Annotated in this window: 63 protein-coding genes, 5 tRNA genes and 2 pseudogenes (1 of these 70 cut by a window edge); 43 read left to right on the forward strand and 27 right to left on the reverse strand. The window is 51.1% G+C overall.

All coding sequences use genetic code 11. The features are described from left to right. The first annotated feature begins 71 nt into the window (after positions 1-71). On the forward strand, positions 72-512 hold the full coding sequence (lysB, locus tag Dpoa2040_RS15385) for an Rz-like lysis system protein LysB (protein WP_168641824.1): 441 nt from the start codon (positions 72-74) through the stop codon (positions 510-512). Beyond that, positions 397-699 carry an Rz1-like lysis system protein LysC gene (gene lysC, locus Dpoa2040_RS18410; protein WP_371810661.1) on the forward strand — a complete coding sequence of 101 codons (303 nt, stop codon included), beginning with the start codon at positions 397-399 and terminating at the stop codon, positions 697-699. The genes lysB and lysC overlap by 116 nt, the downstream gene beginning before the upstream one ends. A gap of 581 nt (positions 700-1,280) precedes the next feature. Here lysC and Dpoa2040_RS15390 read toward each other — a convergent pair. The 5 genes from Dpoa2040_RS15390 to Dpoa2040_RS15410 form a co-directional block, all read right to left on the reverse strand. Continuing rightward, complete coding sequence (locus Dpoa2040_RS15390) at positions 1,281-2,288, reverse strand: tyrosine-type recombinase/integrase (RefSeq protein WP_168641825.1); 1,008 nt, start codon at positions 2,286-2,288, stop codon at positions 1,281-1,283. Positions 2,289-2,294: 6 nt separating this feature from the next. Next, a complete protein-coding gene (locus Dpoa2040_RS15395; protein WP_168641826.1) occupies positions 2,295-3,179 on the reverse strand; it encodes a BRCT domain-containing protein in 885 nt (294 codons plus the stop codon). 98 nt (positions 3,180-3,277) lie between these two features. Next, positions 3,278-4,456 carry a BRCT domain-containing protein gene (locus Dpoa2040_RS15400; protein WP_168641827.1) on the reverse strand — a complete coding sequence of 393 codons (1,179 nt, stop codon included), beginning with the start codon at positions 4,454-4,456 and terminating at the stop codon, positions 3,278-3,280. A 79-nt stretch (positions 4,457-4,535) separates the two neighbouring features. Next, complete coding sequence (locus tag Dpoa2040_RS15405) at positions 4,536-5,147, reverse strand: membrane protein (RefSeq protein ID WP_042871348.1); 612 nt, start codon at positions 5,145-5,147, stop codon at positions 4,536-4,538. Positions 5,148-5,162: 15 nt separating this feature from the next. Next, positions 5,163-5,579 carry a helix-turn-helix domain-containing protein gene (locus tag Dpoa2040_RS15410; RefSeq protein ID WP_042871350.1) on the reverse strand — a complete coding sequence of 139 codons (417 nt, stop codon included), beginning with the start codon at positions 5,577-5,579 and terminating at the stop codon, positions 5,163-5,165. Positions 5,580-5,839: 260 nt separating this feature from the next. Here Dpoa2040_RS15410 and Dpoa2040_RS15415 point away from each other — a divergent pair, with 260 nt between their 5' ends. From Dpoa2040_RS15415 to Dpoa2040_RS15465, 11 genes are all read left to right on the forward strand, one after another. Beyond that, a complete protein-coding gene (locus Dpoa2040_RS15415) occupies positions 5,840-6,052 on the forward strand; it encodes a hypothetical protein (protein ID WP_016940947.1) in 213 nt (70 codons plus the stop codon). Positions 6,053-6,278: 226 nt separating this feature from the next. Continuing rightward, positions 6,279-6,488 carry a phage filamentation protein Fil family protein gene (locus Dpoa2040_RS15420; RefSeq protein WP_071526193.1) on the forward strand — a complete coding sequence of 70 codons (210 nt, stop codon included), beginning with the start codon at positions 6,279-6,281 and terminating at the stop codon, positions 6,486-6,488. A 4-nt stretch (positions 6,489-6,492) separates the two neighbouring features. Then, on the forward strand, positions 6,493-6,834 hold the full coding sequence (locus tag Dpoa2040_RS15425) for a DUF5347 family protein (RefSeq protein ID WP_016940948.1): 342 nt from the start codon (positions 6,493-6,495) through the stop codon (positions 6,832-6,834). A 64-nt stretch (positions 6,835-6,898) separates the two neighbouring features. Beyond that, complete coding sequence (locus Dpoa2040_RS15430; RefSeq protein WP_168641828.1) at positions 6,899-7,129, forward strand: DUF2732 family protein; 231 nt, start codon at positions 6,899-6,901, stop codon at positions 7,127-7,129. After that, complete coding sequence (locus tag Dpoa2040_RS15435) at positions 7,129-7,353, forward strand: TraR/DksA family transcriptional regulator (protein ID WP_168641829.1); 225 nt, start codon at positions 7,129-7,131, stop codon at positions 7,351-7,353. Before Dpoa2040_RS15430 ends, Dpoa2040_RS15435 begins: the two co-directional genes overlap by 1 nt. Positions 7,354-7,358: 5 nt before the next feature. Beyond that, on the forward strand, positions 7,359-8,306 hold the full coding sequence (locus tag Dpoa2040_RS15440) for a Dam family site-specific DNA-(adenine-N6)-methyltransferase (RefSeq protein WP_371810662.1): 948 nt from the start codon (positions 7,359-7,361) through the stop codon (positions 8,304-8,306). Then, positions 8,307-10,853, forward strand: coding sequence for a replication endonuclease (locus Dpoa2040_RS15445; protein WP_168641831.1), 2,547 nt, complete (start codon positions 8,307-8,309; stop codon positions 10,851-10,853). It begins immediately after the preceding gene. 259 nt (positions 10,854-11,112) lie between these two features. Then, on the forward strand, positions 11,113-11,268 hold the full coding sequence (locus Dpoa2040_RS18420; RefSeq protein ID WP_227983191.1) for a ClpX C4-type zinc finger protein: 156 nt from the start codon (positions 11,113-11,115) through the stop codon (positions 11,266-11,268). Then, positions 11,268-11,945 carry a DNA adenine methylase gene (locus Dpoa2040_RS15455; RefSeq protein ID WP_168641832.1) on the forward strand — a complete coding sequence of 226 codons (678 nt, stop codon included), beginning with the start codon at positions 11,268-11,270 and terminating at the stop codon, positions 11,943-11,945. The genes Dpoa2040_RS18420 and Dpoa2040_RS15455 overlap by 1 nt, the downstream gene beginning before the upstream one ends. A 102-nt stretch (positions 11,946-12,047) precedes the next feature. Continuing rightward, the gene (locus tag Dpoa2040_RS15460) at positions 12,048-12,308 is read left to right on the forward strand and encodes a type II toxin-antitoxin system RelE/ParE family toxin (RefSeq protein WP_168641833.1); all 261 of its coding nucleotides are present in this window, start codon (positions 12,048-12,050) and stop codon (positions 12,306-12,308) included. Between the two features lie 70 nt (positions 12,309-12,378). Then, positions 12,379-12,747 carry a helix-turn-helix transcriptional regulator gene (locus Dpoa2040_RS15465; protein WP_042871370.1) on the forward strand — a complete coding sequence of 123 codons (369 nt, stop codon included), beginning with the start codon at positions 12,379-12,381 and terminating at the stop codon, positions 12,745-12,747. 452 nt (positions 12,748-13,199) lie between these two features. On the opposite strand, the gene Dpoa2040_RS15470 is transcribed toward Dpoa2040_RS15465, so the two are convergent. Next, the gene (locus tag Dpoa2040_RS15470; RefSeq protein WP_168641834.1) at positions 13,200-14,252 is read right to left on the reverse strand and encodes a phage portal protein; all 1,053 of its coding nucleotides are present in this window, start codon (positions 14,250-14,252) and stop codon (positions 13,200-13,202) included. Further along, positions 14,252-15,979 (reverse strand): terminase large subunit domain-containing protein, encoded by a 1,728-nt coding sequence (locus tag Dpoa2040_RS15475; protein ID WP_042871374.1) that lies wholly within the window; start codon positions 15,977-15,979, stop codon positions 14,252-14,254. Before Dpoa2040_RS15475 ends, Dpoa2040_RS15470 begins: the two co-directional genes overlap by 1 nt. 158 nt (positions 15,980-16,137) lie before the next feature. Here Dpoa2040_RS15475 and Dpoa2040_RS15480 point away from each other — a divergent pair, with 158 nt between their 5' ends. The 16 genes from Dpoa2040_RS15480 to Dpoa2040_RS15555 all read left to right on the forward strand — a co-directional run bounded on the left by Dpoa2040_RS15480 (position 16,138) and on the right by Dpoa2040_RS15555 (position 27,046). Further along, entirely contained in the window at positions 16,138-16,977 is an 840-nt protein-coding gene (locus Dpoa2040_RS15480) for a GPO family capsid scaffolding protein (protein ID WP_168641835.1), read from the forward strand. 25 nt (positions 16,978-17,002) lie between these two features. Continuing rightward, on the forward strand, positions 17,003-18,058 hold the full coding sequence (locus tag Dpoa2040_RS15485) for a phage major capsid protein, P2 family (RefSeq protein WP_168641836.1): 1,056 nt from the start codon (positions 17,003-17,005) through the stop codon (positions 18,056-18,058). Between the two features lie 43 nt (positions 18,059-18,101). Then, on the forward strand, positions 18,102-18,968 hold the full coding sequence (gpM, locus tag Dpoa2040_RS15490) for a phage terminase small subunit (RefSeq protein ID WP_168641837.1): 867 nt from the start codon (positions 18,102-18,104) through the stop codon (positions 18,966-18,968). Positions 18,969-19,066: 98 nt separating this feature from the next. Beyond that, the gene (locus tag Dpoa2040_RS15495; protein ID WP_168641838.1) at positions 19,067-19,558 is read left to right on the forward strand and encodes a head completion/stabilization protein; all 492 of its coding nucleotides are present in this window, start codon (positions 19,067-19,069) and stop codon (positions 19,556-19,558) included. Beyond that, positions 19,558-19,758 (forward strand): tail protein X, encoded by a 201-nt coding sequence (locus Dpoa2040_RS15500; RefSeq protein WP_016940961.1) that lies wholly within the window; start codon positions 19,558-19,560, stop codon positions 19,756-19,758. The genes Dpoa2040_RS15495 and Dpoa2040_RS15500 overlap by 1 nt, the downstream gene beginning before the upstream one ends. Next, a complete protein-coding gene (locus tag Dpoa2040_RS15505; RefSeq protein WP_016940962.1) occupies positions 19,749-20,051 on the forward strand; it encodes an HP1 family phage holin in 303 nt (100 codons plus the stop codon). The genes Dpoa2040_RS15500 and Dpoa2040_RS15505 overlap by 10 nt, the downstream gene beginning before the upstream one ends. Further along, a complete protein-coding gene (locus tag Dpoa2040_RS15510) occupies positions 20,035-20,580 on the forward strand; it encodes a lysozyme (RefSeq protein WP_168641839.1) in 546 nt (181 codons plus the stop codon). Before Dpoa2040_RS15505 ends, Dpoa2040_RS15510 begins: the two co-directional genes overlap by 17 nt. Beyond that, positions 20,577-21,014, forward strand: a complete 438-nt coding sequence (locus Dpoa2040_RS15515) for a DUF2570 domain-containing protein (RefSeq protein ID WP_168641840.1) — start codon at positions 20,577-20,579, stop codon at positions 21,012-21,014. The genes Dpoa2040_RS15510 and Dpoa2040_RS15515 overlap by 4 nt, the downstream gene beginning before the upstream one ends. Positions 21,015-21,127: 113 nt before the next feature. Further along, positions 21,128-21,586, forward strand: coding sequence for a phage tail protein (locus tag Dpoa2040_RS15520; protein ID WP_168641841.1), 459 nt, complete (start codon positions 21,128-21,130; stop codon positions 21,584-21,586). Next, on the forward strand, positions 21,583-22,221 hold the full coding sequence (locus tag Dpoa2040_RS15525; RefSeq protein ID WP_168641842.1) for a phage virion morphogenesis protein: 639 nt from the start codon (positions 21,583-21,585) through the stop codon (positions 22,219-22,221). Before Dpoa2040_RS15520 ends, Dpoa2040_RS15525 begins: the two co-directional genes overlap by 4 nt. Beyond that, positions 22,218-22,799 (forward strand): phage baseplate assembly protein V, encoded by a 582-nt coding sequence (locus Dpoa2040_RS15530; protein ID WP_168641843.1) that lies wholly within the window; start codon positions 22,218-22,220, stop codon positions 22,797-22,799. Before Dpoa2040_RS15525 ends, Dpoa2040_RS15530 begins: the two co-directional genes overlap by 4 nt. Beyond that, on the forward strand, positions 22,796-23,164 hold the full coding sequence (locus Dpoa2040_RS15535; protein ID WP_042871400.1) for a GPW/gp25 family protein: 369 nt from the start codon (positions 22,796-22,798) through the stop codon (positions 23,162-23,164). The genes Dpoa2040_RS15530 and Dpoa2040_RS15535 overlap by 4 nt, the downstream gene beginning before the upstream one ends. Beyond that, positions 23,151-24,047, forward strand: coding sequence for a baseplate J/gp47 family protein (locus tag Dpoa2040_RS15540; RefSeq protein ID WP_168641844.1), 897 nt, complete (start codon positions 23,151-23,153; stop codon positions 24,045-24,047). The genes Dpoa2040_RS15535 and Dpoa2040_RS15540 overlap by 14 nt, the downstream gene beginning before the upstream one ends. Then, the gene (locus Dpoa2040_RS15545; RefSeq protein WP_168641845.1) at positions 24,040-24,648 is read left to right on the forward strand and encodes a phage tail protein I; all 609 of its coding nucleotides are present in this window, start codon (positions 24,040-24,042) and stop codon (positions 24,646-24,648) included. Before Dpoa2040_RS15540 ends, Dpoa2040_RS15545 begins: the two co-directional genes overlap by 8 nt. Continuing rightward, on the forward strand, positions 24,645-26,423 hold the full coding sequence (locus Dpoa2040_RS18545) for a phage tail protein (RefSeq protein WP_210423977.1): 1,779 nt from the start codon (positions 24,645-24,647) through the stop codon (positions 26,421-26,423). The genes Dpoa2040_RS15545 and Dpoa2040_RS18545 overlap by 4 nt, the downstream gene beginning before the upstream one ends. Then, positions 26,423-27,046, forward strand: coding sequence for a tail fiber assembly protein (locus Dpoa2040_RS15555; RefSeq protein ID WP_246867318.1), 624 nt, complete (start codon positions 26,423-26,425; stop codon positions 27,044-27,046). Before Dpoa2040_RS18545 ends, Dpoa2040_RS15555 begins: the two co-directional genes overlap by 1 nt. Positions 27,047-27,074: 28 nt before the next feature. Here the strand turns inward: Dpoa2040_RS15555 and Dpoa2040_RS15560 are convergent, their stop codons facing one another. From Dpoa2040_RS15560 to Dpoa2040_RS15585, 6 genes are read right to left on the reverse strand one after another with little or no spacing between them, the layout of a single operon-like run. Then, positions 27,075-27,584: a phage tail protein gene (locus tag Dpoa2040_RS15560; protein ID WP_042871410.1), complete on the reverse strand. Its 510-nt coding sequence runs from the start codon at positions 27,582-27,584 to the stop codon at positions 27,075-27,077. Between the two features lie 12 nt (positions 27,585-27,596). Further along, positions 27,597-30,572, reverse strand: a complete 2,976-nt coding sequence (locus tag Dpoa2040_RS15565; protein WP_168641846.1) for a phage tail tape measure protein — start codon at positions 30,570-30,572, stop codon at positions 27,597-27,599. Beyond that, the gene (locus tag Dpoa2040_RS15570) at positions 30,559-30,717 is read right to left on the reverse strand and encodes a GpE family phage tail protein (protein WP_042871416.1); all 159 of its coding nucleotides are present in this window, start codon (positions 30,715-30,717) and stop codon (positions 30,559-30,561) included. Before Dpoa2040_RS15570 ends, Dpoa2040_RS15565 begins: the two co-directional genes overlap by 14 nt. Before the next feature lie 5 nt (positions 30,718-30,722). After that, positions 30,723-31,040 carry a phage tail assembly protein gene (locus tag Dpoa2040_RS15575; RefSeq protein ID WP_042871419.1) on the reverse strand — a complete coding sequence of 106 codons (318 nt, stop codon included), beginning with the start codon at positions 31,038-31,040 and terminating at the stop codon, positions 30,723-30,725. A 47-nt stretch (positions 31,041-31,087) separates the two neighbouring features. Continuing rightward, a complete protein-coding gene (locus Dpoa2040_RS15580) occupies positions 31,088-31,603 on the reverse strand; it encodes a phage major tail tube protein (protein ID WP_168641847.1) in 516 nt (171 codons plus the stop codon). Beyond that, complete coding sequence (locus tag Dpoa2040_RS15585; protein ID WP_168641848.1) at positions 31,604-32,782, reverse strand: phage tail sheath family protein; 1,179 nt, start codon at positions 32,780-32,782, stop codon at positions 31,604-31,606. Between the two features lie 153 nt (positions 32,783-32,935). On the opposite strand from Dpoa2040_RS15585, the gene Dpoa2040_RS15590 reads away from it, so the two are divergent. Together Dpoa2040_RS15590 and Dpoa2040_RS15595 are read left to right on the forward strand one after the other, a co-directional pair. Then, positions 32,936-34,075 (forward strand): phage late control D family protein, encoded by a 1,140-nt coding sequence (locus tag Dpoa2040_RS15590; protein ID WP_168641865.1) that lies wholly within the window; start codon positions 32,936-32,938, stop codon positions 34,073-34,075. 36 nt (positions 34,076-34,111) lie between these two features. After that, positions 34,112-34,360, forward strand: a complete 249-nt coding sequence (locus tag Dpoa2040_RS15595; RefSeq protein WP_168641849.1) for an ogr/Delta-like zinc finger family protein — start codon at positions 34,112-34,114, stop codon at positions 34,358-34,360. A 227-nt stretch (positions 34,361-34,587) separates the two neighbouring features. On the opposite strand, the gene Dpoa2040_RS15600 is transcribed toward Dpoa2040_RS15595, so the two are convergent. From Dpoa2040_RS15600 to uvrY, 6 genes are all read right to left on the reverse strand, one after another. Then, positions 34,588-34,674: transfer RNA gene (locus tag Dpoa2040_RS15600), tRNA-Leu, on the reverse strand. Positions 34,675-34,682: 8 nt separating this feature from the next. Continuing rightward, a tRNA-Cys gene (locus Dpoa2040_RS15605) sits at positions 34,683-34,756 on the reverse strand. A gap of 25 nt (positions 34,757-34,781) precedes the next feature. Next, a tRNA-Gly gene (locus Dpoa2040_RS15610) sits at positions 34,782-34,857 on the reverse strand. Positions 34,858-34,998: 141 nt separating this feature from the next. Next, complete coding sequence (gene pgsA, locus Dpoa2040_RS15615) at positions 34,999-35,547, reverse strand: CDP-diacylglycerol--glycerol-3-phosphate 3-phosphatidyltransferase (protein WP_146411169.1); 549 nt, start codon at positions 35,545-35,547, stop codon at positions 34,999-35,001. A gap of 57 nt (positions 35,548-35,604) precedes the next feature. Beyond that, a complete protein-coding gene (gene uvrC, locus Dpoa2040_RS15620) occupies positions 35,605-37,437 on the reverse strand; it encodes an excinuclease ABC subunit UvrC (protein WP_168641850.1) in 1,833 nt (610 codons plus the stop codon). Beyond that, positions 37,430-38,086 carry a UvrY/SirA/GacA family response regulator transcription factor gene (gene uvrY / locus Dpoa2040_RS15625; protein ID WP_042873973.1) on the reverse strand — a complete coding sequence of 219 codons (657 nt, stop codon included), beginning with the start codon at positions 38,084-38,086 and terminating at the stop codon, positions 37,430-37,432. The genes uvrC and uvrY overlap by 8 nt, the downstream gene beginning before the upstream one ends. A 640-nt stretch (positions 38,087-38,726) precedes the next feature. Between uvrY and Dpoa2040_RS15630 the strand changes: the two genes are divergently transcribed. Further along, the gene (locus tag Dpoa2040_RS15630; protein WP_168641851.1) at positions 38,727-38,951 is read left to right on the forward strand and encodes a DUF2594 family protein; all 225 of its coding nucleotides are present in this window, start codon (positions 38,727-38,729) and stop codon (positions 38,949-38,951) included. Positions 38,952-39,286: 335 nt separating this feature from the next. On the opposite strand, the gene Dpoa2040_RS15635 is transcribed toward Dpoa2040_RS15630, so the two are convergent. Then, positions 39,287-39,362, reverse strand: a tRNA-Lys gene (locus Dpoa2040_RS15635). A 314-nt stretch (positions 39,363-39,676) separates the two neighbouring features. Between Dpoa2040_RS15635 and cycA the strand changes: the two genes are divergently transcribed. Continuing rightward, a complete protein-coding gene (gene cycA / locus Dpoa2040_RS15640; protein ID WP_168641852.1) occupies positions 39,677-41,086 on the forward strand; it encodes a D-serine/D-alanine/glycine transporter in 1,410 nt (469 codons plus the stop codon). Between the two features lie 91 nt (positions 41,087-41,177). Here cycA and Dpoa2040_RS15645 read toward each other — a convergent pair. Continuing rightward, positions 41,178-41,444 (reverse strand): annotated as a pseudogene (locus tag Dpoa2040_RS15645) (LysR family transcriptional regulator); the annotation flags it as partial. A 381-nt stretch (positions 41,445-41,825) separates the two neighbouring features. Between Dpoa2040_RS15645 and Dpoa2040_RS15650 the strand changes: the two are divergent. Together Dpoa2040_RS15650 and Dpoa2040_RS15655 are read left to right on the forward strand one after the other, a co-directional pair. Then, a tRNA-Asn gene (locus Dpoa2040_RS15650) sits at positions 41,826-41,901 on the forward strand. A gap of 161 nt (positions 41,902-42,062) precedes the next feature. After that, a complete protein-coding gene (locus Dpoa2040_RS15655) occupies positions 42,063-43,346 on the forward strand; it encodes an integrase arm-type DNA-binding domain-containing protein (protein ID WP_168641853.1) in 1,284 nt (427 codons plus the stop codon). A 244-nt stretch (positions 43,347-43,590) separates the two neighbouring features. Here the strand turns inward: Dpoa2040_RS15655 and Dpoa2040_RS15660 are convergent, their stop codons facing one another. Then, positions 43,591-43,902: a DUF736 domain-containing protein gene (locus Dpoa2040_RS15660; RefSeq protein WP_042871640.1), complete on the reverse strand. Its 312-nt coding sequence runs from the start codon at positions 43,900-43,902 to the stop codon at positions 43,591-43,593. Positions 43,903-45,402: 1,500 nt separating this feature from the next. Between Dpoa2040_RS15660 and Dpoa2040_RS15665 the strand changes: the two genes are divergently transcribed. Continuing rightward, a complete protein-coding gene (locus tag Dpoa2040_RS15665) occupies positions 45,403-46,329 on the forward strand; it encodes a hypothetical protein (protein ID WP_168641854.1) in 927 nt (308 codons plus the stop codon). A 166-nt stretch (positions 46,330-46,495) separates the two neighbouring features. Here Dpoa2040_RS15665 and Dpoa2040_RS15670 read toward each other — a convergent pair whose 3' ends face one another. Both Dpoa2040_RS15670 and Dpoa2040_RS15675 read right to left on the reverse strand, forming a co-directional pair. Further along, the gene (locus Dpoa2040_RS15670; RefSeq protein WP_168641855.1) at positions 46,496-46,792 is read right to left on the reverse strand and encodes a hypothetical protein; all 297 of its coding nucleotides are present in this window, start codon (positions 46,790-46,792) and stop codon (positions 46,496-46,498) included. Between the two features lie 58 nt (positions 46,793-46,850). Beyond that, positions 46,851-47,138 (reverse strand): helix-turn-helix transcriptional regulator, encoded by a 288-nt coding sequence (locus tag Dpoa2040_RS15675; protein ID WP_168641856.1) that lies wholly within the window; start codon positions 47,136-47,138, stop codon positions 46,851-46,853. A gap of 130 nt (positions 47,139-47,268) precedes the next feature. Between Dpoa2040_RS15675 and Dpoa2040_RS15680 the strand changes: the two genes are divergently transcribed. Then, positions 47,269-47,547, forward strand: a complete 279-nt coding sequence (locus Dpoa2040_RS15680; RefSeq protein WP_168641857.1) for a helix-turn-helix transcriptional regulator — start codon at positions 47,269-47,271, stop codon at positions 47,545-47,547. 112 nt (positions 47,548-47,659) lie between these two features. Further along, positions 47,660-47,917: a helix-turn-helix transcriptional regulator gene (locus Dpoa2040_RS15685; protein WP_168641858.1), complete on the forward strand. Its 258-nt coding sequence runs from the start codon at positions 47,660-47,662 to the stop codon at positions 47,915-47,917. Between the two features lie 100 nt (positions 47,918-48,017). On the opposite strand, the gene Dpoa2040_RS15690 is transcribed toward Dpoa2040_RS15685, so the two are convergent. After that, positions 48,018-49,316, reverse strand: a complete 1,299-nt coding sequence (locus Dpoa2040_RS15690) for a cytosine permease (RefSeq protein ID WP_168641859.1) — start codon at positions 49,314-49,316, stop codon at positions 48,018-48,020. A 25-nt stretch (positions 49,317-49,341) separates the two neighbouring features. After that, on the reverse strand, positions 49,342-50,010 hold the full coding sequence (locus tag Dpoa2040_RS15695) for a PAS domain-containing protein (RefSeq protein ID WP_168641860.1): 669 nt from the start codon (positions 50,008-50,010) through the stop codon (positions 49,342-49,344). 196 nt (positions 50,011-50,206) lie between these two features. Between Dpoa2040_RS15695 and Dpoa2040_RS15700 the strand changes: the two genes are divergently transcribed. The 5 genes and pseudogenes from Dpoa2040_RS15700 to Dpoa2040_RS15720 all read left to right on the forward strand — a co-directional run. Continuing rightward, positions 50,207-50,503, forward strand: a complete 297-nt coding sequence (locus Dpoa2040_RS15700) for a helix-turn-helix transcriptional regulator (protein ID WP_042871647.1) — start codon at positions 50,207-50,209, stop codon at positions 50,501-50,503. 156 nt (positions 50,504-50,659) lie between these two features. Then, on the forward strand, positions 50,660-50,854 hold the full coding sequence (locus Dpoa2040_RS15705; protein WP_168641861.1) for an AlpA family transcriptional regulator: 195 nt from the start codon (positions 50,660-50,662) through the stop codon (positions 50,852-50,854). A 16-nt stretch (positions 50,855-50,870) separates the two neighbouring features. Beyond that, positions 50,871-51,455 (forward strand): DUF2857 domain-containing protein, encoded by a 585-nt coding sequence (locus tag Dpoa2040_RS15710; protein WP_168641862.1) that lies wholly within the window; start codon positions 50,871-50,873, stop codon positions 51,453-51,455. After that, positions 51,445-51,654: a TraR/DksA family transcriptional regulator gene (locus Dpoa2040_RS15715; protein WP_044203170.1), complete on the forward strand. Its 210-nt coding sequence runs from the start codon at positions 51,445-51,447 to the stop codon at positions 51,652-51,654. Before Dpoa2040_RS15710 ends, Dpoa2040_RS15715 begins: the two co-directional genes overlap by 11 nt. A gap of 284 nt (positions 51,655-51,938) precedes the next feature. Next, positions 51,939-52,412, forward strand: a pseudogene (locus tag Dpoa2040_RS15720) (integrase core domain-containing protein); the annotation flags it as partial. Positions 52,413-52,524: 112 nt separating this feature from the next. On the opposite strand, the gene Dpoa2040_RS15725 reads toward Dpoa2040_RS15720, so the two are convergent. After that, a protein-coding gene (locus tag Dpoa2040_RS15725) for a DEAD/DEAH box helicase (RefSeq protein WP_168641863.1) crosses the window boundary here: on the reverse strand, positions 52,525-54,151 show its 3' portion. 650 nt of this gene lie beyond the right edge of the window; 1,627 of the gene's 2,277 nt are visible here — the last part of the coding sequence; the start codon falls outside the window, past its right edge; it ends in the stop codon at positions 52,525-52,527.

Below are 54,151 nucleotides of genomic sequence, written 5' to 3' on the forward strand. Positions count from 1 at the left end.
GGCTATGGCCAACACGAGCATGACATCGAACACCTGCTCACGATATACCAACAAGCCGGTGGGGAGGTGGCATGAAAAGCAGCATGATCATCGCGGTCATCATGATGCTGCTTAGCGCCGGCGTGGGTGTGCAGTCCTGGCGGCTGCACACCACTCTCCAGTTAACTGAGCAACAGGCACAAACGTTGTCACTGCAGCAAACCGAGCTGGATGAAAAGTCTGGTCAGTTAAAAACGCTGTCTGAGCAAGCTGAACGTAACAACATTGAACAGGCACGATTACGCAACATGGCTGCAGATACTCAAGCAGCGCTCTCTGAACGGCAGAAAGTGATAATGAGATTACAACATGAAAACGAAGAACTTAACCGCTGGGCTAGCACTGCCCTTCCTGCTGATATTATCCGGTTGCGCCAGCGCCCCGCCCTCACAAGTGGCCGTGCTTACCGTGAATGGCTGTCCCAGACTGACTCCGTGCAGATTTCCAGTAGCCAACCCACAAACCAACGGTGAACTAAATAATCTTTTGGATGAAACAGAAGCTGCGTTGGCGACATGCGCAGACCAGGTGGATACTATTATTGCCTGTCAGACCAAAAGCAATACCACCGTAGCAGGTATACAGGCCACATCCCCTGCACTTCCAACCGAAAAAAGGAGTATCCCTGGAGAGAGCAGATGGACTGATATTCCTGAGTAAAACGATATCTGTTCGACCAGCTTACTGAATAAAGACAAGCAGTTTTTGGACAAAAATATCAAGCAGGAGGAGCACGCTCACGTTACTTTAGTTCAATACATTTTTTGATTTCAGGATTTCCATCATCAGTGGGCATTATTATTCAGGGACTCATGGAAGTGATCGTTGCCATATTCATACAATCACACACCGTGATTTCCCTGACGTCACTCAATCTTCTGAACCAGTAGAAACGCCTTACTGGCTTCACAGTAATAATGCAAAATGACAAATAAACGTTGACTATAAAAATTTCATACAGAAAAAAACATTATTAAAGAATGGCCCAGACACAAAAAAACCGCCTCGTGGCGGTCATGTTATTTTAATTATTTCTTTATATCACAAGCGCTTATCGCATGGTGCCCAGAGCGGGACTTGAACCCGCACAGCGCGAACGCCGAGGGATTTTAAAAAGTTAATGCCTGCTTTTTATATCATAGAGTTACGTTAATTCAATACGTTAGCGGTATGCAATTCAGGTTAATGCGAGCTAATGCGGTAATATGCTGCCATCGATTTAACGTGGCAGCGCCCCATGATTATTCATCTGTGGTTAAAGAATCAAACGGGTTGAGAGTTACCGCCGCATCCAGATGATCCGGCGCGAAATGCGCATACCGCATGGTCATAGTGATAGAGCTATGGCCCAATATCTGCTGCAACACCAGAATATTGCCGCCGCGCATCATGAAGTGGCTGGCAAAGCTGTGCCTGAGAACGTGGGTCAACTGCCCCTCAGGTAATTCAATGTGCGCTTTCTTTAAGGCGTGCTTAAATGCCTCATACGCTGGTTTGAAGAGTTGGCCGCGCCGCTTGGGCAACAAGGCGTGCATTCTTTCAGAAATAGGAATGGTTCGGTTTTTCTTTCCTTTGGTTTTGACGAATGTAATCCTGCCGGGAAGGATTTGCGATTGTTTCAGGGTTTGGGCCTCGCCCCAACGCGCCCCCGTCGCCAGGCACAAGCGAACGATGATACCGAGATCTTTATTCTCTGATTCATCGCAGGCAGCAAGCAGGCGCTTAATTTCATCCGGGTAGAGAAAAGCCAGTTCCTGATCGCCTTCCTTAAACTGGCGTATGCCATCCAGCGGGTTTTCTTTTTCCCACTCCCCCATGCGCTTCAGCTCAGAGAACACCGCCCGCAGGTAGGAATATTCGCGGTTAACTGTGGCCTCTTTGATGGCCGTCTTCCCTTTTGGGTTCCATTCACCTTTTAACCGGCGTTCGCGGTAAACAGCGAACATATTTTTATCAACGTCTACCGCAAAGGGATTACCCAGCCGAACACAGATTGCCATCAGTTTAGCGTAGCGGTCTTCACCTGACTCCAGCGTCTGGCCATGCATGTCGTACCATCGCTGGATCAGGTCTTGCAGCGTTGTGCTGTTGGTTTCGGTTGATATCCCTTTTTTATCCGCCATCAGGCGGCGCTCATACGAGAGTGCCTCACCTCTGGTAGCAAACTGTTTACGAACGCGCTGACCATCGCGCCCATAGGGGAAGCATTGGCAAAGCCATTTGCCGGACGGAAGTTTGTTTACAGCCATGTAATATTATCCAGTAAAGCTCTGCCACTGTTCTTCACTGATTATTTTCAGTGGAATGCCACGATTATCCCGGTAGTCTATTGCTTTTTCGATTTTCCGACCGTGAGCCTGATATCTCCAATGTTTACAACTCAATGTACCAATAATAAGAAAATCAAGCTTTGATGTTATATTATCAATCACCTTCCCGCCTGCATCTTCAATCAGTTTTTTACACACTGATCTTTTTCCATAAAGGAATTCACCTGTCAGACAAACTGTTGCATTGGAAAGAACTAAGCTCTCTATATCATCCACTGGTAAGCGAGTTGCCAGCCCATCCACTACACCGGAATCGACATCACTTCCGGTAAAAGCGATTAACGCTTTTTTCAATTCATCACGTTCTTCTGATGTAATGATCCCATCGGCAAGAATCCGGTTAACCAATGCGTATAACTCTTTTCCAGGGTAATTAACTTTGAGCGAAGCATTAGATGATAGCCACCAATTTAAGTATCTTATTTCTGAATCATTAAGCTCATGATTCGCCATCATTCCTTTACATAGGCCTTCCAATAAATGCTTGTCCGCTTCATCAGAGTACAAATCAAGCTCAGGTAAATCAGACAGCTCTTTTTGCACCTTGATCAAATCAGCTTTCAAATAATTCAATTCATACGGCTCAATAACGCCATCAGACAATATATCGGAAAGTCTATTTGAAATCATCCGCACACAATAGTTTTTGCTGATTAAATCAGCATCTTTTATCCATGTATCAAGAAACAAAACTTCTTTCTCATCTATATGACCATCACAGTTTATGCCCTCAATGATATTGATAAGGTTAATAATTAATTTATCTTTATTCCTTTTATAGTTAAAAACATCTAGTTTTTCATCTGCCATGAGGTTTTCCTTTGGTATTAATTATAATTTCAAAGTCAACTTATAACTACATTCCCAACCGGGAAATTACTTACTCAGAACAATATTGGCAAATGTTTCTAGTTACCACCAAATAAATTTACACGCACTGGTTTTTTTCCTTCATCCTTCTTCCAGTAGTAGCCTGACTGAAGTAATGAGATAAGTTCGTCCTGAGTTATTTTTATCGTATCAAACAGGTCAATTTTACTTCTATCAATACTAGGTTTGAATATATCCAGTGTTATTTTGCCCGGATCATAACTCTGACTTTCTATCATGATTGGCAGGTTGGTTAACTTTTTAGGCGTTAGTTGGTGATATGGAATAAAAACACCTGAAAAGAAACCATCAATAGTTGCAACCGGATCATAACCAGAAAAACACTCATATTTGACTTGTAGTACAACAGCATCTGGTATTTTTAAAAATTCACTCCACTCACTATAACCCAGTTTATCACTATAAAAGACATCACCTCTACCGAAAGAAAAAGAACTACCTTGCGTCCAATCCTCATATTGATGCTTATTAAAAACAAATTTAGTTAATTTTATATCTAGTGCATCACGGTGGGATTCTCTTATTGCAAAGCGCCAACCAGAGGCATAACCATCAACAAAACGAGCAATAAGGGCTGTGCTCCTGCGCGGTTCTCTGATAGTTCGAAATGTTGAAGTTACTTCATTGTGCAAATTTTCTATTTTTTCATTTATATCTTTTTCGTCAGATTCATAAGCCTCTGTCGATTCTATTGGAATCTCGCCTGTGTCAATAAATAACAAGAATTGATCTTTGGACAGAATAAAGCAGTTTTTCTCATTTGCCTGTTTTATTTTCTTCCATCCAGCATTAGGGCCACAACACAGGAAATATAATTTGGCTGTAATCCCTTTTCTGACTGACAGTCCTTTCTTTTCTGCGAGTGACTCTAGATCATCTTTAATCTCTTTAGAAAAACCTGTAAAACAAATCTCCAAACCACGAGGAGTATTTTTCTCACGTCGATCTTCAATCTTGAGATCTGCGATAGTTAAAGGACTAGCGGCAGAAATCATTTCTTCATTTGAAGAGTAAACATCCAGTACTCTTTCAAGTTTGAAGGTTCTAAAACCTTTCTTGTTGATGCAATACCCTTGAAGATAATTATCTTTATATACTGCATCGGCAACGTAATTATTAGACACCTCATTATTAGCATTAATATAAGTAAAGAATATTTCTTTCTCGTTTTTTGAAATCCATTCTTCAAATGTCATAAAAAGCCCTTCTATAAATAGCTATTTGATTTATCTATCTTTAGAGTTGAGATATTTTTTATGTTACTTATCGATACGTCTAACGAAAAAAAATAGCGCCCATAATTATTCCAGCAGTAAACACTGCACTGAAAATCAATGGTTCTGCTTTAAGTACATCTTGCCAGCTCTGGCGAGTATTAGGCGTGGTTTGACCGGGAACGGCCGAACACTGACGATCATCCAACCATGAAAGCGCCTGCTGAAGCTGCGATCGGGTCAGTTCAGTTAATCGTCCAGTACCGAAATGAATATGGCAGTAATGAATTAATTGCTGCCGCTGTTCTACCTGCTGAGTGTTCTTCAACAGCAGATGCACCAGCGCATTACTGGCATCTTTTTCCCGATATCTGTCGCGCAACGCCTGAAGATAACTGACCGCCGTTTGATACTGGTTGACCGTCATATCCTCAATGCTTTTGACGCCAATTTCAGCGTGAACGCGCTGCCACACTGAAAACCCCTCTTCATAGCCGCCGTCAGCAATTTCTTTTACCAGTTGGTTTAACTGCTTACGCTGCGCGGGAACCAGTGGGCGTTTTTCTTCATTGGCCGCCGGAATGGCGATATTGATCTTATCGACCGTGATGCTGCTTTCGTAAAAATCCCGCCCGGCTACCCGGTTTTCATTTCCATGAGATTCAACACTCATTCCTGGAGCGTTCCCTTATTTTTTGTTTTCGTGATAGTCCCTGCCAGCAACACGCTGGCCGCTACCGGTTATGTTTATTGATCCTGCTGATGCGGAACTGCCTGCCGTTAATGCGGCCAGTGCAGCGGCTTTAACCGCCAACGGCGCAACACGATAAATTTTTATCAGTTCTAATTCATCGTTAGATATGTCACCGAGATCAGGCGTCCGCTTTCCGGTAAGAATATACGAAACATCCATACCATACCGAGCACTGAGAAGAGCTAGAGTCACTCCGTCTGGAGCGGTTTCCCCTCTCTCATACTTGCCCCAAGTCCTTGTTGTCGTGCCTAGCTCTTCGGCAATCGCACTTTGACTTTTACCAATCGTTTCCCGCTCTTCGCGCAAACGCTCTCCAATAAGGAATAAAAATTCCTCTTTCGATGTTGACATAGGAAGTTTTCTTCACTAGATTGTGTTGAACAGGAACTTAGTGGATCACAACATACCATTATGACACAAGAAAATCATGATCAGCGGTCGCGTTTACCGCGAGGGATTGCATCACGCAGCCCTACTCCCATGAGGCTTTCCGACGATGAACGCGCCAGGCTGGCCGCGTTGGCTGAAAAAGAAAGCCGTTCCCTCTCCAGCATGGCGAGACTGGTTTTTCTCCGGGGGCTGGAGTCGTTTAGCGCTGAAGGATAGGCGATATGAGTAAAGGACTAACCATCAATATCAATGTCCCGACGCCGTATGTTTCTCTCAGGAAATACTCAGAATTAACCGGTATCCCCTTTGAAACCTGCCGGGGCATGGTAAAAAGCGGAAAAATCATTATCCGGCCAAAAGAAAAAGCAAACGAGAAAGTAGAGGTGAATCTCGTTGCCATGCTGCGCGATGCCATTGCCAGCAGTGAAATATAAAGGAGCCACATGGAGAATAAAAAATCAGGCCATCAATACGCAATAACACAATTAAGCAAACACACAAATGTATATCGGGGCTTCTCAATTATTAAATGCCCCCGAACAGCATTAAACCCGATTACCCGATATCGTGTTAGTCAGGCTGGGCAGTCTTACGGTTTATTTGATGCACTGGCATTAGCCACCGGTTATATCGATAACCTTTACACAGCGAGGCGATAATATGATTTCCATAGCTCGTCTATTAACTTCTCAGTCACCATCACCAGTAATACCTAATCAGGGTAAAGGCTGGCTGGAACTGCCAAACGGCCAACGCGTTAAGCCGTCCGTTAATCAGGTCTATTTCGCACCCTGGAGCCAAAAGCCCTACATGCCAGCACCTAAGCAAAAGCGCCGTTGGTTTTCCCGCCTCATGGGTATTGCGGCGTAGCGTCATGGCTAATACCGAACCCGCTCGCGCCATTCCGCTGAGTATCGCGGAAAGAACAGACGGGCTAAACCACATAGCCATGCTGCGAGGGAAACACTTCAAGACAAACAGTGAGAAAGAAATGTGCCGCTTTATTGATGATATGCGGGACAAGATTGATGACGATTACCATAAGAATATGCGCGTACTGTCGGCAATATTTGAATTAGCAGATATTGATAAGGAACGGCATCACCTGAAATTTAATGAACTGACAACTGACGAAAAAGAAAGGCTGATTAAAGCAATGAATAAGCTCCGCGCAGTTGTGAGTTTATTCCCCAAAAACTTAATTCTTCCACTGTAATAAAAACCCCAATTTTAGGCGTAAACCCGCCGGGCTTTCTATTACCTGAAAAAAGGAAACCGCAATGAAAAATGACGAAGTAACACCCATGACTGTCGCCGCTGATGGCGCACTGGCTGAGCTGCTGAAAAAAGCCAGACTGGAGGAACGCAAAGACCAGCATTTGTCCTTCTCTGTACGTCTTGCCGCGCTGGCTATCCATGCCCAGCAAAAAAGCCTGTCTGCCGCCGAAGTGGTGGAGCTGATGCGCCAGGAATCAGAACGTTTTGAGCACTCTGTTCAGGGGTTGAACTGATGGACTCCATGGACATAGCTCAGGAGCGCGAAGCGTTCATCCGTGAAACACAAATCCAACAGGCCCGGCAACAGTCGGGCTGTGCCGTTTCTGCATTCATCTGTGAACGCTGTGACGCCCCTATCCCTGAAGCCCGTCGCGTGGCCGTTCCGGGTGTGCGTCTGTGCGTGTACTGCCAGGGCGATGCAGAACTTAAAAACAAACACTATCGGGGTGCTTTATGAGCATTATTGCCACACCGCTGAAATGGGTCGGCAGCAAGGCCCGCGTGATGGATATCCTGCGCGAACATTTACCGGCTGGCGATCGTCTGGTTGAGCCGTTCGCCGGGTCGTGCTCGGTCATGATGAATACCGATTACCCGGAATACCTGATTGCTGACATCAACCCTGACCTGATTAACCTGTATCAGGTCATCAAAGAGGATTTGAAGGAGTTTATTGATACTGCAGAAGGTCTGTTTCGCACGGCGAATACAGCAGAAAGCTATTACCGCTTCCGTCAGGTATTTAACCGCAGCAAAGAGAATCGCACCACCTCAGCGGCACTGTTCCTTTATCTGAACCGGCACGGTTACCGGGGCGTTTGTCGATATAACCGCGCCGGTGGGTTTAACGTTCCTTACGGGCATTATGCATCGCCTTATTTTCCATTGGCCGAGATTCATGCATTTGCCGAAAAAGCCCGCCGTGCAAAATTCATCTGTGCTGCGTTTGGCGAAACATTGCAACTGATCCGCCCCGGCGATGTGGTGTATTGCGATCCGCCATACATCCCGCAAACACCAACAGCCAGCTTCACCAGTTATCACACCGATGGTTTTACCCACAATGATCAGTATGACTTGTGCAGCGAGTTATCGCGCCTGTCCGAACGTGGGATACCTGTCATCGCGTCCAACAGCGACACTCACCACGCACACAGCCTTTACCACAGGTTTGATATCTACCGTTTCACCGCGCCGCGTAGCGTCGGTGTTGCGGCTGGGGAGAGCAAGCAGGCCGGGGAAATCATTGCTAAGCGTCTGCCGGTTCCTGCTGCCCGAAGCCTGTCGAAAGTTTGCGACGGGTGCGGCTATGAAGGTGGTGGGCACTGCCCTGACTGTGGGCCAGTTATGGGTGATGCCACCTATCAGGAAATGGTGGCATCCGGCGCGTTGAACGCGGAGCCGTTCTGAATGCCTGAACAGTGGGCCTACCCTTGGAACGCTCCACGCCCGGCGATCTCCGCACCGTCGGGCGTGGCTGATCTTCGATCTCCTCTATTCGTTACCGATGCTGAACCGCATCCCACCGTCACACGTTATCTGAGCCGGATGGTTAAACGCGCTTTGGCAGTGCCAGGTGATGACCAGAATCTTAATCAGGCCGTAGCACAGTTGGAGCACCAGGAGCCGAACGGCACCCAGTTGCTTATCCGTCGCGGTCTGGCGGAAATAGTACGCCGGGATCATCAGAAAACGCTAAGTGACTGGATGAAAACACCGGAAGGCGTGGAAGCCCGCTTGCACGAACAACCGTTTTTTATCCGTGACGTTTACCGCCAAAAAATCGAATGGCTACGAGCGAACCGCGAGCCGCGACACATCAGCGCCTTTTTCATGGGAACCGTGAAAAAAGCCCTGCTGCGTCTGGATGCTGTGCGTATGCAGCAAGGTGTGCGTAATGGCTTTGCATCGGAACTGGCGGCCTATTGGGGGCCGCGTTGGGTGCATCTGGCCGGGTTTACCAGGCATGAGGTGATCAATGCCGCGCATACCCTTGCGGCCGCCATCGCCGAAATGTTTGAAACCGAGTGCGGCCACACATCGCCGGAAAACATGACCGACAATGAAATTCAGTGGCTGTATCGCCATCTGGGGCGCGAACTGCTGGCATTGCGTGTAACGCCACCATGCTGGGGGTTGGTTATCGGCGATGAACAAGCCCGGCACCGCATCTATTCCGCCATTTTACGCATCACTTCACCTGAATGGTGGGGGCGGAAACTGTGGCGACTGCGTTGTGAATGGCGGGAAAATCAGTTTCGCGCCATCGGCGTGATCCACAAAAAACGAATGCCGTATGTCAGCCTTGATGCCCTCAACCAGTGGCAAGAGCAACGCCGCAAAAATCGTGTTTTCATCCAGACTCATGAACTGGTTGATGAAGATGGCAACATCACATCACTGGAAAACATGGTGTACGGCAGTATCAGTAATCCGGCTATCCGTCGTCATGAGCTGATGACCCGCATGGCCGGTGTTGAAATGGTGGCAATCGCGCGGGGTGATGAAGGTGTTTTCCTTACTATCACCTGCCCGTCGCGTTACCACGCTAACATCCAGAACGGTCATCAAAACCCTAAATGGGATCATGCTTCTCCTCGTCAAGGGCAGCGGTATTTGTGCCGCACCTGGGCGCGTGCCATGTCTGCGTTGAATCGTCGCGGCTTGCGCCCTTATGGCTTTCGCGTTGCCGAGCCGCACCACGATGCTACCCCGCACTGGCATGTGTTGCTGTTTATGCCACCTGCCGACAGAAAGGCCATCACTGATATCTTGCGTGAATATTTTATTACTGAAGACCGTGCGGAGCTGGGGCGCAACACCGGCGCACGATTCAAGGCTAAAAAGCTCGATCCAAGAAAAGGAAGTGCTACGGCTTACGTGGCGAAGTACATCAGTAAAAATATCGACGGTTACGCGCTGGATGGCGAACTGGATAACGAAACCGGCAAGCCATTACGCGAAACAGCAAAGTTTGCGATGGCCTGGGCATCACAACATAACATCCGACAGTTTCAGCCGTTCGGTCTGCCGCCGGTAACGGTATGGCGTGAACTGCGTCGCCTGGCAAACCAACTGACCACTGCCCAGAAAGAAAACGGCACGATTAAACGCGGGGCCGCACAGCTTGCTGACCCGGCAATGGATGCCGTGCTGGCATCGGCTGACGCCGGTTGTTTTGCCACGTACATCGAAAAGCAAGGCGGCGTGTTGATCCCACGCGAACGCTACACCGTGCGCATTGCCTATGAAGACGCTGACGAACAAAACACCTACGGCGAGACACCGGAAAAAATCTTCGGTGTGTTCTCTCCACGTCTGGGGGCGATATCCCGTATCTGCACCCGGTTAATCAAGTGGAAAATCCGAAAGAAGCAGTCCGCTGACGATGGTACCAGCATTGGCACCGGGAGTGGTTTGGCCGTTACGTCGCCAACCGGCGACGCTTGGAGTTCTGTCAATAACTCTACGGGCGATGAAAAAACATCCATTCCAACAGGTATAGACGGGGATGACTATGGTAGTTGTGAACTGCCAGATGGAGAGCCTGGCGATACATCCGCTCAAACCTTCGCCGACTTCGAGCGCATGACAGACCCGGAACGCCGGGCGCTGCTGTCCAGGTTACGAACTCAACCGCCGGATCGGCGGAATAATCAACACTCGTCCACTACTCAACGGAACACATCGGCTGAAAAACAGGTGGTTGGCAAACTGCCGGACGAGTGGCGAGCCAGTATTGCCGATTTCGCCCGCTCAATCGGCTGGGATATCAACACCGGTGAGTTGCAGCGACTTGCGGCAGGCAATGCGATCACATTTGCCGATCATTCCTATGTCGCCAGTACTGATGGTTGCCTGTACCGCACGCAGACGAGAAAGCAAAAAGAAACGGAATATCAGGATAAAGCAACGGCATTGCTGCAACGCATCGCCGTGTTACGTGATGTTTCATAGTCATAACCGGCTGTGCTGGCCAGAGTCAAAACGACTGCGCTGCAGTACAGATAAAAACATCTATGTGGTACCACAAGGGGGAGTTATGGCAATGCCAGCAGGTAAAGAAGTGCCTAAATACACAATTAAAGAACTGAAATTAATGGGTGTTTCATCGCGATTACAGACCATCATGATCAATGAAAATTTAACACCAGGTGAGCTTGTAGGGTGTGCTGAATCTGTCAGGAATGGCTACCAAGCTTTGAAATGTGAAGGGATGACCGCTGTTGACGGTGAATTACGGTGCTCATTCTGTAATGTACCGAGGGCTGAAGCTAAGAAACTCGTTGTCGGGCTGGGGAATGTATGTATCTGTGATAAGTGCGTTTGGCTTTGTGTCGGAATACTCAAACCAGATACGGAGGCAAAATAATGGGCTATCTGGGGAGTAAGGCCGCGTCTGGCGCATATCAGAAAATTATCGCGGCGATGCCTCCGCATGATACGTACATAGAAACGCACCTGGGCGGCGGCGCAGTGATGTTGAGAAAGCCGCCGGCATTGCGGAACGTCGGGATAGATATCGATGAAGACGCATTGAAAAATTTCGCGTTTACGCACAAGTTAGCAAACGTCAACCTGGTGCGCCGTGATGCGGTGGAATATCTGAGTATGTTCGACTTTTCTCGCGCGGGCCGAGTACTGATTTATGCAGATCCGCCCTATCTGCCCGAAACCCGCACCAGTCGGAACAGTTACCGCTACGAATACACCGCCGATGACCACCGGGCATTAATCGCCAAGCTGCGACGTGTCCCGGCCAGCGTGATGGTTTCAGGCTACCCTTCCGCGCTTTATGATGAACTGTTGTATGACTGGCGCGCTATTGAGTTTCAGGTGATGACGCGTGGCGGTGTCAGGACGGAAAAGCTATGGATGAATTATCCAGAGAGCGCGGCATATAGCGCGTCGTTTGCGGGGCAAGACTATATCGATCGGCAACGCATCAAACGCAAGGCGGAGCGTTGGGCAGCAAAGTATCGGGCAATGCCCCCGGCTGAACGGTTAGCAATAATGGCCGAAATAATGAAAATAGACGGCGAGGCATAAGATGATTAGATTTTTAATTAGACAATTATTGCATTAATTAGATAAATATCTTATTATCAGTTCATCCCAAGCGGATATGCTCTTTAAAAACCGAGGAAACAGATGGTAAAGGTAATCTGGACAAGGAAAGCGTTGAAACAACGTTCAACGATAGACCGAAGATATCAGGGCACCATTAGTGAGAAAGTCGCCGAGTTGGAGAATTTTCCCGCTGTCAAACTCGATATTACCGCGTTGAAAGGTGAGGCCGGTAAATTTAGGTTACGCGTGGGAGATTACAGAGTTATTTTCGAGATCATTAAGGGTGAACCTGTTATTTGCGAGGTGCAGGCGGTCAAGCGCAGAACCTCAACAACTTACTGACTATCAGGCGGGGTAGCCCGCCAGTTTCCTTATGACATACACCGCGACTCACTGACACCCGGATGAAATTATGTCAAAACTACAATTTATCAATGACGTGAACGGCAAGCCTCAGTTTGTAGTGCTGCCAATCGGCGAATATGAAAAGTTGATGTCTGATAGCGATGCAGGCTATGAAGAGATCCCTTATCTTGCTGATGAGCATGATAACGAAACCGTGCCTAACGACGTAGTAGAAATCATGTTTCGTGACGATATCAGCCTGCTCGCTGCGTGGCGTGTTTATCGTGGGCTGTCTCAGTACGATGTCGCTGAACGGCTGGGTACAACACAATCAGCAGTTTCGCAATGGGAAGCGAAAGATTCGCGACCGCAAAAGAAAACCCGTCAGAAGCTTGCTGAACTGTATGGATGCCGTCCTGAACAGATGATTTTGTAAATTTATAACCTTCTCTGAAACCTGCTTCGGCAGGTTTTTTTTGCCCCAAATGCGCCGCACAAACCCGCACAATTTTGCACAACTTTTTTGATGCTATTTTTCCCCTTTCCGCCCGGTACGCACGCGCACCGGGCCGGTTTCTGCACTTGCACAAAAAATGAAGCGAGAGCAGCGCGCAGGTGACGGGGGAACAGCCCCCGCTTTGGGGGGAGGCAGGGATCGCCTTTGATGTGCCGAATCCGGCACATTTTCCGCCCTGCTGCGTGCGTATTTCCCTTCGGGAGACGCGGCGCGGCATCCGGTGAGAGCGCCCGATGGCGTGGCGCTGATGCGGTTTTATGTGGGTGGGAAATGGTGGCGTTAGCCGTTGATCTGAAAAGAAATTGCGTGCGGGTAGTGTGAAAGTTTTTGAATAAAAACCGCCGCGTGAGTGCGGCGGCAGGGGCAGGATATCACTCGGCTTTCAACAGGGCGTAAGGGTTAAAGCGGATCACCTCCATCCCCAGCCAGTCATTCACATGCTTCAGCGCTTCCATCACCGGCATCAGTTCGTTGATAGCGAACACCCGCGCGGCTTTCTCCACATCACCAAAGGAGCCGTTGCCTTCCGGCATTGCGCCCATCAGTTGCGGCGGCACACGGTGCGCCGCCAGAATGTCATCACGCGTTACTGATTTGATATTCAGGAATTCATCTTTGGCAGATATCTGGCTGAAGGGAATAATCTGTACCCCTTTTTCACCGCCGCCCGGCGCATGTAACAGCAGGTTTTTAAACGCGCCTTTACCGCGCGCTTCCTTCAGCGTTTTCTTCACATTATCCATGCTTTCGGTATCCACCTGGGATGCGCCGATGTAGATAATGCACCCGGCGTGCGAACCGTTGTCATAGTAGAGCTTGCGGAACATATCGGCAGAGTGTGACAGGCTGGCCGACAGCAGCGCGCCCATGTATTCCGGCATACCGTATATCTCCTGGTGAATATCCGGGTTGATGACGTGGCACACGCTGTCGGTATCAAACGTGTGTTCATCTTTCCACTGCCGGATAAACCAATAGGTATTCAGGTCGCTGCCGCGCCGGGTGTACTTGGCCGGAACGTGGCGCAGGGCCAGCACGCCGCCCAGCCGGTTGACCCGTCGTTCAAGATAACCGTTGCCGAAAACAAACCAGTCGAGCACGAAGGCGGAGAACGCCTGACGCGACAATAGCGGGTGCGGGATAAAGCACCCGGTCAGCGCATTGCGTTTGAAGTACAGCGCGGACTGGTGCCATGACGCACTACCAAACGCGCGAGCCAGCCCGTACCAGTCCACCGGGGTGTCGTAATAACGGCCATTGTCGGCGCAATACATATTATCCAGCAGGTCATGGCCATCCCTGACCGGATAGGGGCCGTCAAAGGTAAACGCGCTCAGCCCCGGATCGCTTTTCAGGGCCGCGGCCATATCTGGCTGACTAGCGGTAACCACCCGGCGTGTGCCGGGTTTATCTTTTCTTTTCATCAGAACTCCATCGCAAAGCCACCGCCGCCTTGCTCCTGGCCGAGCGGTTCATTGATGACGGCCAGCATGGTTGCCCAGGCCAGATCGCCATGATTAGAGCCGCGTGCGCGGTCGGTGTCGTAAGTCATGATGCCGCCTGGCGTCTTGACGCGCCGCACGGCGTTGAACGCGTTGATCAGTGCCTGCTCGCTGCGGTCGTATTCCCAGCGACCAGCACGAATGACCTGAAGCATTTTCAGCACTAGGGCGCGTTTGGATGACACCGACATCAGGAAGCACACCGCCGCCGGGAAGAATTTCTTAACAATCTGGTAGACCGCTTCACCGATACCGGTGCCATCGATGGCGATATGCTGCACGTTGTATTTGAAGGTCAGTGCCTCGATAACCTTCGCCTGCTCTTCGAACTCCAGGCCACGTATCTGCTGGGTTTCGATGGTGCGGAATTTGCCGCCCGCCACCAGTGGCGGTACCACCACTGAGATCGCGCCGCTGTCGCCGTTACCGCTACTGCCGTTGGCGTCATAACCAACCCAGACGCCGCGATCAGCCATCGGGCGTGACGCGAAAGGTTTCCAGTCCGGCCACTCGTCGTAACCGTCGGCACCGCAGCTAAATAACAGGTTGAGGTTAAAGGCGGACTCACCATCACGGACGAACTCGCAGCCGTACAGGTTGTTGTATTCATCCGGGTTGTTTTCGTCGCGGATTTCTTCCAGGTCGGTGTATTCCCAGCCGTGATCGATGACATCCTGTAGCGTCACAATCTGACGCCAGGTTTTATCCGGGCATAGCAAACCGCTATTGAGTGCTTTCCATGACACATCAAACGCGACCTTTTGCGCCTTACTGCGCTTCTCATTCCAGCGTGCGCCTGTCCAGAACGGGTAGGCTTCATGGGTTTCACTCGATGGGGTGGAAAAGTAGGTGCGCGTCAACCCCTTCAGGGTCGCCATCGCCCCGGCCACCTTGCGCAAGTTGGCAAAGTTACTGACCCAGAAAAATTCATCGAAATACAGGTTGCCGGTGTAGGACTGCGCCGTCGCGGCAGACGTCCCCAGAAAATGCAGCTCAGCCCCGTTGCTCAGGACGATTTTGTCGCCGCCTTTTAGTTCGACGTCCACCTCTTCCGCCACCTTCTGGATAAAGCCCCGGAACTGGTGTGCCTGACGGCGCGAGGCAGAAAGAAAAATCTGGTGGCGCTGATAAGGGTAAGCCACGTCATCACGCAGCGCCCGCAATAACGCTTCACGGGCAAAATACCAGGTGGCACCAATCTGGCGTGACTTCAGGATCATGCGATTTCGGTGGTGACGTTGCTCATACCAGCCGTTTTGATGCCAGGCCAGTGAGTCGAGAATGTTGGTTCGCAACGCGGAAATCTGTTCGTCAGAAAAGTGATTTTTCACCTTGCGCTGGCGGGGTTTCTTGCCGCCTGCGGCATTGCCCGGCTGGCCGTCATTCAGCGTTTTCAACTGCCGGGTCAGCGCGTCCATTTCCTTCAGGTCGCCACCGGTTTTAGTCGGCTTCTGGGCCAACTGGCACAACCGTGCATCGATAGAATGCGTCACGCGCTGGATAGGCGGCGTTTCGTCCCATTCGTCGCGCTTTTTCCAGGCGTACACCGTGTTTTGATTAATCCCCATCAGGCGCGAAATTTCCGCTGGCGGGTAGCCCTGCCAGTAAAGCTGTTTTGCTCGCTGCCGTACAAATGCGTCCTGAATCATGCGCGGTTTCCCCCTTTGCCGGGAAGATTACCCCGCGCGCGATCCGCCTTTCGCTCACTTTCGGCTCTGGCCCTCCGCCGACAACAAAACAGCGTTGAGACAGGGAGTTAGGCTCTGCAATCATGATGTCACAGATACCACAGGACAGGACTACAGGCATGAGCGGTACAGCTAAACCGACCCGCAAAAAATTCCGGGTTGCCGTCTCCGGCTCCACCGTTGACGGGCGTGAAATCGGACGCGACCACCTCTATGCAATGGCGGAAAGCTACAACCCGCAGGTATACGGTGCCCGCGTTAACGTTGAGCATATTCTTTCTCCCTATCCGGGCAGTGATTTCAGTGCGATGGGTGATGTTATTGCGCTAAGCGCGGAAGACATCACCGACGGCCCGCTAAAAGGCCGTGCCGCGTTGTATGCGGAAATCGAACCCACCGAGCGAATGAAGCAGCTCACCGGCGAAGGGAAGAAGATTTATTCCAGTATCGAAATCGACCCGCAGTTTGCCGCGACCGGCAAGCCGTATCTGCGCGGCCTGGCGATGACGGATACCCCGGCCAGCCTGGGCACCGATCGCCTGAAATTCGCCGCACAACAACGGGCACAGGTGCAGGCATTCAACAATCTGCCCGGTGAGCCGGTCATGTTCACCGAAGCGATGGAAGCGGAGCTGGTCGAGCTGTCCGAACAGCGCAGCGACGAGGGGAAGCAATGGTTTTCCCGCGTGATGGGGATTATCGGCAAAGGCCGTAAATCGGACAGTGAGCAGTTTAACCAGATGCGTGAGGCGGTGGAAAACGTTGCCCAGTCCCATGCTGACCTGCTGGACAGTTTCAACACGTTGAAAACCCAACAACAGCAGGACAGCCGAACCATTCAGACGCTGACCAGCGAACTGGCCGCACTCACGCAAAAGCTGGCGACGCAGGATAACAGTTACAGCCAGCGCCCAGCAGCCAGCGGCGGCAACAGCGGCGCGCAACTGGCTGACTTTTAAGTACCGTTAAGCGAGACAAGCGAACATGGAAAACACGACCCGTAACCTTTTTGATCAGTATATTTCACGTCAGGCGCAGCTTAACGGGGTGCAGCCGAATGCCGTGGCGATGACCTTCAGCGTCGAACCGGCCATCCAGCAGCGTATGGAGCAGGCCGCACAGGAAAGCGATGAATTCCTGAAACAGATTAACGTGTTTGGCGTGAAGGATCAGGAAGGTCAGAAAATCCTGATCGGTAGCAAAGGGCCGATTGCCAGCACCAATAACAGTAGCGATGGCACGTCCCGCCGCAACCCGACTGACAACCATTCCAAAGAGCCTAACGACTATCATTGCCGTAAGGTGAATTATGACTCGGCAGTCAGCTACCCGCAGTTGGATGCCTGGGCATCGCAGCCGAACTTTCAGGCGCTGATCAGCCAGGCCAATGCGCGGCAAATCGGCCTTGACCGCATCATGATCGGTTTCAACGGTACCACCTATGCCGAGAAATCCAACCGTAGCGCCAATCCGCTGTTGCAGGATTGCGGTGTCGGCTGGCTGCAAAAAATCCGCAACGATGCGGGGCACCGCATTATCAAAAACGTCACGCTGACCGCCCGCGACGAAGACAACAAGATTGTCGCCAAAGGCACCTACGGCAACCTCGACACCGCTGTGTTTGACGCCAAAAACAGCCTGCTGGATCCGTGGCATCGCAGGGCACCGGATCTGGTGGTGATCATGGCGTCTGACCTGCTGACGTCCAGTAATTTTCCGCGCCTCAATGCGCTGAGCCAGAGCAACCCCAATACCGAGTTGCTGGCCGGTCAGTTGATTGTCAGTCAGGAGCGTGTGGGCGGCCTGCCGACCTTCCTGGCACCGTACTTCCCGTCCAACGCGGTGCTGATCACCTCGTTCAAAAATCTGTCGGTCTATTACCAACTGGGGGCGCTGCGCCGCAGCATCGTTGAAGAACCGGAGTACAACCGGGTCGCCACCTACCAATCGTCCAACGACGACTTTGTGGTGGAGGACTACGGCAAGGTGGCCCTGATCGACGGGATTCAGTTTGCGCAGGCAGCAGGCGACGGCCAGTAACAGCCAGGCGGGGTAATACCCCGCCCCAACCGGAGAACACACCATGCTGACACCGGCACAACGACATTTTCAGCGGGTCATGGCCGAGCGCCGGGGCCAGGCGGACACCGAAACGGCGGTGTCACGCACTGCCCATGAGCAAATCCTTCACCGTCTGCGCCTGCATCAGGCCACGCTGAAACAGGTGCAATCTGATGCGACCAAAGCAGAGATGAAAAAAGCCATGCTGCCGGAATATGACGGCTGGATTGATGGCACGCTGGAAGGCGACAGCGGCCGACAGGATGAAGTGATCGTCACCCTGATGGTATGGGCGATTGACTGCCAGGATAGCGCACTGACACTGAGGCTGGGGCGTTACGTCGTTAAGCATGGCCTGTCTTTGCCTGCCGACAAGTTCCGCCGCGATGCGGTAACGGTACTGGCTGAGGAAGTGAGCAACCCGGTGTTGACGCTGGCAACCACCGATGCAGATGCCGACCTGAGCGGGTATACCGCCGTGCTGGATGAAGTGGCCGCGATTGTGGATGGCAAAGACATGCCGGATGAAGTGCGCGCCAAGTTGTGCAAAGCCCGCGCCTTCTCACGCCGTGCGGCAGTGGATGCACAAACCAAAGCTGAGGCACTGACACTGTTCCGGGAAGCGATGGCCCGCAATCCGAACGCGGGAGTGAAACGGGAGATCGCCACCCTGACGCGGGAGCTGAAAAAGCTCATGCTGGGCAGCAGTAACGAGCCGGAAGACGGCCCACCCGGCGACGATGAAACGACCACGGAGACACCGCCTGCGGCTTCAGCCGACGCCACGCAGCCAGCGGTAAAAAAAGCCGCCGTGCGTAACACCACGGCGCGGAAAACCACACGGCCGACGGGCAAAAGTAAAGCCGCCCGTCAGTCTGCCAAACGTTAACGACTTCGGCCCCGTCCGACAGGCGGCGCGCCGGGTGATCTGCCCGTATACGGTCTTTTTGCCCGGTGCCCACCGCCTGACTTTTGGGAGAGTTGAGCATGAGCCTGGTAGCTCAAAAACGTGTCAGCGACAGCGGTGACGTACCGGAGATTGACGACGGCGCGGCGGCAGTCAGCGCCGGGGAGTTCTGGCCGGTGATCGTCCTGCGTGATCTGCGCCTGGCCGCCCGCATCACCGGCGGTATCACCACCACCCGCCTGATGCACGTCACCACTGAAGCGGTGGTGCATGTGACTGACCAGCTGGCGAGCTGGCAGCAGACGCAACAGGCCACCGGATATGCCGCACTGGCGGATGTCCCAGCCAGACAGGTCAACGGCGAAAGCATCAAGGTGTACCGCTTCAGGCGTGCGGTTTATGCCATCGCCCGCGCGCTACTGCTGGAGGGATACCGCGATGTGGATACCACGGCCAAAGGCGACAAGGCAACAGACACCTTTGACAACCAGCGTGACGATTTATGGCGTGATGCGCGCTGGAGCATCGCCGATATACGCGGTGCCCAGCGGCTTTTTGCGGAGTTGTGCTGATGGTGGTCCGGGCGCTTCAGGGCGATACGGTGGACTTGCTCTGTTATCGACATTACGGCACATCCGCCGGTGTCACCGAGCAGGTGATCGCCGCCAATCCGGGGTTAAGCCGCCAGATGTTTCTGGCAGCCGGGCAGGCTATCACGCTGCCTGATATTCCCCGTCAGACAGAACAGGAAACGGTGCAGTTATGGGATTAAACGATCTTCAGCGCCTCAATGATGGGGTGACCTATGGCCTGTCCGTGATGGTGACCGGCATCGGGGTGATGACCGTCAGTGAAAAAGTTGCGCTGGCGGGCCTGGTTATCGGTGTTGTCACCGCGTGGCGTGCCTGGTTGTTCCGGCGTCGTATCGAGCGCGCACAGCGACGCCGCAATGAACTGATTGAACAGATTTTACAGCAGTCCGAGCGCCGCACGCTGAATACGTCGGAACGCCGTGCGGTGGCTATTTTGCATCAGGGTGACGTTGACGATGAAAACCGCGATTAAACGCTGTTCGATTGCGCTGATTGTGGCGCTCGGTATCACGCTGTCCCCCGGTACCCTGCGCACGTCGCCGGAAGCACAGCAGAAAACGGCCAGTTGGGAAGACTGCCGTGCGTCGCCGTATTACTGCCCCGCTGGCGTGCTGACGGTGGGTATTGGCTCTACCGGTAACGTGCAAAACCGGCCGTACAGCAATGACGAGATCGCCCGACGCTGGGTTAACGACATGCAGCGGGCAGAGAATTGCGTCAACGGTAATTTTAATGGTGCTGCCATGCCGCAATCGGCGTTCGAAGCCATGACCGACACGGCGTTTAACCTCGGTTGCAGTGGCCTGATGTGGTTTACCAACCGGCAGGGCAGCAAGCAGCGTACCACCATCTGGAAACATGCGCAGGCGCACGAATGGCCTGCAATGTGTGAGCGGCTGACCGATTTTGTCAACAGCGGCGGCCAGCGCTCCACCGGGCTGGTCAATCGTCGCAGCGACTTTAAAGCCTGGTGCCTGCGTGATCTGGCGGGTGTGCCATGAAGCTGACCGCCACCCTTGCCGTGCTGCTGGTGCTGGCCGTCAGTGGTGTGCTCTGGCAAACCTACCAACGCGGCATTGACCGGGCACATACCGAGGCACTGACCGACAGCGCTCAACAACAGCGCGAGCTGTTAACCGAATTTCGGGCACTGGCCGACGATGCCAGAAACGTGCTGGCACAGGTGCGCGAGCGTGAGCAACAACGTTATGCCGAAGGGGAAGAACGCCGTGAAAAGATGCGTGAGGGGATGCAGCCCGATACGTGCGCTAACACTGTGGTGCCTGTTGCTGTCAGCGACAGCCTGCAAAAACGCGCCGCCGCCGTCCAGCGTGCAGATACTGCACGACCCGGTACCGCCCAGCCTGACGGCACCCACACCGACGCCCGTACTGAAAACACCGGTGACCTGGGGCACGGTCGCGCTCTGGAGTGATCAGCTTTTGGATGCGCTGGACACCTGCAACGCAGACAAGGCCGCCATCAACGATGTATACCTGCGTCGCCTTCAGCGCCTGAAGGACGCCGCCACACCATAGGGGAATGCTCATGCTGAAAACCGATTCGCTGCGTGATGCGCTGACGGTATCCAATACCTGGTGCCGGGCCAACCCGGAAGCCTTCACGGTATTTGTGGAAGAAGGCGGTATTGAAACCACCGGGGAAACACCGTCGTTTCTGTACCGCTACTCGCTGGTGCTGTTCGTGATGAACTTCACCGGTGATATCGACGATTTCACCTTACCGTTAATGGCCTGGCTGTGGCAGAACCAGCCCGACCTGTTGCTGAACCCGCAGAAGAACCGCGAGGTGAAATTCACCACGCTTATCAACAACGACGACAGCGCCGACATTCTGTTTGAAATCCCGGTGCGTGAGCGGGTTAAGGTCACGCGGGTCGATAACGGCATCCTGCGTGCCGAACACCTGCCTGAGCCTCGTCCGCGCCTCACCGGCGGGGTATGGGATACGGTGCTTGACGATGCCACCGGGGAGACAGCGACATGACGGATAAACTGTTTCACGCACTGGATCAGGTGTTTGATGACATCCTTTCCGGCCTGTCACCCGCCGGGCGGCTGAAAACAGCCCGTCAGGTCGGGCAGGCACTGCGCCGCAGTCAGCAGCAGCGCATCAGGGCGCAGAGGAACCCGGACGGCTCGGCCTATGCGACCCGCCGCCGCAAGGTGTTGCGCTCGCAGCAGGGAATGATTTTTGTCTGGGAAGGCCAGGTGCGCCACCTGAAAAACTGGCACGGTGGCCGGGGAAAATATGGCCGCACGATCACCGGCTTTGATGAAGACCGCGACGCTATCCGCACGTTTTACCGCAGCGATATTGAGCGTTATATCGAGATCAACACGCAGGCGGTACGCCGCACAACCAGCAAGAAAGACCCGATGTTCAAGCGTCTGTGCAGCTATCGCTTTCTCAAAATGCAGGCCGATACCGACGGGGCCAGCGTCGGCTTTGGTGGTATCGCCGCCCGTATCGCTCGCGTGCATCAGTATGGCGAGCGTGACAAAGTCGGGCCGGGTGCCTTTGCCCGCTACCCGGTGCGGGAACTGCTGGGGATCTCCCCGGCTGATGAGCGACTGATCCATGAAACGGTGATCAACAGTCTGGGGAGTGCTGCCACATGAGTGCTGAACTGATGCGATTACTGGAAAACCTGTTGCGTGTCGGCGTTGTCACGGCGGTTGACCCGGAAAGCTGGCGGGTGCGCGTTAAGAGCGGTGAATTGCTCACCGACTGGCTACGCTGGAACACCTCGCGTGCCGGGGCGTTTAACGTCTGGTTCCCGCCTGCTGTCGGGGAACAGGTGTTGCTGGGTTGCCTCGGCGGTAACCCGGAAACCGCCGTGATCATCGGTAGCCTTTTCAGCGAGGCCCACCCGGCACCGGGCAACAGCCTGAAGGAAATTGTGATCACCGCGCCGGACGGTGCCCGGTTTCGGTATGACGCCGTGGCCGGCGCGCTGGACGCAACCGGCATGAAAACTGTCAACGTGGTAGCCTCGGTCAGCGTCACACTGAGCACGCCGGTGGTGGAATGCACTCAGCACCTGAAGGCCCGCACCGTCGAGATCACCCACGGCGGCACCCTGGCCGGTAACGTGGTACATGCTGGCGGCGCGATGACCTCTAACGGCGTCCAGGTGGATAACCATCGCCACGGCGGCATTCAGACCGGTGGTAGCTGGACGAGTGGCACACAATGACCGCGACCTATACCGGCATGAATCCACATGGCACCGGCACCCTGACCGATGCCGATCAGCTCTGGCAGTCGGTGCGCGACATTCTGACTACGCCGCTGGCATCCAGAGTGATGCGCCGGGATTACGGCAGCCTGATCCCCGACCTGTTGGATGCGCCGCAGAATGCGGTGACGCGGCTTCAGTTAATGAGTGCAGCCGTTATTGCCCTGACGCGCTGGGAGCCGCGTATCTCGCTGAATGCCGTCGATATTCGTTATTCAGCATCGGGAACGGTGGAAGCGGAGTTATCAGGGTTGATTACCGAAACGATGCAGGCGGCCAGCTCTACCCTTACGCTCAGGAGTCACGGTGATGGCGACGGTTGATTTATCGCAGTTACCCCAGCCGCAGATGATTGAAGTGCTGAACTTCGAAGTCATCCTTCAGGATGTGAAAGCGGTGATGATTGCCGCCTTTCCAGCCGCTCAGCAGGCGTCTGTGACCGCTGCGCTGGCGCTGGAGTCTGAGCCGTTAACCGTGATAGCGCAGGTGATCGCCTACCGCGAGATGATGCTACGCCAGCGGATTAACGAAGGCGCAGAAGCCTGCCTGCTCAGTCATGCCGTGTCATCCGATCTGGATAATCTGGCGGCCAACCTGAACACCCAGCGACTGACCATTACCGAAGCGACCGACACCGCCGATGCCGTGATGGAAGGTGACAGCGCGCTACGTTTACGGGCGCAGGCAGCCTTTGAAGGGCTGAGCGTGGCGGGGCCAACCGGTGCGTATGAGTATTTCGCCAAAAGTGCCAGCGGCAAGGTAGCGGATGCCAAGGCGAGCAGTCCGTCCCCGGCGGTAGTGGTGGTGTCGGTGTTATCCACCGAGGGTGATGGCAGCGCTTCGGCTGACTTGCTGGCGGCTGTCGATGCCGCGCTGTCCGCCGATGATAAACGCCCGGTTGGTGACCGCCTGACGGTGCAAAGCGCCGTGATTGTACGTTATGCCATTACAGCGGTGTTGTACCGCTATCCGGGGCCGGAATCGGAGCCGATCCAGCAGGCGGCACAGCAGGCGTTAACGTCATGGCTCGGTACGCAGGGGCGCATCGGGCGCGATGTGGCTCGCTCGGCCATTATGGCGGCGCTGCATGTGCAAGGGGTGCAACGCGTTGAACTGCTGGAACCGGCGCAGGACATCGTGATCAGCGACACGCAGGCAGCGTACTGCACCGGGTTCACGGTCACCGAGGGCGGCAGCGATGAGTAACAGTCTGCTACCCCCATCAGCCAGCGACTTTATGCGCAACGTCGCCAGCTCCACCCAGCGCCTGAGTGAGATAGCGGTCTGTCTGGATACGTTATGGGACGCTGATCGCTGCCCGGCACAATTACTGCCGTACCTCGCCTGGGCGCTGTCGGTTGACCGCTGGGATAAACGCTGGTCAGAACAGACCAAGCGCCAGGTGATCAAGGCGGCCTGGCTGGTACACCGCCAGAAGGGCACCCTCGCAGCATTGCGCCGGGTGGTGGAGCCGTTCGGCTATCTGATTCGGGTCACAGAATGGTGGCAGACCGGCGGCCAGCCGGGCACCTTCCGGCTGGATATCGGCGTGCAGGAACAGGGTATTACGGAAGAAGCATATCTTGAGCTTGAGCGCCTGATTGCCGACGCCAAACCGGTAAGTCGCCACTTGCTGGGGCTAAATATCGTTATGGACTGCGCGGGTAATATCCCGCTGGCTGCTGGTCAGTACAGTGGCGATGCACTTACCGTTTACCCCTACTTTCCCGAAACCATTACGATCAGCGGCGCTGACAAGTGCGGCGGTGCGATACATCTTTCTGATAACGTGAGCGTGAATGCATGACGACAAAATATTTTGCCTTGCTGACAAACACCGGCGCGGCACTGCTGGCGAACGCCACCGCGCTGGGACGGCAACTATCGATTACACAAATGGCGCTTGGCGATAGCAGCGGCACGCTGCCGACACCCGACCCGGCGCAAACAAAACTGGTGAATGAGCGCCGCCGCGCGCCGCTCAATTCCCTGAGCGTTGACCCGGCAAACCCCGGTCAGATTATCGCCGAGCAGGTGATCCCTGAAGACGAGGGCGGCTGGTGGATACGTGAAATCGGTCTGTATGACGCCAATGGCAATCTGATTGCCGTCGCCAACTGCCCGGAAACCTACAAGCCGAAGTTGCAGGAAGGCTCAGGCCGGGTGCAGACGGTGCGCATGATTTTGATTGTCAGCAGCACTGACGCGGTAACGCTGAAAATCGACCCGTCGGTGGTGCTGGCAACGCGTAAGTCGGTTGATGACAAGGCGATTGAGGCGAAAGCCCATGCCGATGGGATGATGACCAGCCATGTGAATGACGCGAATCCGCACAAGCAGTATGCGCCGATTGCAAGCCCAGCACTTACCGGCGTGCCGACTGCACCCACGGCGGCAGCCGGAACCAATACCACGCAGTTAGCGACAACCGCATTTGTACATAACGCGCTCGCTGATAACGCCTTCGCGTTGGATTTTACGGGTACAGTGCAGAACTTCGATGTGCCGTGGGATGCCCAAAGCGGGTTTTATAAGGCGGATGTCGGGTCACATACAGATGCTGTTTTGCATTTTCACGGACCAGATGCGAGTTGTAGTGCCCTTCAGCTTGCTGCGCATTACGGTAACGGTGGGTTGAGTTATCGGACATCACGCGATAACAAAGGCTTTGAAAATGACTGGGAGCAGATCTACACCACCGGGTTCAGGCCATCACCTGAGGATATTGGGGCGCTCTCTGTTGCCGAGTTTAATCAGTCAATTAAATCGTATGCGCCGATTGCAAGCCCGGCGCTGACGGGAGTGCCTACCGCGCCAACAGTAAATTCCGGGAATAACTCATCCCAGTTAGCGACAACTGCATTTGTGCATAACGCGCTCACTGATAACGCCTTTGTACTGGATTTTACGGGTACAGTGCAGAATTTCGATGTGCCGTGGGATGCCAAAAGCGGGTTTTATAAGGCAGATGTCGGGTCACATACAGATGCTGTTTTGCATTTTCACGGACCAGATGCGAGTTGTAGTGCCCTTCAGTTTGCTGCGCATTACGGTAACGGTGGGTTGAGTTATCGGACGTCCCGCGATAGCAGGGGCTTTGAGCATGACTGGGAGCAGATTTACACCACCGGATTCAGGCCATCGCCTGCGGATATTGGGGCTATTTCTGTATCTGAGCTAACCGGCATCCCACTGCCGTGGCCGCAAGTGACCGCCCCGTCGGGCTGGCTGAAATGTAACGGCCAAGCGTTTGATAAAAACCGCTATCCACGGCTGGCGCAGGTCTACCCATCGGGTGTGCTGCCGGATTTGCGCGGCGAATTTATTCGCGGCTGGGATGATGGGCGTGGGGTGGATGCGGGTCGAGCGATACTGAGCGCACAGACTCAATCGATACAGTTGCATACGCATGATGGTGGAATAACTGGACCAGCAACCGGGGTAATCGAAGGATACGGAGACGGCTCTAGCGGCGGTGCTCCCGGCGTTGACAACTACAATCCTGCGGCAACTGGCGCCGCGGGAGGCGCAGAAACCCGACCCAGAAATATCGCATTCAACTACATCGTGAGAGCTGCATAATGAGTGAGAAATATTCTGTTGCTGTACAGAGTGCCCGCATGGGAAAAAGTGGGTTGGCAGAATGCGCAGGATGGCTGACTGTTTATCACGTTGATCAGCAGACGCGTGAATATACTGGCGCGAGTTATGAATACATGATGGTCGGCACGGGGTTACCAGCCGATAGTTATGCTGACACGCCTGATCTGCCAGCTGCGGGGCAAGCTTTACGGCGTAGCGCTGATGGTGCGGGATGGGAGCATGTACCGGACCTGCGCGGCAAAACGGCGTACCGCACGGCGGATGGTCAACCGCAGACAGTGACAGCTCTCGGTGAATTGCCTGACGGGTTGACGCTGTTTTCCCCCTCGACTGCATTCGATAAATGGAATGGCGAAATCTGGGTAACTGATGTTGCAGCCCAACACGCCGCAGAAGTGGCAGCGGCACAGCAGGAACAGGCGGCGCGGAAAACAGCCGCAACAGCCCGCATTACTGAACTGAGTTACGCTGTAGAGCTAGGGATAGCCACTGATGCAGAGCAGGCAGCGCTGAAGGTATGGAAAACGTATCTGGTGCAATTAAGCCGTCTTGATACTTCTGCCGCGCCGGATATCGACTGGCCGGAAATCCCTTCTACCTGATCTGCCCGGCCCTGCTTCGACAGGGCCGTTAAACCAGCCCTTTCAACGTGTTGACGGTGTCCGTCATGGCTGTGCTGACGGTGTTCATCGCTTTGGTTGCACTGCTGCGCGCGTTGTCCATCATGTCGCTAAAGGATGAAGATTGCAGCTTTTCCCGCAGGTCTTCATCACAGCGCTGAAAGCTCAGCGAAAACTCAATCTTCTTTGCCTTTCCGTAGCGATTCAGCTCTGTGCGCGTGGTCTGCATACCAGTCAGCACGTACATACCGTAAATCTGCCCGGTACCGTCAATCAACGGCCAGGGGCGGCCACTGTAGGCTTGCGTAGTCAGCGCGGTTAACGACACCTCGCCGCCGGTAATTTCCGGGTACAGCACACCGCTCAGTGTAATCTGATCTTCACCGGCACCGATGTATTGCCATTTCGCAGAGCGGTTAATCCGCTCATTCTTCACATGCCGCCAGGCACGCGACTGCTGAAGCTGCTGGTAAGGCAGCGTTTGCAGCTCAAACACAAACAACCCGTATACCATCATCATCGGTTTTTCTCCTTACTCTCTGTCTCTGAAACTGCCACGCTGAAGCCTGTCGCGGCGGGCCAGTTCGGCACTGACTGCATCGGCCACAATACGGCCCAGCTCGCGGGCGTCCTGCCGTTCAACGCCGTGCAGGTGTATATGAATTTCCCCATTGAAACCGCCCGCCGCCGGTGTTCTGGCCGCCGGACGACTGACCGGGGACGCGTCGGCTTGTTTGACGGGCTGTGTCGCCGCAACCACGGCGGGGCGGTCGCTGAGCACCTGCATGGTCTGCGCAGGCTGTGAGGGGGCAGAAGGTGTGCCGCCAGTAAGCCGGGATTCCTGCCATTCGCCACGCACAGCCAGCGCTTTCGGCAGGTTTTTGAAAACGATATCGCCGGGGCCGATGCGCTTTTTGGTTTCTTCCAGCACGCCGCCGGTGTTGTCGGCAATCTTCTGCAAACGGCGCTGGGTACCGCTGTCCCCGGTCAGGGGTGGCTTAGGCGCGGGTGGCGGTGCAGTGGTCGCCTCTTTCAGGTCGCCGGTCAGGTTAGCAACCAGACCTTGCAACCGGTCTTTCCCTTCCGGTGTCAGTTCGCCTTTCAACTGATCGGCTTTTTTCTGTGCCGCATCCAGACCAGACGGGATTAAACCGAGCTTTTCCAGAACCCAGCCGATCCCCTCCATCAGCTTTTGCAGTGGCAATAACAGCATTTCCAGCGCCGACCCCAGCACCTTGCCGAACCCATAACCCGCAATTGCGCAGTCATCCAGCGTCTTTTTTGTGGTCTGGATAGGCTGAAAGAGCTGCGTAAATCGATCCCACAGACGCGACACAGCCGACACAATCACCTCAAAGACGGGAGCCAGGCCCGCAAATGCCTGACGAATGTGACCAAGGCTGATAACAATGCCGGTAAACATCCCGCTGAAAAACGTTTTGACAGGCTCCCAAAATCGCCAGATAAGCAGCCCTGCCGCCACAAACGCCGCACCAATCAACCCAACCGGGCTTAACAGCAATGACAACACGCCACCTAACGCCGAGACAGCGCCGGTGACCAGGCTCCACAGTGCAGGCAGGCCGCTTAGCCGCAACAACAACCCACCGACGCCCCTGACCAGTGAACCCAACGCCGCCGCCGGTGAGGTAAACACGGCCAGTAACATGCCTCGTAGCGGGGTCAGTATCGCGGTCAGTCGGCCCGCGCTGCCGGAGAAAAGCTGTAGCCAGCCGCCCATACGTGCCATCGGCCCACTGAGCAGGCTACTTAACCCGGAAAACATCGACACCGCACCACCGATGCCCCGCGCCCCCAGCAGCAGCGAAAAGCCGAGCTGGAGCTTAGCCAGCGGCCCCATCAGCAGGCCCATCGCCAGCGAGGTTCCCCCGATCGCCACCGCGAGTGCCAGCGCACCGCCGACAGTCAGTAATAATGTCTGTGTCAGTTTGGGGTTTTCATTCACCCAGTTGCTCACAGTGGTGATCACATCGCTTAACCCCTGCGTCAGGCTACGCAGCGGCTTATCTGCCGTCTCTTCAACCTGAATGCGAAAACCTTCCCAGGCACTGTCCAGGTTTTTCAGGTCGCCACCCAGGTTATCCGCCATCTTTTTACCGACAGTCGCCGATTCACCTTTGGCTTTTAGCAACTCCTGGAATAACTTATCCAGCTTGCCACTGCCTGCCGACTGAACCAGCGTTTGCAGACCGACAAAGGCCTCTTCCCCGGCAATATCTTTGAAGAAGGACACCTGATCGACCTGGCCGTATTTTTTGGTGGCTTTGTAGAGATCACGTAATACGTCCTGCATTGGCCGCATCTTGCCTTTGGCATCGGCTACCGACACGCCCAGCTCTTTCAATGCTTCCGCTGCGGCTTTCGGCGGTGAAGCCAGACGGGCCAGGCTGGCACGCATGGCGGTACCGGCATCACTGCCGCGAATACCGTTATTCGCCAGCATACCGGCCATCGCCGCCGCATATTCAAGGCTGATCCCCAGCTTGGCCGCCACCGGGCCGGTGTATTTCATGGTTTCGCCGAGGCTGAACAGGTCGGTGTTGGTACGGGTAAAGGTGCCGGTCAGTACGTCACCCACGCGATCCATCTGGCTGGCATCCAGATTGAACTGTGAAAGAATGTTTGACCCGATATCAGCGGTTTCGCCCAGCTCCATGCCACCGGCCAGTGCCATATTCAGCACGCCCGGCAATGCCGCTTGTATGGCCTGCGGCGTAAACCCGGCCATTGCCAGAAACGCCTGACCGCTGGCTGCGTCGCGGGTGGTGAATGCGGTTTCCGCGCCGAGCTTTTTGGCCTGCGTCCGCAGGGCCGCCAGTTGCTGATCGCCTTTATCCAGCCGGGTCAGCGCCTGAACGCGTGACATCTCTTCATCAAACCCAACCGCCGGGGCCAGAAACTGCCCGCCTGCGTATCCGGCTGCCGCCCCGCCCGCCACCGCCATCGTGCCGCTGCCACGTAGTTTGCCCGCGGTCTGCTGCATTCGCTCATAACGGGCGCGTGCCTGCGTAACGGCAGCCAGTTGCCGCCGCTCTCGCTCCAGGGTCTGGTTATATTGTTCGGTACGCCGGATGGCGCTCTGGATAGTGGCATTACTGCCAACCAGTGACACACCGTGACCGCGCAACGCTTGTGAGGCAGCGCGCAGCTTGACCATTTCCTGATCGCGGGTGATGTTCAGCCGCTCTAGTTTGGCGGCCAGTGCGGCCATGTGTTCCCGTTGCTTATCGGTCAGCACAGTGTTGTTTTGCTGGGCCTTTTTCAGCCCGTCCAGGCTGCGGCTGGCTTCATCAATCTTGCGTGAGGTCTTTTGTACGCTGTCGCGCAGGCGGTTGAAGGTCCTGGACTGAGTGTCCAGATCCTTAATAGCGGCCTGGGTGCGTTTGAGGGATTCAGACAAACCGCCCGCACTCTGGCGGGCGGCGTTGACCGGGCGGGTCAGCCGGTCGATAGCGCTGAAGGCTACGCGGATATCAAGGCTTTTCATCGGCTTCACTGGCTCCACTTCGGATAGCCGCCCGCGTACGCCAGGCTATCACCTCGCCCAGATCCATGCTGAACAGTTCAGAGGGCGGCCAGTTAAAAACAACGGCGATATCAGCGACCAGATCGTCTATCTGATCGAACTGCAAGACGGTTACGCTTCCTCCGTCACCTCCGCGTTCGGCTCGCCAGGCTCCACATGCACTAAAAAAGGCGTGATTGCCTCCGCCAGTCGCATGAAATCGCGGGTATCCATCGCGTTGATCTCGGCCAGTTTCAGTTTTGGCGAGGTAACGCGTGTTAACAGGGTGGTGATGGAATCCACATCCATATTCAGGACGTTGACCAGCCGCAGGCCACGCAATGAGCCAGCCTGTTTGATATCGTCGGTAATGGTCACCTGGCTGATAGTGCTGTCGCCCCGCATAATAGGCGTCGCCAGGGTTACGGTGTTGTTGTTCGGTGTGTTCATGGTGACAGGCTCCGGGCGGCTAATGTGGCCGCCATGATTCAGGTTGTTCAGTTACCCAGCCCCAGCGCAGACGTGATGCGATCCGGGTAGATGTTTTTGCCGTTTTTCTTGTAGATGAAATTCAGCAGGTCAATTTCCAGCACCGATTGATCGTCAATCGACAGCTTGTAATAGGCGTTTTTCAGCGCATAGGTAACGGACGTGTCTTCGCCTTGCTTGGACTCGCCGCCGTCTATCTCGGTAATACGCCCGCGCATTTCCACTTCAACAAGCTGGCTATCGCCGTCGGTGTAGTATTCCCCCGCAAAGCGCAGGCGAACGTCATCGATATCGCCGCCGTATTCCAGCAACAGCTTTTTCTCCATGCCGCCGACGACCATCTGCGCTTCCAGCGCGCCGGAATCCATACCGAGATCGACCGCTACCGAGCCAATCATGCCCGCGCCCTGAAAGTCTTCAGTCTTGCGGGTCAGCTTTGGCAGCGTGACGGACGTGACCTTGCCGATCTGGTTGTTGCCGTTCACAAAACAGGTGAACAGGCGCAATTTATGCGGTACGGCCATTTACACACCTCCCAGCGACGAGAACGCGGAATCAAAATAGTCATCGGTGAAGGTCTGGTATAACGTCAGGTCTTCCAGCGGCGGCACCGGCGTGTACTTGTAACGCACGCGCACCTGTCCCTGCCGCAGGCCGGTTGTGGGGTTGTCCTGAATATCGAACCAGCATTCCCCGCCGATCAGCCTGCCCGCCGTGACCAGCGCGCTCAGCTTGCCGTTGATGCCGTTCACCACGTCTTTCACGTTGGCCGGGGTCAGTGGCTCGTCAACGGCTTCAAACTGCACTTCCGCGATACTGTCAGCGAGGATTTGCGCGGTACGGGTGTACACCTCAAACAGATAATCATGGGTATCGGTGGTGCGGTTGCCCCAGAAGCGGAATCCGTTGCGCTTAATCAGCGTGGTGATCTCCCGGTTGTTGAGTTCATTGGCGTCGCTGTCTTCGGCCTGAAGCGACCAGAACACATCCCGCGAGATGCCCAGCACGTTATTCACTGCCACGTTCGACAGCGACTTATGCCAGCCCTGATCGTTATCAATCGCTGCGCGCAGGCCGCAGGCATACGACGACGCCGGAAAGGTTTCATTGCTGCCGGTAAGCGGGTTGTAGGCGATGAAATCCGGCCAGATCAGCATCAGCTCACGATACGCAAACTGCGCACGGTAGGTGATGGCCTCCGCCATCGTGGTGCAACCGTGACAACCGGCGTAGACAAACGCCCGCAGGTTTTGTGCAATCACACACAGCGCTGATGTAACTTCGGCGGTGTCATAGTCCGGTACCGACAGAATCCGGGGCCGGTAATTAACTTTTGCTTCTGCCGTCAGCAAGGCGTACATGCCGGTGTAACTGCCGTCTGCCGCTGTCCCGCCGATAATCAGTTGGGACTGGGTTTTGTCGCCGCCTTCGGTTGCTGCTGCCACCCGTACCACGATCACTTTCGGGCTGGTCTGGTCAGAAATGGCTTTCAGCGTCTTGTAGAGCGAGCCGGTTTTACCCGCTTTGCCCAGCACGCTATTCACCCGTGTGATGAGCACCGGCGTATTCAGGGGAAAGGTGTCTGCGTCCGCATCCTCCGCCACGGCCACCACGCCAATCACACTGGAATCAATGTCATTGATTGCGGTTACCAGGTCGGTATTTTCACGAACGCGCACACCGTGGAAACGTGTCTCGGACATGTTCGCCACCATTACGTTATTGAGTTCATGGCGATAATCCCCGATATCCGCCGCACACTCACGCGTTGCCGGGTCTGGCCGTCCGGCGACAACAAAAAGCCATTTTTCCCCACGCGTGCGCGTGAAATCATGCGCGAAAACAAGGGGGAAACGATGGCTATCACCGATCTGGCTGACTCACTTATCACTACGGCGAAACGCTACGATGATGCGCTAACCGAGGCGGTAAAAAGCCCGGCCTTCAGCATTACGCTGGGTGGGAAATCGCTGAAGGAACTGAGCGACCGGCTAATCTCGCTGTCACTGACCGACAACCGGGGCTTTGAAGCCGACCAGCTCACGCTGTCGATAGACGACAGTGACGGACGTGTGGAACTACCGCCGCGTGGCGCTCAGATTGCACTGTCCATCGGCTGGCAGGGTGAAGCGCTGACTTACAAAGGGCTGTATACCGTGGATGAGATTTCCCACGAAGGCCCACCCGATGTGCTGGGTGTTACGGCCAGAAGTGCGGATTTCCGCGAAGAATTCAACGTGAAACGGGAGGTTTCCTGGCATGACGTGACGGTAGAGCGTGTCGTGTCGGCGATTGCGCACCGCTACGGCATGAAGGCGCAAATCAGCGATATGCTGATGCATATCGAAATAGACCATGCTGATCAGACGGAAAAGAGTGATATGTCATTCCTGACCCGGATGGCCGAGCAACTGGGGGCGATTGCCACCATCAAAAACGGTACCTTGCTGTTTATCCTGCCCGGCGGCGGTGTGACGGCATCCGGCAAGGCGCTGCCGTCAGCCAGTATCACCCGCAGCAGTGGTGACGGTCACCGTTTTCGCATTGCGGATCGGGATGCCTACACCGGTGTGCGCGCCTACTGGCTGGATCTGAAATTCGGTAAAAAGAAGAAGGTCAGCGTAAAGCGCCGCCGGACAAAGCCCAAACCGAAAAAGGAGAAAAGCAGCAGCCGTGAAGGCGACTACATCACCGGCGCTGAAGGTAACGTGTTCGTACTGCGGAAAACCTATCAGAATGAAGAAACCGCAAAACGGGCGGCGGCAGCTAAATGGCGACAGTTGCAACGCGGGGCCGCTGAATTTTCGATTACCCTGGCGCGTGGCCGTGCTGAGCTGTATCCCGAAATGCACCTGACAGTAAGCGGCTTTAAACCGGATATCGACAATCAGGACTGGATCATCGCTCGCGCGGAACACGTTATTGATGGCAACGGCTTTACCACCCGTCTGGAACTGGAAGCAAAAATCCCTGACTGGATAGCAGAAAGTGAATAAAATGGCGGCGAGTTCAACTCCCACAGGGGAGCCATTATGTTCAGATGTCCTTTCTGCAGGGCCATGGCCCGCACCCGTACCAGTCGCCGCCTGAGCGATATCACCATCCGGCAGTACCACCAGTGCCAAAATCTGGAATGTAGTGAGACATTTACCACCCTCAACACGGTAGAACGGCGCGTATCAAAGCGTACACGGGAAGACCCGCTACCGCCTGACTTTATCCCGCAAGACGCCTTTCCGGCATCGCATTACGGACGGGATCAGTTGAATCTGGCGTTGTAAAACAAAAGCCCCGCAGGATGAGTGCGGGGCTTCTGTTTGGGTATCGATTATTCAACCACGGTTAACAATGGCGGCTGATTGAAGACCGTCTTTTTTGTACCTGAAAAACGGGTGCTGCCACTCTGCTGCCATTTTGCTGCCACTTGCCAAATGACAGACACAAAAAAACCGCCTCGTGGCGGTCATGTTCTTTTAATTATTTCTTTATATCACAAGCACTTATCGCATGGTGCCCAGAGCGGGACTTGAACCCGCACAGCGCGAACGCCGAGGGATTTTAAATCCCTTGTGTCTACCGATTTCACCATCTGGGCTCAGATATTGGAGGCGCGTCCCGGAGTCGAACCGAGGTGGACGGATTTGCAATCCGCTGCATGGCCACTCTGCCAACGCGCCCTATATTGGTACTACTAAATCGATTTGGAGCGGGAAACGAGACTCGAACTCGCGACCCCGACCTTGGCAAGGTCGTGCTCTACCAACTGAGCTATTCCCGCATTTTACAGAACAGGTTGTTTATTAAGTATTTTCAATAAACTATGTTCCTGTCGATGCGGTGCATTCTACTTACCTGACGCGGTGAGTCAATAAAATTATCACCCCGCTTGGATCGTTTGCTGTTTTTTAAGGCGAGACGATCAATGTTCAAGCAAATCACGCCAGGCTGCGCTCAGATACTGAAACATCGACCAGAACGTCAATACAGCGGCCACATACAAAGCAGCCACGCCAGCAGCCTCTACCATGCGTTCCGGTCGCCACAGCAAACCTACTAGCGCAACCATCTGCGCAGTAGTTTTAATCTTGCCAATCCAGGAAACCGCCACGCTGCTGCGTTTACCCAGTTCGGCCATCCATTCGCGCAAGGCAGAAATAATGATCTCACGCGCAATCATCGTAGCGGCGGGTAAGGTAATCCACCATGAATGATAATGCTCAGATACCAGCACCAAAGCAACCGCGACCATGACTTTGTCAGCAACAGGATCCAAAAAAGCACCAAACCGGGTAGTTTGTCTCCATAAGCGGGCAAGAAAACCATCAAACCAGTCTGTCACGGCTGCAAAAACAAAAATGCTAGCACAGACCATCGGTGCCCAACTGAATGGCAGATAAAACGCCAACACAAAGAATGGGATGAGCACAACACGAAACAGGGTAAGCCACGTTGGTATATTAAATCGCATAGCGTCTGGGTAACTGTCTGGCCCGAAAGATAATAGGGCTATGTTGCTACATTGCCTCTAGTGTTTCAATGCATGAAAGATTTTTTCTGCCAGCGCATGTGAAATTCCCGGTACGTTGGCAATGTCCTCCACACTTGCATTCATCAGCGGCTGTAACCCCCCCATGTACTTCAGCAAAATCTGACGTCGCTTAGGCCCTACTCCTTCGATAGTCTCCAGAGAACTGGTGCTTTTGACCTTGGCGCGCTGTTTACGGTGACCACTGATAGCATGATTATGTGAATCGTCTCGAATATGCTGAATCACATGTAATGCTGGTGAATCAGCGGGCAAGGCCACACCCTCGCCTGTCGCTTCAAAAAATAGCTTCTCAAGCCCAGCCTTACGATCACTACCTTTCGCAACACCCAACAGTAAAGGTCGGGATGTATCCCACGGTACCTGCAATGATGCAAAAACACCCTTGGCCTGCGCCAGTTGCCCTTTTCCGCCATCGATTACAATTACATCAGGAATCTTACCTTCGTCAATTGACTTACCATAGCGACGTCTCAGCACTTGATTCATTGCTGCATAGTCGTCCCCTGGTGTGATACCGGTAATGTTGTAGCGACGATATTCCGAGCGTACTGGCCCATCTGCATTGAACACAACACAGGAGGCCACCGTCTGCTCTCCCATAGTATGGCTAATATCAAAACACTCCATACGCTTGATTTTTTCAATGCCAAGCACCGATGCTAACGCCGTCAGACGTTGCTGGATAGTCGACTGTTGTGACAACTTCGTCGTTAGTGCTGTATGGGCGTTGGTACGCGCCAGTTTAAGGTAGCGTGCGCGGTCACCCCGAGGACGGGTTTGAATCTGAATTTTACGGCCCGCCTGATCGGTTAGCGACTCAGCCAGCAACTGATGCTCAGGCAAAGAAAAATCCAGCAAGATTTCAGACGGTAGGGTACGAGAAACACTGCCTTGCAAATAGAACTGCCCCACAAATGTCTGCACCACTTCCGCCAGCTCAGTCCCACCAGGAACTTTGGGAAAATAGCTGCGACTGCCCAGAACCTTTCCCTGACGAATAAAGAGCACATGCACACATGCCATGCCAGCATCGAAAGCCACGCCGATTACGTCAAGGTCATCACCATCGCCAGAGACAAATTGTTTTTCAGTGACACGGCGTACAGCCTGAATTTGATCACGGATACGTGCGGCCTCTTCAAACCTTAATTCACTGCTCGCTGTTTCCATACGGTCAATCAATCGGGTTAGCACCTGCTGATCTTTGCCTGACAGAAAAAGACGCACATATTCAACCTGTTGTTGGTACTCTTCATCACTAACAAGGCCACTGACGCAAGGTCCAAGGCAGCGACCAATCTGATATTGCAGGCAAGGGCGAGAACGGTTGCGGTATACGCTATTTTCACACTGACGGATAGGGAATAGTTTTTGTAATAACATCAGCGTTTCACGAACAGCATTGCCATTAGGAAACGGACCAAAATATTCGCCTTTGGCGTGTTTGGCACCACGGTGAACAGACAACCGGGGATGCTCATCCCCGCTGAGGAAAATCATCGGGTATGACTTATCATCACGTAACAACACGTTGTAGCGTGGCTGATAGCGTTTGATATAGTTGTGCTCAAGTAATAGAGCCTCGGTTTCAGTATGCGTGATCGTCACATCGATCTGCCGGATACTTTTCACCAAAGCCTCTGTTTTACGGCTAGCAACATGAGCACGAAAATAACTTGAAAGGCGTTTCTTCAGATCTTTGGCTTTACCGACGTAGATAACCGTGTCGCTAGCATCATACATACGATAAACCCCAGGCTGACTGGTTACAGTCTTCAGAAAAGCCTGGGCATCAAAACGTTCAGTCACTACTAATCAATGTCTCCGCATTAAAGAGTCCATGTCGAATCGCCAGATGCGTTAGTTCAACATCACCATTGATGTTTAGTTTATTAAACATTCGGTAACGATAACTATTGACCGTTTTTGGGCTAAGGTTGAGTTGATCAGAGATCTCTGTCACTTTCTGCCCTTTGGTGATCATGATCATAATCTGCAATTCACGCTCAGAAAGACACTCCAACGGTGTTTCTGTCTGTGGCTCCAACTGACTCAATGCCATTTGCTGGGCGATATCCGACGCAATATATCGCTTACCGGCATGTACAGAGCGAATGGCACAGATTACCTCTTCCGGCGTGGCTCCCTTGCTAAGGTAACCTGCCGCGCCTGCCTGCATTACTTTAGCAGGTAATGGGTTCTCTGTGTAAATAGTTAGCACTATAACTTTAATTTCAGGGGAAAATCGTACAATTTTGCGTGTTGCTTCCAGGCCGCCGATTCCTGGCATGTTCATATCCATCAACACAACGTCCACACTGTTATTACGGCACCATTTGACCGCATCTTCACCGCACTGAGCCTCACCAACAACCTTGAGGCCTTTAATATCGTCAAGAATGCGCCGTATCCCTGCTCGCACCAGTTCATGGTCATCAACAAGAAAAACGCTAATCAAAGAACAATTCTCCAAAAAGAGTAACACTTGCAGACAATTCCGTTGCAGGTGATACTACGTGGTTTCGAAAAAATGAACACACTTTTCAATTGGAAGTGTATTTTTATTCTACTGTATGGTATTATCATAAAAGCCTATAAATGATACCTACCGCGCATCATCTAAAGAACTTACTCCCATCACAGTATTCATGTTTCAAACCTGGTTTTTTAGAGAAACAGACGTGTTGAACGTCTAAAAATAGAAAATTTAAATTTAATCAATGAACTATAAAAGCTTGCACCTACATCCAATCAGGCCAGCAACAGCTCTCATCTATTGTAACTGTCTTGTCGCTTTGCTGCACTGGCTATTTACTACAAATAATACACCTCTTCCAAAATATCCATATAAAAATTGCAAGGTGTCTACTCAAACGCATTTACAATGCCAAACGCATATTGATCAAATATGGGCAAAATGTGGCATAAACAGATAAAAACAAGGCGATTTTATGGCCTGATGGGGCTATTTTCTTCACCAGACGCATTGTAGTTCATGGTATAATAAGACCAATTTTTGTTATGTCACCAACTGTATCATGGTGCAGAACCAATCCCAGGGCCCATTGCATCGGCTTGCGTTTGTTAAAGGAGATACTATGAACAATAATGACTTTCCAACAGCCTCCACACCAGAAACACTGGCTCATGAAGCCAGTTGCATGAAGGTATTGATGACGTTGATACTAAAATCTATCGGCCAGGCTGATGCAGGCAAAGTTATCATTAGCATGGAAAAATACGCAGCACAACTGGAAGACCCTGCTCAGGCAGAAATATTTAGTACCACCATTAATCAAATCAAAACCGTTTACCGCCGCTAATCAAAGCCCATCGGCCAACAGCATAGTGATAAAGGTCCGATGGGTATAAAATCTTTTCCTTCAAAAAATAAACAGACATAAATAATAGTGAACTCCGGTTCGGGGAAGTTATATATCCTAAACAATTCGAGTTTTAGACGACACGCCTACGCCTTGAAGTACAATAGATACATTTAATCTAATATAGATTGTTATCGAATAAACAATAAAACGAGAAGTCTAATAAGTTTTATTTTTAATCAATTAATTTCCCAAAAATAACAATTAAATCAGTTTTGAAATCAAATGGCAGGAATTGTTTGATGAAACTTGCTTTAGGCAATTAAAAGAAGTGTTGGTGGGTCGTATAGGGCTCGAACCTATGACCAATTGATTAAGAGTCAACTGCTCTACCAACTGAGCTAACGACCCAACGGGGACGGATTATTCTCTTCTTAACGTCATCTGTCAAACAGTTCATCTTCTTTTTTCAGAAGTCAGAGTATTCCTCAAACATCTTGTAACCTATCACGATTTTCCCTTCTGGCCTCAACAAGATACCTATGGTTAATATTTCTTCTGACGGAAACGTTTGCTCCTGACAGACTGGAGAGGCGCTGCAACACATCATCAGATGAATACCGTGTTACTATTAAACACTGTGACTTTTTTATATCTCACGGGTGGCAGGAACAGCAAACCTGTCAAACCCCACTATGACAGACACAATCCGGAAATAATATTACATGACAGAACAAACGCATCATATCCCAGGCACAACAGGGCACAGCGACCTACGGCGCAATCTGACCAATCGCCATATTCAGTTGATCGCCATCGGTGGCGCAATTGGTACAGGCTTGTTTATGGGGTCGGGAAAAACCATCAGCCTTGCTGGCCCATCAATTATCTTTGTTTACATGATAATCGGGTTCATGCTGTTTTTTGTCATGCGCGCCATGGGGGAATTGTTACTTTCCGATCTCAATTACAAATCGTTCAGTGACTTCGCCGCCGACCTGCTAGGACCATGGGCAGGCTTTTTTACCGGTTGGACTTACTGGTTTTGCTGGGTTGTAACAGGTATTGCCGATGTTGTCGCCATCAGTGCTTACGCACAGTTCTGGTTCCCTGAGCTGTCGCAATGGCTCAGTTCTCTGCTATGCGTTCTGCTACTTTTGACCTTAAATCTGGCTACCGTCAAGCTGTTTGGCGAAATGGAATTTTGGTTCGCCATGATCAAAATTGTTGCTATCGTCACGCTGATCATCATTGGCGTTGGGCTGGTCATCATGAACTTTACCTCACCATCCGGTGCCGTGGCATCCGTGACCAACCTGTGGCAGGACGGTGGACTTTTTCCGAAAGGACTCAGCGGTTTTTTCGCTGGTTTTCAAATCGCTGTGTTTGCATTTGTCGGCATTGAACTGGTCGGTACTACAGCTGCGGAAACTAAAAATCCGACAGTGGTTTTGCCACGAGCAATCAACGCTATACCGATACGTATCATTATGTTTTATGTATTTGCGTTGATGATGATTATGTCGGTTACTCCATGGAGCCATATTGCAGCAGACCGCAGCCCGTTTGTTGAGATGTTTGTATTAGTAGGTTTTCCGGCCGCAGCCAGCGTCATTAACTTCGTAGTACTCACATCAGCAGCATCTTCAGCTAATAGCGGCGTGTTCTCGACTAGCCGTATGTTATTTGGGCTAGCCAGACAAGGTGATGCACCAGCGCGTTTTGGCCAGCTATCAAAACGTGCGGTGCCCTCAGCAGGGCTCCTTTTTTCGTGCCTGTGCCTGCTCTCAGGTGTTGTGCTGATCTACTTGATTCCGAATGTCATGACAGTTTTTACGCTGGTCACCACCGTATCTGCCATTCTTTTCATGTTCGTGTGGAGTATTATCCTGTGCTCTTACCTGGTGTACCGCAAGCATCGGCCACAGTTGCACCACGCATCTTCATATAAAATGCCATGGGGAATGGTGATGAGCTGGGCCTGTCTGGCTTTCTTTGCTTTCGTGCTGATATTACTGACATTGCAACCAGATACGTTGCAGGCATTGATAGTCACACCTATGTGGTTTGTGGTTCTGGCGATCACCTACTTCTTCATTCGCCATGGTAGAGCCAACGCTGATTCTCAAGCGTAGCACTCAGTACCAGCGCCAATTTAAAACAGTGCCAGATCCAATACGGTCAGCTACACCTGATGACATAGCTGACCGTATCCGATTAAACACTTACTGTTTGTCGTACACCATTCACTGCGTTTTTAGCCTGTTCGCACTGATTCAAAATAGTTTGTGCGTGCGAATACAGAATCTTGCCCGCTTCTGTCGGCGTCACGCCACGACGACTACGGACCAGCAGTTGCTTCTCCATTTCGCTTTCGAGCGTAGCAACTTGCTGGCTCAGCGCTGGTTGCGCAATATGCAACATTTCAGCAGCTTGGGTCAGGCTACCAATATCAACGATTTTCACAAAGTATTTGAGCCGTCTCAGATTCATGTGTACCTCCCGAATAGTTACAGCTAATGTAGCTGCAAGAAGCGCGCCAGATTATTTTATTATTATCGAAAAAAATGCGGCGCCGTCTTAACATGCTTAAAAATAAGTAAAAGCAATGGCGATAGCAGCAACAGTAACAATGCTAATCCTCTCATCATAATCGATAGTATGTCAGCGCAGCCTCAGTTTGCACCAAAATGGTGCAGAAATTGCTATCTGAAAGTGCACGCATTAGTCAATCACTCATCATCTGGCGCAAAAAACACCAACTACCGCAGTAATTTCAACAATTTGATTATAAGTTCATCAAACAGTTACACCTTGCGTCATCATGCTTTGACAAGTAATCAGGCTATCGCTATCATCCACACCACTAGCGATTCCTCTGTAGTTCAGTCGGTAGAACGGCGGACTGTTAATCCGTATGTCACTGGTTCGAGTCCAGTCAGAGGAGCCAAGTTCTTGTTTTCATGCGGCTTTGCGAATCCTTATATGATTCGGATTCAATAAGTTAGCGTGAAATATCTTCCCGATGCATTTTCAGTTTTCCCTCTGCATCGGGAGAATTTGGTGGTCAGATTTGGGGTCAGGTTGGTTCGATGACGGAGTGACCCCCACATGTCTCTTAATGATTCAAAAATCCGCAACGTAAAATCCTTAGAAAAACCTTTCAAAGTATCTGATTCACACGGTTTGTACCTGCTGGTTAATCCCGGTGGTTCGCGTCTCTGGTATCTCAAATATCGCATCAACGGAAAAGAATCCCGTCTTGGCTTAGGTGCCGACCCCGATGTGTCGCTGGCTGAGGCGCGTCAACAGCGTGACGGCATCCGTAAACTGCTGGCGCAGAATATCAACCCCGCACACCAGCGAGCGGCAAAAAAAGCACCCCGCTCACCAGAAAAATCATTCAGGGACGTAACGCTGGACTGGCACAAGAGCAACCGGACATGGTCGGAGAACCATGCCGCCCGTCTGCTTGCCAGCATGAACAACCATATCTTTCCGGTCATCGGGCACCTGCCTGTTACGGAGCTGAACCCCCGTCATTTCATCAGCCTGCTGAAAGGCATCGAGAAAAAAGGGCTGCTGGAAGTGGCGTCCCGTACCCGGCAGCACCTGTGCAACATCATGCGCCATGCCGTGCATCAGGAACTGATTGAAAATAATCCGGCGGCCAGTCTGGACGGTATTATCGCCCCATCTGTTAAACGCCACTACCCTGCCCTGCCGCTGGAGCAACTACCGGAACTGTTGACTCAGATTGAGGACTACCAGCAAGGACGGGAATTAACCCGGCTGGCCGTATCGCTCACCCTGCATCTGTTTATCCGCTCCAGCGAACTGCGTTTTGCCCGCTGGTCGGAAATTGATTTCAGAAACCACATCTGGACTATTCCCACCACCCGTGAAGCTATCCCCGGCGTGCGTTATTCCGGGCGTGGCGCGAAAATGCGTACCCCGCATATCGTTCCCCTCTCCCGTCAGTCCATCTCTATTTTGAAACAGATACGGAACATATCCGGGCATCAGGTGCTGGTATTCCCCGGTGATCACAATCCATATAAGCCGATGTGCGAAAACACGGTCAATAAAGCGTTGCGTCTGATGGGTTATGACACCAAAAATGACATCTGCGGCCACGGATTTCGGGCAATGGCTTGCAGCGCCCTGATGGAATCCGGCATGTGGTCACAAGATGCAGTTGAGCGCCAGATGAGCCATCAGGAACGCAACAGCGTGCGAGCGGCGTACATCCATAAAGCGGAATATCTGGATGCCCGAAAAGCGATGATGCAATGGTGGTCTGATTATCTGGATATGAACCGGGAAAGATACGTTGCACCCTATGTTTATGCGCAAGAATGCAGGGAGCGCGAAGCAAACCGCATCACTGGTTAGCAAAAGGTCTTCGCTATTGTCCCCTGTGCATTCCACAGGGGACAAATCGTATTGACCACGGTTAACCTTTGGGTTCGATGCCTCGGGTCTGGCGTTATTTGCGTGGCTTACGCGTTATCCACGTAGTGAATGTCTTGTCACCATCTTTAGATGGAATGCAGTAAAAACGCATTGAGCCACAGGCTCATTGCCGGAGTAAACAGCGTATGCCCCGCCATGACTGGCGGGGTCTGGTGTCTGACCGTCAGGCCAATGGTTTGCTGCGCGACCAGATCAACTGGTGCTTGCCATCCTCTTCTTCTATCAGGCGAGCATAGAGGGTTGCCGGGAAGGAAGGATCGTCGAGCATCACCGACAGGTAAGGCCGTTCGGCCTTGCTGATTTTCTGCCATGCCGCGCCGATGTCATAACCACCGATGGTCTGAATGAGGAAGTCAGGGGCAAGCTCACCGCCTTTGTCTCTGGGGACAAACTTGACCTTGACGTTCAGGGTCAGGGTGCGGACGGTGCCAGTGAAGCCGTTGTTTTGTGCAGTGAAGGTGCCGATGTTAGCCATGATATTGCTCCTTTCGGATTTTCAAGGTCGCGCCCGTCGCGTCCTTGTTGTGATACAACCGGCAGGAGCCGGGCTGGCCGCATCGCTTGCGACCGCAACACCGTGAAGGACCGGAAGAGGCAAAGAATTTGCTGCGCGAGGAAGGCGCTTGCACCGGGGAAATTGTTTGCCTCTTCCGGTTGCGGCCATGAAGCCCGGCTCCTGCAAGGATTCACAACGTACGCAAGGACGCATGGGCTGACCGATCCAAAAGGCGCAATGGCTGACCCGGCTTTGCTCGCACAAGCGGCTTTACCTGTGCCTCTCCTGATGCGGTCAAGGTCATCATCCCCACGACAGGCTACTTGCCCTGCTGACCGCCCCTCGGTGCAAACAGCTTATGGCATCAATCCGGTCATCAGGCCGGACGGCATATCGGTGACGCCTCCTTCATGACCACAACGCCATCATCGCCAGTGGTCACCTCCATGCAACCTGACGCAGCAAATTATGGCAAACGAAAGCCCCCGTCATTCACGACGGGGCATCCTTTGCTGTTTGGGGTATCCTTATGGCAGCTTAGCTCGGTTCGGTATTTCCGCCTGGATAGTCGCAAACACCCTACATTCATAACCGGCCAGCCTGACATGTCAATTCCCTTAAATTAAGTCATTACCTCACATCCACGATTTAATTTTTATAAGAAATAAATTCAACATTAAGACAAATCAAAAAAACACTCACAATAAATTAAAATCATGAGCGACACCTTATTAGAAAAATGCATCATCCATACATCATTTAATATTAAAAAACAGCCATTAACCATTCCGTACACTCAAAAAATCAGGATTAACACGCGATGACCAATAATAACAAAATTAAATACACCCCCATGACAAACTATATCAATTAAAGTAATTCCCATAAATTCAATCTTACAAAGCAGTTCTGAGCTGTACATACGCAGCATGAAGCTATTGATGGCATCAGTTAAAAATTAAAAAGCAAGTATCTCTGGCGCTACAGTGCTGCTATGGCAGGCGGTAGCCCACCTGTAATAAAGACCACTTCACTTCTCATAGATTTGTTATCTATTTTATTTAAAAAAATAAAAATGAATAAAATATCAATATTTAATAATTGATAATTTTATTTTAAATGGATTTAAATTTAATAAATCAGGCATTCCCACACATATTTTTCATTTATCGCAACGTAACTCGCCATTAACCTTAAAAATACAAATAACATAAACCTGACCATTCTTATCAAACCTTTTCCTCTCTACAAATTCACATATAACCCCGGATAATAGAAAACATCAAAATAACAAGAAAAATAAACATCTTCAGCTTCAAAAATATAGAATTAAATACTCACATGTTATTTTTATCATAAAATATTTCAAAGCGGGTTTCGCATTTGCCTGCTGATAACTTTAATTCCGACAGGATTTATTAACCAAAAAAATCATTCTCTACACACAGGAAAGGTTGTCATGCATAAGGAGATTAGATCATGCCAAAAAAAACCTTCCTTTTAAACACTAAAAGCACTATGCCTGAATGGATGACTATACAGGAGGCCGTCAGAATAACTAAGAAAATAAAAAAAATAAAATTGACAGACAGTGATATTTATCGCCATGCTTTATATGGAGACATCAACCTTTCCATCTACTTCCAGTCACCGATTGTTTTAAGAAAAATACGAACGCTGGATAATAAATTAAAATTACGGCCAGTCGGGCACGTATTCATCAACCAACTCTGTTTACTTGATCGAAACAGTTTCCTTAGCAAACGAGAGCTTATTCTCAGTACCGAGGGGAGATACATTACCCCCACACAACCAATTATTGATACACCATTAGCGGGATACGAATACGTTATGGTACAGTGCTTGCTTGCCCACTCTCTGCACATTCCATTGCCAAACACCGGTACAAATGAGATCAATTATGGTATATCCGTGACTCTTTCAGGAGAGATATTTCAGGTATTCGAAAAGCTCACATGGCAGGAAAGAATAAATAAGCAAATCATGCGACTTCCCAAAGATATGTCCCCTGACATTCATGAAATAACTTTACAACAAAACATGAATCCAGACCGCCGAAAGGATTATTTTCCAATTCATGACCTACCGCAAGACGCCTGCTTTGTCATCAGGCATACTGAACTGGAAAAGTTAATCAACATGCTGACCAAAAACAAAGCCCCCTCTCTATCTTCCACGCGGATATCCACGCCGTTATCTCGATTATTCTGGCTCGCCTGTAAACATAATGAAGCTATTAGCCCTTTAATCAGGCAGCCCTATAAACTGCTGTCCATTTTTGAGCAATGGGCATCAACCGATGGTATAACCGACCATCTGAGCGGCGATACGCTAAAAACAGCACTGGAGCGAGGCTCCCCAACATCCATTTCGACATCCAATTAACATGGCATTCCTCATTCAATTTAGGCTGTATCCCTGATTGCCTACGTGGTGGAAAATCACACAACATTGACAGGTAATGGATATCTTCACAGTTCTGGTCACAGCATTGGCCTGCACCGCCCAAACGGTTCGTAACGATAGAACCAGTCTCACCATAGGCTATCCGCTACTCTGGGCTGATTACGGCTACCTTCAGTACTGCCATACTGGGGTAGTAGCCCTTCGTCCAATAAACGCTTTGGGGGTGCGGACAATCCTCCTGAGAGTCCAGGAAATCATCCGTCCCCATCCCACGCAGGGTAGACAAAAACAGAAAAACCCAGACCGGAGTCCAGGTTTGAAACAGGGTGGTATGGTACTTCGACAGCAGCACGCCCCCACAATCCACCGTGTCGCCCTGCCACGCCAATGGCAAACCATCCACTTTAGCGGTTGATGAACCTACTGTGCGGATGGCTACCATGCCCGGTATCCGACACTCCTGTTGCTGCCCTTCTTAACCCGGTTCAGCACAGGCGTGGCTACCTGTCGGCAGGAGGGTATTTTTCCTGAGTATGCCGGAACCGAGAACGGGGAGCACGTGGGATTAGCTGCCCCTGCTCATCAAAATAGCGGCTCGGCCAAATCTCATAGGCCGTCACGCCCAGCGCCTCAGCAATCAACTGCTCCCCTTTGGGCCATGGCCGGCTAAGCGCACTCCCCAGCGTGGAGGAATTCAACCCGGCTGCCCGCGACACAGTGGCCAGCGTGGTCCCCCGTTTATGAAGCCTGGCAATGATGTCAGAAGAATGCCAGTCGATATTGACCATTTTATTTATCTCATTCAAAGACTTGAAGTCCGATAAGGATACGTAAATACATATCATCTTTAGTAAATCTAAAGATGCATCTTAAGGAATGCTAAAGATGATGTCAATATAACCAATAACAGGAAAAGTTATGGTGCCGAAGCGTCTAAGGGCCGCACGAGAACGTGCAGAAATTTCTCAGGAGGAACTGGCGATAGCAGCCGGAATTTCTGAGGAGACGGGCTACTCAAGAATGTCGCACTATGAGAATGGCAGGCATAGACCAAAATTCGAGCTGATATGCACTCTTGCCAAAATCCTGGACGTACCAGAAGGATACTTCTACACGCTGGACGACAGCTTTGCCGAAGCAATGCTGAAACTGTATGCCGGTGAGTTGGTTCAATGGCAAAAAAAAACATCTAATTAGTTGAAAAATTAGATAACCCTGTAAATTCAAACTACCATCTTTATGAACTCTAAAGATAAAACTTATTGAGCAATGCTAAAGATCCCCGTGAAATCCTCATTGGGAGCAAAGCATGATCCCCAAAAGACTCAAAGAAGCACGCATTCGCGCTAAGCTCACTCAGGAAAAACTGGGTGTACTGGCCGGGCTTGAAGAAGCTACAGCCTACTCACGCTTGTCTCATTATGAAAACGGTACGCACAAGCCCACGTTTGAGCTGGTATGCGAGTTTGCCCGTGTATTGGACGTGCCGGAATGCTACTTCTATATAGTGGATGACACGTTTGCGCAAGACGTGCTTGAGTTATTTCGAAGCAAGAAGATTCATTAGGATTAGGCTCTGCCCTTTAGTTTGACAGCCGATTTAAAAATAGGCTCATCGCAAATCAGCGTGAGCCATAATAATCCCCGGAAAAGATGGGGCCTGTTCATCAATGTGTTTCAGTCACGGCGGTTCTCAGAGTATAGCGGGTACTGACTTTCATCAGCCAGTAGAACAGGCTGGCTACCAGTAGTGAATTCAGTGCCGGAATTCCCCAAGTTGTATAAAACCCGATACCTGCGCCTGCCAGACTGGCAATAATTGCCGACCAGCCAATATGCGAAGCGCTATCAGGAAGCTCACCGCGATGACGGCTGGCATCCAGCAACGCTCGGCTACTCCTCAAAACATAATAATCAACCAGCATGACCCCTATCACTGGCGGGAAAAACACGCCAAGCAGTGTCAGAAAATCAACAAATCTATCCAATATACCAATCACAGATAAAGTAGTGCCGATAGCCCCAATAGTCAGGGTGATGGATTTATAACCCAACTTTTTACCACACAGACCTTCTATCGCGTTGGCAACTCCCAGCGCAGACGAATACAAGTTGATATCGTTGATGCGCAACGTGGAAAAAACAACAGTGACCAGCCCTATTCCACCTGCCGTCTGCGACATGATTGTCACAATATCGGCAGTATTCAGCGCACGCGCTATCAGTATAGCCAGACCGTTAACGATGAACTCACCGACAATAATGGTCAGCATGGTTATCCAGAAAACATGGCGTCCGCTGCGAACGTACCTCGTCAGATCCGGCGTAATCAGCGTAGCAACAATACAACCACCTACAACCATTGTCGCACCGGCACTGACTGAGACTGCAGCACCCGCCCCTGCCCCTTGTAGTAACTGGCTAAAACTGTGTCCTGTCAGGGTCATAACCGAAATATAGGCCACAACCAGAATAAACAGCGGGACAGCAATACGGGCGGTATATCGCAACGCACTGAAGCCAAATGTCACCAGTAGCGTCAGTGCTCCACCCGATAATGCAGCAGACCAGCCAAACCCAAGCTTGTCGCCCAACGCAAAATTCAGGGAGTTGGCAAATACCGCGTTCTGGACGCCAAACCATCCGATAAGACTAACCGCAACGGTCACGCCAATCAGTACCGATCCTACACGACCAAAACCACACCATCGTGCCAGCAAACTACCGGACAGCCCTTCCTTCATCCCCGCATAACCCAGCCCCAGTGTGACGACACCAAAAATCGCACTGCCGACAACAATTGCCAGAAAAGCGTCGCCGAGTGTCATTGAATGCCCTAACACTGCCCCCAACATAAACTGGTCCAGTGCGGTCAGCATGCCAAGATAAACCAAAGCAACATTCAGAAAAGGAAGTCTTGCCGTCACTGGCACACGACTGACCGGATAATCATTAATACTGTTCATGCCATTCCTGTTTTAATCGTGCTGATTATAAGAAAAGGGTGCCTTTAACAAGTAAGCTGGGAGGGATATACCCATGCAGGTTATTTTGATAGCAGTATTCTTCGAATTGCCTGAGATTATGCACCCCCACTTTTTGATACATCCGCTGAATTCGATTATCAATCGTTCGCTTTGCCAGGTTTTGTCTGGCGGCAATCTCTTCCTTGGAGAACTGGCACAACAATAAAAAAAGGGTTTCCATTTCAGTTGTACTGAACGGCCCTTCATAGCTGGTTGTCCATTCAACCGGAGCGAGCTGTTTAGCCGAGAGGTAGACCGGGGATAACGTCCGTATCGGGCGGGATGTCCAGAGCGTACCGATAATCTCCTTTTCTTCGGAAAAAAGCGGGATTTTTTCGCACAGGTAAGGAACCAGCTCGCGGCTGTCAAACCAGTTGTAGGTTTCGATAACGATGACACGCTCTCCATCGGCCTGCTCGGTACGCCGATCATGCTCCACCATTTCATCGGCAAAATCAGCCCATCCAACCGGGAATTCAGCATCCAGTCTGCCTTCAACGTTAAAATTTTTCGGCGTGTTGGTATAGGCATAGGCAGCAGAATTCATGTAGATATGTTTTGAGTCGAGATCTTTAATCCCCCAAGGTTCCCGTAGATTATTCAGCGCAGTAATTATTCCACCCAGATTATTCATGCTTCATCCTTTATTGAAAACTTAAACCATTCACACTTTATATCAAAGTAATTCTTGTTACATAGAGTCTTAACGACTCTTTTTATAAATAACCAAACTGGTTATTATCTTTTTCTGAATAACTTCAATTATGAAATCGAGTTATTACTTTATATTACTTAATTAGCCTGTTAATTAATTTAACATGAGGTAATCTATGGATATCAAAAAAGACTGGCACAATGCCGATATTATTGCTGAACTCAGGAAAAAAGGTACCTCTATGTCGGCAGTATCACGCAAAGCGGGTTTGAGTTCGACCACCTTAGCGAATGCATTGTTTCGCCCCTGGCCAAAAGGTGAATGGCTAATTGCCACTGCTATAGGTGTCCCACCTGAAGATATCTGGCCCAGTCGATATTTTGATAATGGAGTTCTGATTGACAGAAAAAAAAGAATGCGGAATAAGCAACATAATGTCGATTATTTCGAGCAGCCTATTCTGGTTAAATAAACTCTGGGTTATACAAAAAATAATTACGCGATACAGTCTAAAAGTCCGTATTAAGGATGGTGATATCCGTAATACGGGCTCATCAACTTCCACTCCATCCCTCGCTGTGTTTTTTTGTCGTCTCCGGGCATATGCCATTCTGCACTGGAGTAACCTATGACATCTCATCAATTATTACGTCTGAGACAAGTGGAAGAAAAAACCGGCCTGAAGCGCTCGCAAATCTATTTGTATATGAAAGACGGAGCCTTTCCGGCTTCAATAAAGATTGGTCCCGCCAGCGTAGCCTGGCTCGAATCTGAAATTGACGAGTGGATTAATCTCAAATTAGCTAACCGCTTAATGCGCTGATGGAGGATATCGTCTTATGATCCCCTCGCTGAATTATGCGGTGTTAACAAACGCCCTTGCTGCGCTCAAGGACGGTAATTTTCGTTATTGTGAGACGTTAGGGTTCACATTTGACGAATTAAATGCCCTCAATCAGCTCTCCCTCGACGAACTGTTTATCGTCAGCCGGGCATCGGCGCAATTTATGGCGGTAACTGTCCGCCATGACGTCCTACAGCAGATTCTGACGTTATCCCGCAAGGAAGTGCTGCGCCAACAACAGATTAACCGTGCCATCCGGTTAGGAGGATCAATCGCTCTCCTGCACCACTTCTTTGGCCTCACATCAAACGAGGTCTGCACTCGCCGCCGGTTGTTGGGTGTCACTATCCCTTATGGCCGAACGCCTATCCCCGATGAAGTCATTGATGCCGAAATCTGGCGGTTATGGCAGAAAAGCCGACCTGAAAACTTTGAAACGCCTGACGCACTGGAAGTGATGATGCAGATCACCGAAGCGTTGTCCTCTCGGAAGGAAGGGCCTTCGCTCACCGTTGTCTGGAACCGTATCACCCTTTGCGAAAAAGAAGCACCGAACAGGAGGACATCACATGCCAGATGAGATCGATCGCGATCAGGAATTTAATGAACAACGTCTGGAAGAGATGATTGAACAGAATCGTTTTAAACCAGCAACCACACCCTCATTACATTACTGTCGTTTGTGCGGTGAGCCTATTCCCGAGCAGCGGCGGCAAACGCTGCCGGGCGTGACAACCTGTACAGAATGCCAGACTATTCTTGAGCATCGTCAGCGCTGATAATATGTAAGCAGACGCACAGAGAATAGTGTTTCTCTGTGTGTCTGCTTATTATCTTAATAAAGATAACATTTGTTATAAGCGTTAAAACGATGAGCAAAAATCGTCGCCATTATTACTTATCTGCGTTAGCTCAGACTTGATATGAAGGTGTTTTGTGTTAGAGAATGATTAAGTTTGACAGTCGGCAATGAGCGAGGAGCGGATATTGGCCTTACAGGATATCTGAACCGTTCTCTGGATATTCTCTAAAAGCGAATGGTTTGGTTAAGTGGGATGCTTACAATACCTACTCGAAAGTGGCGCATTGCAAACTGTACGTCAGTAAAACGCCGATCACAGCGGCAGATTTACTGAATGATCGCGTGTTACCCTTTTATGAGTCACAAGGCTTGCCGATGCTGAGGATATTAACCGATCGCGGAACGGAATATTGTGGACGGATTGAACATCATGATTACCAGCTTTATCTGGCGATTAATGATATAGACCACACGAAGACCAAAGCGATGTCGCCACAAACCAACGGTATCTGCGAACGGTTCCATAAGACGATATTGCAGGAGTTTTATCAGGTGACATTCCGTAAAAAACTGTACGGAGACATTGATACTCTGCAATCAGATCTTGATGAATGGTTGCATTATTACAATAATGAACGAACTCATCAGGGAAAAATGTGCTGTGGGCGGACGCCGATGGAAACATTACTTGATGGAAAACGCATCTGGGCTGAGAAAAATTTAAGCCAGATGTAATCTGACAGACACCTGTATAAATAACCGGTAACTGTCAGATCAAGTCTGAGCTAATACAATTTATGTTGCAGCTTGAAGAGTATGAAATAAATTATCATACTCTCCAGAACTGTTATGGAAGATACCAGCTGATTTTTTTCCAAAGCTCGTTATCACTAAATTCTAATGCCGGATCAATTTCGATCCTTTCTTCGGAGATGAATTTTAAGTATGGAGCAACTAAAGGAACATCTTCAGGCTGAATTCCATATCGCATCAACATTATGTGAGCCTTATTGATTGTACCGTATCTTAGGAAATCAATGAAAACAGCAGCTCTTTGATCGTCGGTATCATTTAAATATAATTTGAATGCCCCTACGAAAACATCAGTAAGAGAGAATGAGATTACAGTATCAAGGTAGTCGTAAGTATCAAACACAACGGTATCATAGCTTACATCCCTTGAGTTTACAGAGTGAAATAGAGAGTAGGACCTAGTCAGATTGCTATCAGGTAATTTATTAGCTGGTTGGGAAAACCTTGAAATACCATTGTTATTACCATCTCTATCTGATATGTAGCTGTATCTTATTCCAACAATTTCTTTAAAACTTCGACCGGCCATTACAAGAAACATAATGTCAATTGCTGATTTGAATACATTTCTTTCACCGTCATATAACTCTCGGCCTAAAGATGCTTCATACAACGATAAGAAACAAGACTTGACTTCATCCCTTCTCTCTCTATTCTCAGGGCCAATTAGTTTACTACCAAACTGTTCGTTGAAAACGGCATCTAAAATAAATGTAATATTTTTATATATGTTATCATTCTGTAACCTTTCAATCTTGGATTCGGGAAGGTTTATATCCTCATTGAAAGTTTCATTAACGATGGATTTTATGAGTTCATGATTATCATTGTCTGAGTCAACTGGATTCTCTAATACTGACTTCTCTTCTAATTTGAATGGTGTTTTGACTCGGCGTGATAACAACTCTGCATTATGTGTATATACATATCCATAATCAAATTCTTTATTTTTTGATAAACGTCCACTGCGACCTATTAAGTTTTTAAATGCCAGACATCTTTTCTGTTCAGACCCGCCATACATCTTCATATTTGCAAGCCAGACTATATCAAATGGCATGTTGATACCTTGGGCTAACGTGCTGGTAGCAAAACAAATCCTAGCAAATCCGGCTTTAATAAATTTCTCAACTAAGTATCTAACTTCTAAAGGTACAGAACCATGGTGAATTACTACACCGATATTCAATAGTTCTACTAATACAGATCTATGGCCTTGGTTATTAGCGCCTAATATATCTCCGACGCTGTTAATTATTTTCAGCGCTTCTCTATCTACTATTTTTTTGAATTTAGCGGTGTGTTTCTTGAATTTGTTGATGAATTTCCCATCATAGACAGATTTTTTTGATACATAAATAAGGACTGATTTATTACCTGAAAATGCAAATTGTTCAAAGCTACCCGAAAAAGGTGCGGCTTTCTTTAACCAATGTCCCTTATTCATATATGGTGAAAAATAATAGTCATTGCCATTCTTATGCGCATAAATGAAAATTTTTCCTACAGTGTTATGAGCATAACTCCGAGAGTATTTTTCGGGGGTGTCGATATTGTGTTTTTTGAACTGAGCTTCGGGATTATCTACGAAAGGATGCGCAAAGATTAGTTTTGCTGTTGGAAAAAGTTTCTGTACGCGCCTAACGGTGACATCGAATATA

The organism is Dickeya sp. CFBP 2040, assembly GCF_012273755.1.
GTDB lineage: Bacteria > Pseudomonadota > Gammaproteobacteria > Enterobacterales > Enterobacteriaceae > Dickeya > Dickeya poaceiphila.

What these genes read in the sequence shown, in the direction of transcription:
- Dpoa2040_RS15665 (WP_168641854.1), top strand. Translation starts at nt 45,403, where the DNA reads ATGCCAAAAAAAACCTTCCTTTTAAACACTAAAAGCACTATGCCTGAA.
- Dpoa2040_RS15405 (WP_042871348.1), bottom strand. Translation starts at nt 5,147, where the DNA reads ATGAGTGTTGAATCTCATGGAAATGAAAACCGGGTAGCCGGGCGGGAT.
- Dpoa2040_RS15485 (WP_168641836.1), top strand. Translation starts at nt 17,003, where the DNA reads ATGGAAAACACGACCCGTAACCTTTTTGATCAGTATATTTCACGTCAG.
- Dpoa2040_RS15685 (WP_168641858.1), top strand. Translation starts at nt 47,660, where the DNA reads ATGATCCCCAAAAGACTCAAAGAAGCACGCATTCGCGCTAAGCTCACT.
- Dpoa2040_RS15395 (WP_168641826.1), bottom strand. Translation starts at nt 3,179, where the DNA reads ATGGCAGATGAAAAACTAGATGTTTTTAACTATAAAAGGAATAAAGAT.
- Dpoa2040_RS15480 (WP_168641835.1), top strand. Translation starts at nt 16,138, where the DNA reads ATGAGCGGTACAGCTAAACCGACCCGCAAAAAATTCCGGGTTGCCGTC.
- Dpoa2040_RS15445 (WP_168641831.1), top strand. Translation starts at nt 8,307, where the DNA reads ATGCCTGAACAGTGGGCCTACCCTTGGAACGCTCCACGCCCGGCGATC.
- Dpoa2040_RS15415 (WP_016940947.1), top strand. Translation starts at nt 5,840, where the DNA reads ATGAGTAAAGGACTAACCATCAATATCAATGTCCCGACGCCGTATGTT.
- pgsA (WP_146411169.1), bottom strand. Translation starts at nt 35,547, where the DNA reads ATGCGATTTAATATACCAACGTGGCTTACCCTGTTTCGTGTTGTGCTC.
- Dpoa2040_RS18420 (WP_227983191.1), top strand. Translation starts at nt 11,113, where the DNA reads ATGACCGCTGTTGACGGTGAATTACGGTGCTCATTCTGTAATGTACCG.
- Dpoa2040_RS15420 (WP_071526193.1), top strand. Translation starts at nt 6,279, where the DNA reads ATGATTTCCATAGCTCGTCTATTAACTTCTCAGTCACCATCACCAGTA.
- Dpoa2040_RS15425 (WP_016940948.1), top strand. Translation starts at nt 6,493, where the DNA reads ATGGCTAATACCGAACCCGCTCGCGCCATTCCGCTGAGTATCGCGGAA.
- Dpoa2040_RS15470 (WP_168641834.1), bottom strand. Translation starts at nt 14,252, where the DNA reads ATGAAAAGAAAAGATAAACCCGGCACACGCCGGGTGGTTACCGCTAGT.
- Dpoa2040_RS15575 (WP_042871419.1), bottom strand. Translation starts at nt 31,040, where the DNA reads ATGAACACACCGAACAACAACACCGTAACCCTGGCGACGCCTATTATG.
- Dpoa2040_RS15535 (WP_042871400.1), top strand. Translation starts at nt 22,796, where the DNA reads ATGACCGCGACCTATACCGGCATGAATCCACATGGCACCGGCACCCTG.
- Dpoa2040_RS15530 (WP_168641843.1), top strand. Translation starts at nt 22,218, where the DNA reads ATGAGTGCTGAACTGATGCGATTACTGGAAAACCTGTTGCGTGTCGGC.
- Dpoa2040_RS15430 (WP_168641828.1), top strand. Translation starts at nt 6,899, where the DNA reads ATGAAAAATGACGAAGTAACACCCATGACTGTCGCCGCTGATGGCGCA.
- Dpoa2040_RS15675 (WP_168641856.1), bottom strand. Translation starts at nt 47,138, where the DNA reads ATGGTCAATATCGACTGGCATTCTTCTGACATCATTGCCAGGCTTCAT.
- Dpoa2040_RS15435 (WP_168641829.1), top strand. Translation starts at nt 7,129, where the DNA reads ATGGACTCCATGGACATAGCTCAGGAGCGCGAAGCGTTCATCCGTGAA.
- Dpoa2040_RS15400 (WP_168641827.1), bottom strand. Translation starts at nt 4,456, where the DNA reads ATGACATTTGAAGAATGGATTTCAAAAAACGAGAAAGAAATATTCTTT.
- Dpoa2040_RS15660 (WP_042871640.1), bottom strand. Translation starts at nt 43,902, where the DNA reads ATGGCTAACATCGGCACCTTCACTGCACAAAACAACGGCTTCACTGGC.
- cycA (WP_168641852.1), top strand. Translation starts at nt 39,677, where the DNA reads ATGACAGAACAAACGCATCATATCCCAGGCACAACAGGGCACAGCGAC.
- lysB (WP_168641824.1), top strand. Translation starts at nt 72, where the DNA reads ATGAAAAGCAGCATGATCATCGCGGTCATCATGATGCTGCTTAGCGCC.
- Dpoa2040_RS15670 (WP_168641855.1), bottom strand. Translation starts at nt 46,792, where the DNA reads ATGGTAGCCATCCGCACAGTAGGTTCATCAACCGCTAAAGTGGATGGT.
- Dpoa2040_RS18545 (WP_210423977.1), top strand. Translation starts at nt 24,645, where the DNA reads ATGACGACAAAATATTTTGCCTTGCTGACAAACACCGGCGCGGCACTG.
- Dpoa2040_RS15715 (WP_044203170.1), top strand. Translation starts at nt 51,445, where the DNA reads ATGCCAGATGAGATCGATCGCGATCAGGAATTTAATGAACAACGTCTG.
- Dpoa2040_RS15680 (WP_168641857.1), top strand. Translation starts at nt 47,269, where the DNA reads ATGGTGCCGAAGCGTCTAAGGGCCGCACGAGAACGTGCAGAAATTTCT.
- Dpoa2040_RS15710 (WP_168641862.1), top strand. Translation starts at nt 50,871, where the DNA reads ATGATCCCCTCGCTGAATTATGCGGTGTTAACAAACGCCCTTGCTGCG.
- Dpoa2040_RS15630 (WP_168641851.1), top strand. Translation starts at nt 38,727, where the DNA reads ATGAACAATAATGACTTTCCAACAGCCTCCACACCAGAAACACTGGCT.
- Dpoa2040_RS15540 (WP_168641844.1), top strand. Translation starts at nt 23,151, where the DNA reads ATGGCGACGGTTGATTTATCGCAGTTACCCCAGCCGCAGATGATTGAA.
- Dpoa2040_RS15495 (WP_168641838.1), top strand. Translation starts at nt 19,067, where the DNA reads ATGAGCCTGGTAGCTCAAAAACGTGTCAGCGACAGCGGTGACGTACCG.
- Dpoa2040_RS15560 (WP_042871410.1), bottom strand. Translation starts at nt 27,584, where the DNA reads ATGATGATGGTATACGGGTTGTTTGTGTTTGAGCTGCAAACGCTGCCT.
- Dpoa2040_RS15585 (WP_168641848.1), bottom strand. Translation starts at nt 32,782, where the DNA reads ATGTCCGAGACACGTTTCCACGGTGTGCGCGTTCGTGAAAATACCGAC.
- Dpoa2040_RS15695 (WP_168641860.1), bottom strand. Translation starts at nt 50,010, where the DNA reads ATGAATAATCTGGGTGGAATAATTACTGCGCTGAATAATCTACGGGAA.
- Dpoa2040_RS15410 (WP_042871350.1), bottom strand. Translation starts at nt 5,579, where the DNA reads ATGTCAACATCGAAAGAGGAATTTTTATTCCTTATTGGAGAGCGTTTG.
- Dpoa2040_RS15505 (WP_016940962.1), top strand. Translation starts at nt 19,749, where the DNA reads ATGGGATTAAACGATCTTCAGCGCCTCAATGATGGGGTGACCTATGGC.
- Dpoa2040_RS15465 (WP_042871370.1), top strand. Translation starts at nt 12,379, where the DNA reads ATGTCAAAACTACAATTTATCAATGACGTGAACGGCAAGCCTCAGTTT.
- Dpoa2040_RS15515 (WP_168641840.1), top strand. Translation starts at nt 20,577, where the DNA reads ATGAAGCTGACCGCCACCCTTGCCGTGCTGCTGGTGCTGGCCGTCAGT.
- Dpoa2040_RS15475 (WP_042871374.1), bottom strand. Translation starts at nt 15,979, where the DNA reads ATGATTCAGGACGCATTTGTACGGCAGCGAGCAAAACAGCTTTACTGG.
- Dpoa2040_RS15690 (WP_168641859.1), bottom strand. Translation starts at nt 49,316, where the DNA reads ATGAACAGTATTAATGATTATCCGGTCAGTCGTGTGCCAGTGACGGCA.
- gpM (WP_168641837.1), top strand. Translation starts at nt 18,102, where the DNA reads ATGCTGACACCGGCACAACGACATTTTCAGCGGGTCATGGCCGAGCGC.
- Dpoa2040_RS15565 (WP_168641846.1), bottom strand. Translation starts at nt 30,572, where the DNA reads ATGAAAAGCCTTGATATCCGCGTAGCCTTCAGCGCTATCGACCGGCTG.
- Dpoa2040_RS15525 (WP_168641842.1), top strand. Translation starts at nt 21,583, where the DNA reads ATGACGGATAAACTGTTTCACGCACTGGATCAGGTGTTTGATGACATC.
- Dpoa2040_RS15500 (WP_016940961.1), top strand. Translation starts at nt 19,558, where the DNA reads ATGGTGGTCCGGGCGCTTCAGGGCGATACGGTGGACTTGCTCTGTTAT.
- Dpoa2040_RS15520 (WP_168641841.1), top strand. Translation starts at nt 21,128, where the DNA reads ATGCTGAAAACCGATTCGCTGCGTGATGCGCTGACGGTATCCAATACC.
- Dpoa2040_RS15590 (WP_168641865.1), top strand. Translation starts at nt 32,936, where the DNA reads ATGGCTATCACCGATCTGGCTGACTCACTTATCACTACGGCGAAACGC.
- Dpoa2040_RS15655 (WP_168641853.1), top strand. Translation starts at nt 42,063, where the DNA reads ATGTCTCTTAATGATTCAAAAATCCGCAACGTAAAATCCTTAGAAAAA.
- Dpoa2040_RS15390 (WP_168641825.1), bottom strand. Translation starts at nt 2,288, where the DNA reads ATGGCTGTAAACAAACTTCCGTCCGGCAAATGGCTTTGCCAATGCTTC.
- Dpoa2040_RS15580 (WP_168641847.1), bottom strand. Translation starts at nt 31,603, where the DNA reads ATGGCCGTACCGCATAAATTGCGCCTGTTCACCTGTTTTGTGAACGGC.
- Dpoa2040_RS15705 (WP_168641861.1), top strand. Translation starts at nt 50,660, where the DNA reads ATGACATCTCATCAATTATTACGTCTGAGACAAGTGGAAGAAAAAACC.
- Dpoa2040_RS15460 (WP_168641833.1), top strand. Translation starts at nt 12,048, where the DNA reads ATGGTAAAGGTAATCTGGACAAGGAAAGCGTTGAAACAACGTTCAACG.
- Dpoa2040_RS15545 (WP_168641845.1), top strand. Translation starts at nt 24,040, where the DNA reads ATGAGTAACAGTCTGCTACCCCCATCAGCCAGCGACTTTATGCGCAAC.
- Dpoa2040_RS15555 (WP_246867318.1), top strand. Translation starts at nt 26,423, where the DNA reads ATGAGTGAGAAATATTCTGTTGCTGTACAGAGTGCCCGCATGGGAAAA.
- Dpoa2040_RS15510 (WP_168641839.1), top strand. Translation starts at nt 20,035, where the DNA reads ATGAAAACCGCGATTAAACGCTGTTCGATTGCGCTGATTGTGGCGCTC.
- Dpoa2040_RS15595 (WP_168641849.1), top strand. Translation starts at nt 34,112, where the DNA reads ATGTTCAGATGTCCTTTCTGCAGGGCCATGGCCCGCACCCGTACCAGT.
- Dpoa2040_RS15455 (WP_168641832.1), top strand. Translation starts at nt 11,268, where the DNA reads ATGGGCTATCTGGGGAGTAAGGCCGCGTCTGGCGCATATCAGAAAATT.
- Dpoa2040_RS15700 (WP_042871647.1), top strand. Translation starts at nt 50,207, where the DNA reads ATGGATATCAAAAAAGACTGGCACAATGCCGATATTATTGCTGAACTC.